This is a genomic window from Bacillus rhizoplanae, from assembly GCF_917563915.1.
In the GTDB taxonomy this organism is placed as follows: domain Bacteria; phylum Bacillota; class Bacilli; order Bacillales; family Bacillaceae_G; genus Bacillus_A; species Bacillus_A rhizoplanae.
In genome coordinates this window covers 1-50634 of record NZ_CAKJTI010000027.1, presented here as the reverse complement: position 1 = coordinate 50634, position 50634 = coordinate 1, and the positions used below count along the sequence as shown (strand labels likewise).

51 protein-coding genes, 2 tRNA genes and 1 rRNA gene are annotated in these 50634 nt (G+C 36.8%); 1 reads left to right on the top strand and 53 read right to left on the bottom strand.

Annotation, left to right across the window (positions count from 1 at the left end; genetic code table 11):
- Window positions 1-316: 316 nt before the first annotated feature.
- The 43 genes from lysS to metG form a co-directional block, all read right to left on the bottom strand.
- Window positions 317-1816: a lysine--tRNA ligase gene (gene lysS / locus LRP84_RS18350; RefSeq protein WP_230576390.1), complete on the bottom strand. Its 1500-nt coding sequence runs from the start codon at window positions 1814-1816 to the stop codon at window positions 317-319.
- A 165-nt stretch (window positions 1817-1981) separates the two neighbouring features.
- Window positions 1982-2980 carry a tRNA dihydrouridine synthase DusB gene (gene dusB, locus LRP84_RS18345; RefSeq protein WP_230576389.1) on the bottom strand — a complete coding sequence of 333 codons (999 nt, stop codon included), beginning with the start codon at window positions 2978-2980 and terminating at the stop codon, window positions 1982-1984.
- Window positions 2981-3003: 23 nt separating this feature from the next.
- Window positions 3004-3207: a helix-turn-helix domain-containing protein gene (locus LRP84_RS18340; protein ID WP_230576388.1), complete on the bottom strand. Its 204-nt coding sequence runs from the start codon at window positions 3205-3207 to the stop codon at window positions 3004-3006.
- A complete protein-coding gene (gene folK / locus LRP84_RS18335) occupies window positions 3159-3674 on the bottom strand; it encodes a 2-amino-4-hydroxy-6-hydroxymethyldihydropteridine diphosphokinase (protein ID WP_230576387.1) in 516 nt (171 codons plus the stop codon). Before folK ends, LRP84_RS18340 begins: the two co-directional genes overlap by 49 nt.
- Window positions 3671-4033, bottom strand: a complete 363-nt coding sequence (gene folB, locus LRP84_RS18330; protein WP_230576386.1) for a dihydroneopterin aldolase — start codon at window positions 4031-4033, stop codon at window positions 3671-3673. Before folB ends, folK begins: the two co-directional genes overlap by 4 nt.
- 5 nt (window positions 4034-4038) lie before the next feature.
- Window positions 4039-4863 (bottom strand): dihydropteroate synthase, encoded by an 825-nt coding sequence (gene folP, locus LRP84_RS18325; protein WP_230576385.1) that lies wholly within the window; start codon window positions 4861-4863, stop codon window positions 4039-4041.
- A 1-nt stretch (window position 4864) separates the two neighbouring features.
- Window positions 4865-5737 carry an aminodeoxychorismate lyase gene (gene pabC / locus LRP84_RS18320; protein ID WP_230576384.1) on the bottom strand — a complete coding sequence of 291 codons (873 nt, stop codon included), beginning with the start codon at window positions 5735-5737 and terminating at the stop codon, window positions 4865-4867.
- Entirely contained in the window at window positions 5731-6318 is a 588-nt protein-coding gene (gene pabA / locus LRP84_RS18315) for an aminodeoxychorismate/anthranilate synthase component II (protein WP_230576383.1), read from the bottom strand. Before pabA ends, pabC begins: the two co-directional genes overlap by 7 nt.
- A gap of 5 nt (window positions 6319-6323) precedes the next feature.
- Window positions 6324-7721, bottom strand: coding sequence for an anthranilate synthase component I (gene trpE, locus LRP84_RS18310; protein ID WP_230576382.1), 1398 nt, complete (start codon window positions 7719-7721; stop codon window positions 6324-6326).
- Window positions 7722-7949: 228 nt separating this feature from the next.
- The gene (cysK, locus tag LRP84_RS18305; RefSeq protein WP_230576381.1) at window positions 7950-8873 is read right to left on the bottom strand and encodes a cysteine synthase A; all 924 of its coding nucleotides are present in this window, start codon (window positions 8871-8873) and stop codon (window positions 7950-7952) included.
- Between the two features lie 116 nt (window positions 8874-8989).
- Complete coding sequence (gene hslO / locus LRP84_RS18300; RefSeq protein ID WP_230576380.1) at window positions 8990-9865, bottom strand: Hsp33 family molecular chaperone HslO; 876 nt, start codon at window positions 9863-9865, stop codon at window positions 8990-8992.
- 6 nt (window positions 9866-9871) lie between these two features.
- On the bottom strand, window positions 9872-10660 hold the full coding sequence (locus LRP84_RS18295; protein WP_098304956.1) for a type III pantothenate kinase: 789 nt from the start codon (window positions 10658-10660) through the stop codon (window positions 9872-9874).
- 330 nt (window positions 10661-10990) lie between these two features.
- The gene (gene ftsH / locus LRP84_RS18290) at window positions 10991-12910 is read right to left on the bottom strand and encodes an ATP-dependent zinc metalloprotease FtsH (protein ID WP_230576379.1); all 1920 of its coding nucleotides are present in this window, start codon (window positions 12908-12910) and stop codon (window positions 10991-10993) included.
- An 86-nt stretch (window positions 12911-12996) separates the two neighbouring features.
- Window positions 12997-13539 carry a hypoxanthine phosphoribosyltransferase gene (gene hpt, locus LRP84_RS18285; RefSeq protein WP_098304960.1) on the bottom strand — a complete coding sequence of 181 codons (543 nt, stop codon included), beginning with the start codon at window positions 13537-13539 and terminating at the stop codon, window positions 12997-12999.
- Entirely contained in the window at window positions 13536-14966 is a 1431-nt protein-coding gene (tilS, locus tag LRP84_RS18280; RefSeq protein WP_230576378.1) for a tRNA lysidine(34) synthetase TilS, read from the bottom strand. Before tilS ends, hpt begins: the two co-directional genes overlap by 4 nt.
- Before the next feature lie 339 nt (window positions 14967-15305).
- A complete protein-coding gene (gene spoIIE, locus LRP84_RS18275; RefSeq protein ID WP_230576377.1) occupies window positions 15306-17783 on the bottom strand; it encodes a stage II sporulation protein E in 2478 nt (825 codons plus the stop codon).
- A gap of 265 nt (window positions 17784-18048) precedes the next feature.
- Window positions 18049-18120 (bottom strand) — tRNA-Glu (locus LRP84_RS18270).
- 11 nt (window positions 18121-18131) lie between these two features.
- Window positions 18132-18205, bottom strand: a tRNA-Met gene (locus tag LRP84_RS18265).
- Window positions 18206-18371: 166 nt separating this feature from the next.
- On the bottom strand, window positions 18372-18854 hold the full coding sequence (locus LRP84_RS18260) for a S1 domain-containing RNA-binding protein (protein WP_230576376.1): 483 nt from the start codon (window positions 18852-18854) through the stop codon (window positions 18372-18374).
- Window positions 18855-18941: 87 nt separating this feature from the next.
- Window positions 18942-19301 carry a cell division protein DivIC gene (gene divIC, locus LRP84_RS18255; RefSeq protein ID WP_230576375.1) on the bottom strand — a complete coding sequence of 120 codons (360 nt, stop codon included), beginning with the start codon at window positions 19299-19301 and terminating at the stop codon, window positions 18942-18944.
- Entirely contained in the window at window positions 19298-19951 is a 654-nt protein-coding gene (gene yabQ / locus LRP84_RS18250; RefSeq protein ID WP_230576374.1) for a spore cortex biosynthesis protein YabQ, read from the bottom strand. Before yabQ ends, divIC begins: the two co-directional genes overlap by 4 nt.
- The gene (yabP, locus tag LRP84_RS18245; RefSeq protein WP_098304970.1) at window positions 19948-20256 is read right to left on the bottom strand and encodes a sporulation protein YabP; all 309 of its coding nucleotides are present in this window, start codon (window positions 20254-20256) and stop codon (window positions 19948-19950) included. Before yabP ends, yabQ begins: the two co-directional genes overlap by 4 nt.
- 54 nt (window positions 20257-20310) lie before the next feature.
- On the bottom strand, window positions 20311-20592 hold the full coding sequence (locus tag LRP84_RS18240) for an RNA-binding S4 domain-containing protein (RefSeq protein WP_098304972.1): 282 nt from the start codon (window positions 20590-20592) through the stop codon (window positions 20311-20313).
- 12 nt (window positions 20593-20604) lie between these two features.
- Complete coding sequence (yabN, locus tag LRP84_RS18235) at window positions 20605-22068, bottom strand: bifunctional methyltransferase/pyrophosphohydrolase YabN (protein WP_230576373.1); 1464 nt, start codon at window positions 22066-22068, stop codon at window positions 20605-20607.
- Between the two features lie 11 nt (window positions 22069-22079).
- The gene (locus tag LRP84_RS18230) at window positions 22080-23681 is read right to left on the bottom strand and encodes a putative polysaccharide biosynthesis protein (RefSeq protein ID WP_230576372.1); all 1602 of its coding nucleotides are present in this window, start codon (window positions 23679-23681) and stop codon (window positions 22080-22082) included.
- 226 nt (window positions 23682-23907) lie between these two features.
- Window positions 23908-24444, bottom strand: a complete 537-nt coding sequence (gene spoVT, locus LRP84_RS18225; protein ID WP_230576371.1) for a stage V sporulation protein T — start codon at window positions 24442-24444, stop codon at window positions 23908-23910.
- Window positions 24445-24579: 135 nt separating this feature from the next.
- Window positions 24580-28110 (bottom strand): transcription-repair coupling factor, encoded by a 3531-nt coding sequence (gene mfd / locus LRP84_RS18220; RefSeq protein ID WP_230576370.1) that lies wholly within the window; start codon window positions 28108-28110, stop codon window positions 24580-24582.
- A 387-nt stretch (window positions 28111-28497) separates the two neighbouring features.
- The gene (locus LRP84_RS18215) at window positions 28498-28722 is read right to left on the bottom strand and encodes an anti-sigma-F factor Fin family protein (protein WP_154713001.1); all 225 of its coding nucleotides are present in this window, start codon (window positions 28720-28722) and stop codon (window positions 28498-28500) included.
- Window positions 28723-28793: 71 nt separating this feature from the next.
- A complete protein-coding gene (gene pth / locus LRP84_RS18210; protein ID WP_302850620.1) occupies window positions 28794-29354 on the bottom strand; it encodes an aminoacyl-tRNA hydrolase in 561 nt (186 codons plus the stop codon).
- Between the two features lie 69 nt (window positions 29355-29423).
- A complete protein-coding gene (locus LRP84_RS18205) occupies window positions 29424-30377 on the bottom strand; it encodes a ribose-phosphate diphosphokinase (RefSeq protein WP_098304986.1) in 954 nt (317 codons plus the stop codon).
- An 18-nt stretch (window positions 30378-30395) separates the two neighbouring features.
- The gene (gene glmU / locus LRP84_RS18200; protein ID WP_230576368.1) at window positions 30396-31775 is read right to left on the bottom strand and encodes a bifunctional UDP-N-acetylglucosamine diphosphorylase/glucosamine-1-phosphate N-acetyltransferase GlmU; all 1380 of its coding nucleotides are present in this window, start codon (window positions 31773-31775) and stop codon (window positions 30396-30398) included.
- 323 nt (window positions 31776-32098) lie between these two features.
- Window positions 32099-32392 carry a septation regulator SpoVG gene (gene spoVG, locus LRP84_RS18195; RefSeq protein WP_000454042.1) on the bottom strand — a complete coding sequence of 98 codons (294 nt, stop codon included), beginning with the start codon at window positions 32390-32392 and terminating at the stop codon, window positions 32099-32101.
- Between the two features lie 153 nt (window positions 32393-32545).
- Window positions 32546-32920 carry a RidA family protein gene (locus LRP84_RS18190; RefSeq protein ID WP_098304990.1) on the bottom strand — a complete coding sequence of 125 codons (375 nt, stop codon included), beginning with the start codon at window positions 32918-32920 and terminating at the stop codon, window positions 32546-32548.
- A 641-nt stretch (window positions 32921-33561) separates the two neighbouring features.
- Window positions 33562-34410 carry a pur operon repressor gene (purR, locus tag LRP84_RS18185; RefSeq protein WP_230576367.1) on the bottom strand — a complete coding sequence of 283 codons (849 nt, stop codon included), beginning with the start codon at window positions 34408-34410 and terminating at the stop codon, window positions 33562-33564.
- A gap of 54 nt (window positions 34411-34464) precedes the next feature.
- Window positions 34465-35334: a 4-(cytidine 5'-diphospho)-2-C-methyl-D-erythritol kinase gene (gene ispE, locus LRP84_RS18180; RefSeq protein ID WP_230576366.1), complete on the bottom strand. Its 870-nt coding sequence runs from the start codon at window positions 35332-35334 to the stop codon at window positions 34465-34467.
- A gap of 185 nt (window positions 35335-35519) precedes the next feature.
- A complete protein-coding gene (sspF, locus tag LRP84_RS18175; protein ID WP_001985066.1) occupies window positions 35520-35699 on the bottom strand; it encodes an acid-soluble spore protein SspF in 180 nt (59 codons plus the stop codon).
- A gap of 95 nt (window positions 35700-35794) precedes the next feature.
- The gene (veg, locus tag LRP84_RS18170; protein ID WP_230576365.1) at window positions 35795-36070 is read right to left on the bottom strand and encodes a biofilm formation stimulator Veg; all 276 of its coding nucleotides are present in this window, start codon (window positions 36068-36070) and stop codon (window positions 35795-35797) included.
- A 139-nt stretch (window positions 36071-36209) separates the two neighbouring features.
- Window positions 36210-37073 (bottom strand): sporulation peptidase YabG, encoded by an 864-nt coding sequence (yabG, locus tag LRP84_RS18165; RefSeq protein WP_230576364.1) that lies wholly within the window; start codon window positions 37071-37073, stop codon window positions 36210-36212.
- A gap of 109 nt (window positions 37074-37182) precedes the next feature.
- A complete protein-coding gene (rsmA, locus tag LRP84_RS18160; RefSeq protein WP_230576363.1) occupies window positions 37183-38058 on the bottom strand; it encodes a 16S rRNA (adenine(1518)-N(6)/adenine(1519)-N(6))-dimethyltransferase RsmA in 876 nt (291 codons plus the stop codon).
- Window positions 38055-38612 (bottom strand): ribonuclease M5, encoded by a 558-nt coding sequence (rnmV, locus tag LRP84_RS18155; protein WP_098305002.1) that lies wholly within the window; start codon window positions 38610-38612, stop codon window positions 38055-38057. Before rnmV ends, rsmA begins: the two co-directional genes overlap by 4 nt.
- A 125-nt stretch (window positions 38613-38737) precedes the next feature.
- Complete coding sequence (locus LRP84_RS18150) at window positions 38738-39934, bottom strand: resuscitation-promoting factor (protein ID WP_230576362.1); 1197 nt, start codon at window positions 39932-39934, stop codon at window positions 38738-38740.
- Window positions 39935-40080: 146 nt separating this feature from the next.
- Window positions 40081-40848, bottom strand: coding sequence for a TatD family hydrolase (locus LRP84_RS18145; protein WP_230576361.1), 768 nt, complete (start codon window positions 40846-40848; stop codon window positions 40081-40083).
- A 178-nt stretch (window positions 40849-41026) separates the two neighbouring features.
- Entirely contained in the window at window positions 41027-43009 is a 1983-nt protein-coding gene (gene metG, locus LRP84_RS18140) for a methionine--tRNA ligase (protein ID WP_230576360.1), read from the bottom strand.
- Window positions 43010-43376: 367 nt separating this feature from the next.
- Between metG and abrB the strand changes: the two genes are divergently transcribed.
- Entirely contained in the window at window positions 43377-43661 is a 285-nt protein-coding gene (gene abrB, locus LRP84_RS18135; RefSeq protein ID WP_230576359.1) for a transition state genes transcriptional regulator AbrB, read from the top strand.
- 28 nt (window positions 43662-43689) lie between these two features.
- Here abrB and rsmI read toward each other — a convergent pair whose 3' ends face one another.
- The 10 genes from rsmI to rrf form a co-directional block, all read right to left on the bottom strand.
- Window positions 43690-44556, bottom strand: coding sequence for a 16S rRNA (cytidine(1402)-2'-O)-methyltransferase (gene rsmI, locus LRP84_RS18130; RefSeq protein ID WP_230576358.1), 867 nt, complete (start codon window positions 44554-44556; stop codon window positions 43690-43692).
- On the bottom strand, window positions 44525-44815 hold the full coding sequence (locus tag LRP84_RS18125) for a GIY-YIG nuclease family protein (protein ID WP_230576357.1): 291 nt from the start codon (window positions 44813-44815) through the stop codon (window positions 44525-44527). Before LRP84_RS18125 ends, rsmI begins: the two co-directional genes overlap by 32 nt.
- Window positions 44802-45542 carry a tRNA1(Val) (adenine(37)-N6)-methyltransferase gene (locus tag LRP84_RS18120; RefSeq protein ID WP_230576356.1) on the bottom strand — a complete coding sequence of 247 codons (741 nt, stop codon included), beginning with the start codon at window positions 45540-45542 and terminating at the stop codon, window positions 44802-44804. Before LRP84_RS18120 ends, LRP84_RS18125 begins: the two co-directional genes overlap by 14 nt.
- A 146-nt stretch (window positions 45543-45688) precedes the next feature.
- A complete protein-coding gene (yabA, locus tag LRP84_RS18115) occupies window positions 45689-46039 on the bottom strand; it encodes a DNA replication initiation control protein YabA (RefSeq protein ID WP_230576355.1) in 351 nt (116 codons plus the stop codon).
- A gap of 14 nt (window positions 46040-46053) precedes the next feature.
- Window positions 46054-46881 carry a PSP1 domain-containing protein gene (locus LRP84_RS18110; protein ID WP_230576354.1) on the bottom strand — a complete coding sequence of 276 codons (828 nt, stop codon included), beginning with the start codon at window positions 46879-46881 and terminating at the stop codon, window positions 46054-46056.
- 4 nt (window positions 46882-46885) lie between these two features.
- The gene (gene holB, locus LRP84_RS18105) at window positions 46886-47869 is read right to left on the bottom strand and encodes a DNA polymerase III subunit delta' (RefSeq protein ID WP_230576353.1); all 984 of its coding nucleotides are present in this window, start codon (window positions 47867-47869) and stop codon (window positions 46886-46888) included.
- Window positions 47870-47901: 32 nt separating this feature from the next.
- A complete protein-coding gene (gene tmk / locus LRP84_RS18100; protein WP_230576352.1) occupies window positions 47902-48528 on the bottom strand; it encodes a dTMP kinase in 627 nt (208 codons plus the stop codon).
- Between the two features lie 18 nt (window positions 48529-48546).
- Window positions 48547-49956: an aminotransferase class I/II-fold pyridoxal phosphate-dependent enzyme gene (locus LRP84_RS18095; RefSeq protein ID WP_230576351.1), complete on the bottom strand. Its 1410-nt coding sequence runs from the start codon at window positions 49954-49956 to the stop codon at window positions 48547-48549.
- A gap of 82 nt (window positions 49957-50038) precedes the next feature.
- Entirely contained in the window at window positions 50039-50224 is a 186-nt protein-coding gene (locus LRP84_RS18090) for a sigma factor G inhibitor Gin (RefSeq protein WP_230576350.1), read from the bottom strand.
- A gap of 311 nt (window positions 50225-50535) precedes the next feature.
- A 5S ribosomal RNA gene (rrf, locus tag LRP84_RS18085) occupies window positions 50536-50634 on the bottom strand; the annotation flags it as partial.

Sequence of the window (50634 nt, the reverse complement as noted above, 5' to 3'; positions counted from 1 at the left end):
CCTGAGCCAGGATCAAACTCTCCAATAAAGTGTTTGTCTAGCATCATAAATAAAAATTGACGTTTCACGTTGTTTGTTTCGTTCAGTTTTCAAAGAACTCACTTGCCGCTCAAAGCGACTTTAATAATATAACATTTCGTTTCTTTTCTGTCAACAACTTTTTTCTTTCAAAGTTGTTTTCCTCGTTGCCGTTCGTGACAACGAATATAAATATATCAGTTCACAAATTAAATTGCAATAGTTTTTTAACTAAAATTTTTCACCTTATAAAATAGTATAAAAATAAAAAGAAAAGCTTTGGAGAAAACTCCAAAGCTTAGTCTTGTTTATGTCTCATTGCCGGGAATAGTAATACGTCACGAATAGACGGTGCATTCGTTAATAACATAACAAGACGATCAATACCAATCCCTAACCCACCTGTAGGAGGCATACCATACTCAAGCGCTTCAATATAATCATCATCCATCATGTGCGCTTCATCATTACCTTGTTCACGCTCTTTTAACTGCGCTTCGAAACGTTCTTTTTGATCAATTGGATCATTTAATTCTGTAAATGCATTCGCATGTTCACGAGCGACAATAAATAACTCAAAACGATCTGTAAAGCGCGGATCTTCTTCATTCTTTTTCGCAAGAGGAGAAATTTCCACTGGATGACCATAAATAAATGTAGGTTGAATTAAATGTTCTTCTACTTTTTGCTCGAAGAACTCATTAATAATATGACCAACTTCCATTGTATCCTTAATTTCTACACCATGCTCTTTCGCTAATGCACGAGCTTCTTCTACGCTCATCGGGCTCCAGAAATCTGCTCCAGAATATTGTTTGATTGCATCTACCATGTGTAGTCTTGTCCACTCTGGCTCTAAATTAATTTCATATTCACCATATTGAACTGTCGTTGTCCCTAACACTTCTTTCGCAATATGAGCAACCATGTTTTCTGTTAGCTTCATGATATCCTTATAATCCGCATATGCTTCATATAATTCAATCATTGTAAATTCTGGATTATGACGAGTTGATACACCTTCGTTACGGAATACACGCCCAATTTCGTACACTTTCTCTAATCCACCCACAATTAGACGTTTTAAATGCAGCTCAATTGCAATACGCATATAGAATTCCATATCTAACGCATTATGATGTGTAATAAACGGACGCGCAGATGCTCCGCCTGCAATAGCATGCAACATCGGTGTTTCTACTTCAAGATAACCATTGTTATCTAAATATCTTCTCATCTCACGAATAATTTTACTGCGAGTTACAAACGTTTCGCGACTTTCCATACTCGTAATTAAATCTAAATAACGTTGACGATAGCGCTGTTCAACATCTTTTAGGCCATGATATTTGTCAGGAAGCGGACGAAGAGATTTTGTTAATAATGTAAAACCAGTCGCTTTAACTGAAAGTTCCCCAACTTTTGTCTTAAATACTTTACCTTCAATCCCTACTAAGTCACCTAAATCTGCCGTATTAAATAGTTCGTACTGCTCATCACCAACCACATCTTTACGAACGTAAATTTGAACTTGTCCATGTAAATCTTGAATATGTGCAAAACCAGCTTTTCCTTTACCGCGTTTTGTCATAATACGACCAGCTATAGAAACAGGAATTTCTTTCTCTTCTAATTCTTCTTTAGAAAGTTCTCCGTACAAGCTGAATAATTCTTTTGTTGAATGTGTACGTTCAAAACGTTTACCAAATGGGTCCATTCCTTGTTCTCGTAAGTTATGTAGCTTCTCGCGACGAACGAGCAATTGATCATTTAATTCTTCGTGGTTCATGTTATCCATGGTATTGATATCACTCCAGCTCTATTAAATTTTACAATATATATAGTATAGCATTTTCTATCCAACTAGAAAAACTGCCAGCAACGCGCTGGCAGTTCTTATTTCTTAGACGTAATTATAGGTAGTAAGAACGGGAATGTCAAACACCCCTTCTATTTCCTGCTATTATCCAACTTGAATAGATTTTTGCTTCGCTTCTACCTCTTCTACAAATGTTGTCAATAAAGAAGCAAGGTCTGCACGTGTATTACAACTATTAATTTCATTACGCACTCTTGCATTACCGCGAACACTCTTTAAATACCACGCAGCATGTTTGCGCATTTCTCGAACTGCAATGTCTTCATTCTTTAGATTAATAAGACGATCTAAATGCAACATACATACATCTATCTTTTCACGCACAGATGGCTCTGGCATTAATTCACCAGTTTCTAAATATTTTACTGTACGGTAAATCATCCATGGATTACCAAGCGCTGCACGACCAATCATTACACCATCTACGCCAACTTCATCTAACATGCGCTTTGCATCTTGCGGTGTTTCTACATCACCATTTCCGATAACCGGAATATTGACAGCTTGTTTTACTTGCTTAATGATATTCCAGTCTGCTTTCCCTTCATACATTTGAACACGAGTACGCCCGTGAACTGCAACCGCCTGACCTCCCGCACGTTCAACTGCCTGAGCATTTTCAATTGCAAAAATGTGGTCTTCATCCCAACCGATACGCATTTTTACTGTAACTGGCTTCTCGACCGCATCTACTACAGCGGCTACCATTTCGTATACCTTGTTCGGATCAAGCAACCACTTTGCACCTGCATCACATTTTGTGATTTTCGGTACTGGACATCCCATATTAATATCAATAATGTCTGCTGTTGTATTTTTATCTACATATTTTGCCGCTTCTACAAGCGTTTCTTTTTCCCCGCCAAAAATTTGCAGACTTAATGGCTTTTCTCTCTCATCAATATATAACATGTCTAGCGTTTTTTGATTGTTAAATAAAATCGCCTTATCACTTACCATTTCCGCACATACTAATCCTGCACCAAATTCTTTTACCGTTAAACGGAATGCAGAGTTACATACCCCTGCCATCGGCGCTAGCACAACCGGATTTTTCATTTCAATGTTTGCAATCCTTAACACCCGATTGCCTCCCTTCGTTATTCCTACTTCGGCATTAATTCTTCTATTGAAACTTTTAATGTCTTCGCAACTTCTGTAACAAAATCGTGAGACGGAACTCGATTCCCTCTCTCCACTTCACCTAAAACAGATACAGATACCCCTAATTCTTTCGCAAACCCTTCTTGTGTATAGCCTTTTAATTTGCGAAAAGCGCGAATGCGTCTTCCCCATTTCTCTGCTTCCATACCGTTACTCCCTCTCGCCTTTTCATTTCTTCTACTTGTGAACGTGAAATGTTTCGGTTAATTTCTTGATTAATTTCCATCAACGGAACGATAACAAAAGCTCTTTCAAACATCCGCGGATGCGGAACAATAAGATTCTCTGCTTCAATATTTTCGTGATTATAGAGCAAAATGTCAAGGTCAATGGTACGAGGTCCCCATTTAATTTTCCTTTTTCTCCCTAGCTCATTCTCCACTTTTTGTGTCACCATCAATAATTCTTGAGGAAATAAATTGGTAGAAATTTTTATAACTAAGTTTAAAAATTGCTCTTGTTCTGTATATCCAACTGGATCCGTTTCATAAACAGATGATACATCCTCAACTTCAATAGCCGGATGCTTACGCAACAACTCTATCGCTTGTGATAAATACGTATAGCGATCATCCATGTTCGAACCCAAAGCAATATAAACTACATTATTCATGTGCGCCCTCTCTCAATCTCAACCGCCACCGCACGGTAATGTCCCGGAATTGGCGGATCTGGTTTAATAACTTTTACAATACAATTCATAATGCAATCGTACCGCTCTAATATATCCCTTGCAATGTTTTCTGCAATACTTTCCAAAAGCTTATATGTTTTCTCTTCTACAACACTTCTACATAACTCGTATAATTCTCCATAATTTACAGAATGCTCTAAGTTATCAGTTGTTCCCGCTCGCTTTAAATCTAACTCTACAGTTAAATCTACCTTAAATCGCTGCCCTAACTTATTTTCTTCAGGAAATACACCATGATAACCGTAGAACTCCATATCATGAACAAAAATTTTATCCAAATCTTTTACCCCCTTAACATAGCATCCATCATCTTCGCCATGCGGGACATCTCTTTCACATCATGCACGCGTACGATTCCACAACCTTTTTGAATACCAAGACAAACCGTCGCACCAGTCCCTTCTAAGCGTTCTTCTACCGGCAAATCTAATGCGTGGCCAATAAACGATTTTCGAGAAGTTGCGAGAAGGAGCGGATACCCCAAAGCTTTCAGCTGTTCTAGATTTCGCATTACTTCTAAATTTTGCTCAAACGTTTTCGCAAATCCAATACCCGGATCTAAAATAATATTCTCATCGCGCACACCTGCATGTTTCGCAATTGTAATACTTTCATGCAGATCAGCAATCATATCCGCCATGAGATTTCGGTAGTTTGTATTATCACGATTATGCATTAGAATAATTGGCACGTCGTAATGTGCTGCTACTTTTGCAATCTCCGGTTCTGCTTTCGCACCCCAAATATCATTAATAATATGCGCTCCGGCTTCAATAGCTTGTTTTGCAACCTCCGCTTTGTACGTATCAATAGATATAGGTACATCTACCGCTTCCGATACAGCTCGAATCATTGGTAAAACACGTCGCAATTCTTCTTCCTCTGACACTTTAGCAAAACCAGGACGAGTAGACTCTCCACCAATATCAATAATATGCGCTCCGTCAATTACCATCTCTTTTGCATGGCGGACAGCTGCTTCCACTTCATTGTAATTACCGCCATCAGAGAAAGAGTCAGGTGTAACATTCAAAATCCCCATAATGAATGTCTTTTCATTTAAATTCAATGCATATTCACCACATTGTATCTCATAACTCAATTGCATATTAGCCATCTCCTCTTAACAATTCATTTCGACTCCAAAGCTTTTCACGGCATGTTTCATATACACGTATAAACTGATTTGTAACAAATCCTTCTTTACCTGGAAAATACATTTCTCCGATGCAACAAAGCGGCACAATTTCCTGGATAGAATTCGTAACAAACACCTCATCAGCCGCAAACAGCTCTTCTTTTAAGAATAACCCTTCTCTCACCTCAAGCCCCAACGTTTCAGCGACTACCAATATAAAAGCACGAGTAATCCCATTTAAAATTCCAGTCTGTAATGACGGTGTATGCAATATGCCATTTTTCACGAAAAAGATGTTCGAAACAATCCCTTCCGCAACACACCCTTCTTTGGTAAGAAAAATTCCTTCTTTCGTAGTTACATTCCCAATCTCACGTTTTCCTAAAATATTATTTAAATAATGATGTGACTTTAAACGAAACTCTCCCTCTGGCGTATTACGAGTTTGCCTTAAAACCACTCCTTCTTTTTCGATTACATCTTCAGGAGCTTGTAAAGGCTTTATAAAAATGATAATAGAAGGCTCTTCGTAAATCCCCGTCTGCAAACCGATTTCACCAACACCAGCAGACACATTCAAACGAACATACGCATTTTGCAAATGATTCCTTACCATTAACTCTTTTAAAATGCTTTTCACATCATCTTTTGTCATTTCCCATGCAATATGCAACGACGAAAGAGCGGTCATAAGCCGCTCATAATGATCATCTAATAAGAACGGATGTCCGTTGTAAATACGAAATGTCTCAAATACGCCAAGACCATATAAATACCCATGATCATACGGAGATATTTTAGCTTCACTCGCCTCAACAAATGAACCGTTCACATAAATTAACATGTAGAAGCACTCCGGCTATAATGACGAATGAAATTTTGTAGCAATTCCTTACCATGGGAAGTCATAATGGATTCCGGGTGAAACTGTACACCTTCAATTGGTAATGTTTTATGACGAAGTGCCATAATTTCTCCTTCCTCTGTCCAAGACGTTACTTCCAAGCACTCTGGTAATGTTTCTTTTTTAACAATTAGAGAATGGTAACGCGTTGCTGTAAACGGATTTGGAATATCAGTAAAAATCGTTTTCTCATCGTGATGCATCAAGGACGTTTTCCCATGCATTAAACGATCGGCACGAACAACATCTCCCCCAAATACTTGAGCAATCGATTGATGCCCTAAACAAACACCAAAAATCGGGATTTCTCCTGCGAAATGTCGAATCACATCCATACTCACCCCGGCTTCATTCGGGCTGCACGGCCCCGGAGAAATCATTAAGAAATCGGGCTGCATTTGTTCAATATCTTCAATTGTAATTTCATCGTTACGCTTGACGATAAGTTCTTGTCCTAGCTCTCCAAGAAATTGTACTAAATTAAACGTAAAGGAATCATAATTATCAATCATTAATATCATTTCGCTCACCTAACCGTTTCTTCGCTACTTTCTTTCGCACGCCATAAAGCTATTGCTTTCTTTAACGACTCTTTATACTCATTTTTCGGATTAGAATCAATAACGATTCCCGCACCTGCTTGTACATACGCTTGTCCATCTTTTGCAAGTAATGTGCGAATAACAATGTTTAATTCCATATCCCCCGAATAACCAATCCACCCAATCGAACCTGTATAAATACCACGGCGAACTGGTTCTAACTCTTCAATAATTTCCATCGTACGAATTTTCGGCGCCCCGGTAATCGTCCCACCTGGAAATACAGCCTTTACACCATCAAAAGCATCTTTTCCTTGCTGTAATTCTCCGCGTACATTTGAAACGATGTGCATAACATGGGAATATTTCTCAATCACCATGAATTCATCTACTTCTACCGTTCCATACTCACAAACACGCCCTAAATCATTTCGCTCTAAATCAACAAGCATAACGTGTTCTGCACGCTCTTTTTCATTTTCAATTAACTCTTTTGCAAGTTCTTGATCTTCTTGCTCATCTTTCCCACGAGAGCGCGTACCCGCAATTGGACGCGTACTCATTTCATTACCTTGCTTTTTAATCAACAATTCTGGTGAAGCACTTACAATTTGGAAATCTCCAAGTTCTAAATAACCCATGTATGGTGATGGATTAATTTCACGAAGCTTCGTATAAACTTCTAGCGGATGCGTTTGCAATGTTTTTTCTTGTCTTGTAGACAAGTTCACTTGAAATACATCTCCCGCCCCAATATACTCTTGAATTCTTTGAACAGCTTCCATAAACTCTTTTTCTGTAAATGAAACTGCTTCTTTATTTGTTTCAGGACGAATAAAAGTCATCGTTACTTCCGGCACTTCTTGTAACCAAAGCTCTTTTAATTCATTTAAGTGCTGCTCAGCTTGTTTCTCATCATTTGTATAATGTGTAATGATCCATAACATTTGTTCTTTCTGATCATAAACAAACACATCATCAAACAATAAGAAAAATATATCTGGTACATTCACATCATCTTTTGCAAGAGAAGGAATTTTCTCAATATAGCGGATGCAATCATAACTAAAATAACCAATCGCACCACCTTGAAATGGCGGATATGCATCATTATGTTCCGTTTTCCATTGTTCCATATATCTTTGCATAAGGTGCAATGGATTCCCCTTTTCTATTGTTTCCTCTCCACTTTCCCATGTATATAATGTGTCATCTTTCCCACGAACGATTGCTACAGGATCAAATCCAGCAATACTATAACGCCCTCCACGACCACTTTCTAAAATGATATGATGAGGTTTATTTTGCGAAAGAAATTTATATTGTTTAAAAAAGTCTAACTGATACGGAACTGAAATAGCTAAAGATTTTCGTCGCTGCATATAAACACCTCGTTTTATTTTATCCCGCATTAACGGGCAGTAAGACCCCCACCTCAAGATTCAGAGAGAAGCGAAGAAGATAGGCGGGGGATAACTGTCCGTAAAAGCCCATTTAGTTTAACTAATACTTATTTTACATGAAGTTTTCTAGTCATTCACTCTTTTCCTATTTTCAAACGAAAAAAGAAAAGCATCCCTTTTTCGAGGGATGCTTTTCATACATTAAGCTTATGATTCAAATTGATAAAGTGGCGTACTTAAGTAACGCTCACCATTACTTGGAATGATAACAAGTACTTTCTTTCCTTTTCCAAGTTTTTTCGCAACTTCTGTCGCTGCATAGATAGCTGCTCCAGAAGAGATACCCACTAAAATACCTTCTTCACGAGCTACTCTTCTTGCATATTCAAATGATTGTTCTGTTTTTACCTGAATCACTTCATCATACACATCTGTATCTAACGTTCCAGGAACAAATCCAGCACCAATTCCTTGAATTTTATGAGGACCCGGTTTTCCACCTGATAGTACCGGGGAATCAGCAGGTTCTACTGCATAAACTTTGATGTCTTTATACTTCTCTTTTAACACTTCACCAGCACCCGTAATCGTTCCGCCTGTACCAACTCCTGAAATGAATGCATCTAATTGATCACCCATCTGTTCCACAATTTCCGGACCTGTAGTTAAACGATGGATCTCTGGATTTGCATCGTTTTGAAACTGTTGAGGTATAAAGTAGCCATGTTCTTTTGATAACTCTGTTGCCTTGCGAATTGCACCGCCCATTCCTTCTGATCCTGGCGTTAACACTAATTCTGCTCCATAAGCACGCAATAAATTACGGCGTTCAACACTCATCGTTTCCGGCATAACCAGAATTGCCTTATATCCTTTGGCCGCCGCTACCATCGCTAAACCAATCCCAGTGTTTCCACTTGTAGGTTCAATAATTGTATCGCCTTCTTTTAATAGTCCTTTTTTCTCAGCATCTTCAATCATCGCTAATGCAATTCGATCTTTTACACTGCTTCCAGGATTCATGAACTCTAGTTTTAAATAAATATCTGCACTGCCTTCTTCTACGATGCGGTTCAATTTAACAATTGGCGTTTTTCCGATTAAATCTGAAACTGATTGTGCCACTCGCATCTCCGTCACTCCCAACACCAAGTATTTTTATTGGATTTATATACATATTGTCAAAGAAAAGGTTATTTGTCAATCTATTTAGATGATTTTAAATAGACAAATAACCCTTTTCTCCCTTACAAACTTTCTATTAAGTTTGTTATATCTTCTTTAGAGAACTTGTATCGTTCGTTACAAAAATGACAATGTACTTCTGTCTCTTCTTCTTCATCACGCACTTGCGTTAATTCTGTTTTTCCTAAACTCATTAATACGCCTTCAATACGCTCACGAGAACATGTACAGTTAAATTGTACATCCATTGTCTCTAAAATCTTCACATTATCTTTGCCTAATAGCTCGTATAGCAACTCTTCTGGGGTTAAACCTTGTTCAACAAGCTTAGAAACAGGCGGAATTTTTTGCAGACGCTCTTCAAGAGCTGTAATTGTCTCTTCTTGCGCACCAGGCATGATTTGTAAAATAAATCCACCTGCAGCTGAAATACTATCATCGCCATTAACAAGAACTCCAACACCAACAGAGGAAGGCGTTTGTTCAGAAACAGCAAAATAATACGTGAAATCTTCTCCTAATTCACCAGAAACAAGCGGAACTTGACCAATAAATGGTTCACGCATACCAATATCTTTAATAACCGTTAAAAAACCCTCTGTTCCTACAGCTTGGTATACACGCAGTTTCCCTTGCTCCGTCGCTTCAAAATCAACATGCGGATTCGTTACATAACCACGTACATCTCCATTCGCATGTGCGTCTACTAAAATCGGACCAACAGGACCATTACCCTCTACTTTAATCGTAAGTTTCTGATCACCTTTAAGCATTGCACCCATCATTGTACCTGCCGTTAAAGAACGACCAAGTGCCGCAGAAGCGGTTCTCCATGTATCGTGACGTCTTTGCGCTTCACTCACCGTATTTGTTGTGTGCACACTATAAGCACGAACTTCTCCATTAAACGCTAGCGCCTTTACTAAATAATCTTTCATTCGCATTTATTCACCTTTCTCGTGTTGTAAATTTGCATTACGCTCATATAACATATATAGACCTTTAAGTGTTAAAAACGGATCGACAATATCAATAACATTCGATTCCTCTGCAATCAATTTTGCTAATCCACCTGTCGCGATAACAGTCGGTTCTTGTTTAGCTTCCTCTTTCATTCGCTTTACAATACCTTCTACTTGTCCAACATAACCATATAAAATACCAGCTTGCATTGCACTTACTGTATTCTTCCCAATGATACTACTTGGTCTTGTAATTTCAATACGCGGTAGTTTCGCTGCTCTATTATATAAAGCTTCAGCTGAAATCATAATACCTGGTGTAATGACACCACCCATATATTGTTTATGTTCGTCAATATAACAATATGTTGTCGCCGTTCCAAAGTCGACTATAATAAGCGGACTTCCATACATTTGAATACCAGCTACCGCATTTACAATGCGGTCAGCCCCTACTTCGCGCGGATTTTCATATTTAATATTTAAACCTGTTTTAATACCAGGCCCCACTACAAGAGGCTTAATTTTAAAATACTTCTCACACATACGCTCTAAAGCAAACATAATAGGCGGTACAACAGAAGAAATAATAATTCCTTTTATATCATGAAAAGTAATTCCTTCGTGTTCAAGTAATTGTTTCACAAGCATCCCATATTCATCTTCCGTTTTATGACGATCTGTTTCCATACGCCAATGTTGAAGAAGCTTACCATTTTCAAACACACCAAGTACTGCATTTGTATTCCCTACATCCAATACGAAAATCATATTCTCACCACTTATCTTATTTAATGTATATTTGTGCAATATGTACAGAACTTATCCTTCTACTTTCAGGCAGTAAGATCCACACCTCAAAATTTAGAAAAGCGAAGAAGATAGATGGGGGAACTGCCCGTAAGAGCCCGATTAGTTCCACTAACCATCAGCCAGAGATGAAGAACCTTCCACTGATAGAAGTTTCACTTTATAACCTCATCATACCATATTTATACACATGCTCAGCTTCCCTATCCTCACCATTTTACAAAAATCCATTTCCCTTTTTCAATGTTTAAGTCCAGTTACATCGCAAAGAAAAAAAAGGAGTGACGATTGTCACTCCTTCGGTTCTTCTTTATCTTCTGGCACTTCATCTTCCTTTTTCATTGAGATGTTCACTTTTACATCACTTTCAGAAGATGTTTTACGCTCCGGTAATGTACCGTGTTCACATAAATGGTTGATTTGCTCTGCATCTAACGTTTCCACTTCAAGTAACGTTTTTGCGATAATATCAAGCTTATCACGGTTTTCAGTAAGAATTTGTTTTGCACGAGCATAACATTCTTTCATAATGCTTTGCATTTCCATATCAATTTCATGCGCAATTGCATCACTGTAGTTTTGTTCAGAATGGAAGTCTCTTCCTAAGAATACTTGACCACCCTGTGAGCTACCAAATTGCATTGGTCCAAGCTTATCACTCATACCGAACTCTGTTACCATGCGTCTAGCTATTCCTGTCGCACGTTGGAAGTCATTATGAGCGCCTGTACTTACTTCTCCAAATACAATTTCCTCAGCCACTCGTCCACCAAGTAGACCAGTAATTTTATCCATCAATTCTGGTTTTGTCATGAAGTAACGATCTTCTTTCGGAAGCATTACTGCATATCCACCAGCTTGACCACGTGGCACAATTGTTACTTTATGAACGATATCTGCTTCGTCAAGTACTACACCAATTACAGTATGTCCTGCTTCATGGAATGCAACAATATTGCGTTCTTTCTCAGAGATAACACGACTTTTCTTAGCTGGACCTGCAATAACGCGGTCAGTTGCTTCATCAATGTCACTCATATCGATCTTCTTCTTATCTTGTCGTGCTGCTACAAGAGCTGCTTCGTTTAATAAGTTTTCAAGATCAGCACCAGAGAAACCTGGTGTACGCGTTGCTATAGCACGTAAGTTAATATTTTCATCAAGCGGTTTGTTGCGGGCATGTACTTTAAGCACCGCTTCGCGACCGTTTACATCTGGACGATCTACCGTAATTTGACGGTCAAAGCGTCCTGGGCGTAATAACGCTGGGTCAAGAATATCAGGTCGGTTTGTTGCAGCAATGATAATAATACCTTCATTTGCTCCGAAACCATCCATTTCTACAAGCAGTTGGTTTAATGTTTGCTCACGCTCATCGTGACCACCACCAAGACCTGCTCCACGTTGACGACCTACCGCATCAATTTCATCAATGAAAATGATACAAGGTGCGTTTTTCTTTGCATTTTCAAATAAGTCACGCACACGAGAAGCACCGACACCGACGAACATCTCTACGAAATCAGAACCACTAATAGAGAAGAATGGAACACCAGCTTCACCTGCAACAGCACGCGCGAGCAATGTTTTACCTGTCCCTGGAGGCCCAACTAATAAAACACCCTTCGGAATACGAGCACCAACCTCCGCAAACTTACGAGGGTCTTTTAAGAACTCTACAACCTCAACAAGCTCTTGCTTCTCTTCATCCGCTCCAGCTACATCTCTAAAACGGACTTTTTTCTTATCATCATTGTATAACTTCGCCTTACTTTTACCAAAGTTCATAACACGGCTACCGCCACCTTGTGCTTGGTTAAGTAGGAAGAAGAATAGAATGAAGATAATTACAAAAGGAATGATGGAAGTGAAGAATGTTACCCAAGCACTTGTTTCTTCTGCTGGTTGATATTTCACTTCTGTACCTGGCGCTTTGTCATTGATTTTCTTTTGTAATTCTTCAGTGTTAGGTGCATAAGTTACAAATTGTTGTTCTTGACTATCTGTACTTAATTGTCCTTTTACTTCAAATACACCATTTTTTGGTTGAAGTTGCACATTACGAACTTCACCCTTTTCAAGTTTGGTAATGAATTTATCGTAGCTAATTGGTTTCGTTTTTTGTGTTGAACCATTAAAGTAACTTACAATACCAATTACCACTAAAAATATTAGTAAATAAAAGATGGTATTACGGAAGATCCGATTCATCCCTAACCTCCTCTCACAGCATACAAACTATAATAGTAAATAGTACCATAGAAAAACTTTCCTATCCAATTGTAATGCTTATATTATTAATTTGAATATACGCTCGGTTTTAATACACCAACATAAGGAAGGTTACGATATTGTTCCTTATAGTCTAATCCATATCCCACAACAAATTCATGTGGAACAGTAAATCCAACATAATCTGCTTGAAGATCAACTTTTCGACCAGACGGCTTATCCAATAATGTTACAATCTTCACAGATTTTGCTTTACGATATTTAAACAAATCTACTAAGTAGCTTAATGTAAGACCGCTGTCGATAATATCTTCTACGATTAAAATGTCGCGTCCTTCTACAGAAGTATCTAGATCCTTTAAAATTTTCACTTCACCAGTTGAAACAGTAGAATGACCGTAGCTAGATACAGCCATAAAATCCATTTCAAGATATGTATCTGTTCGCTTTAATAAATCTGCCATAAATGGCATTGCACCTTTTAATACACCGATTGCAAGAGGTACTGTATTTTTATAATCCTCTGCAAGAATTGCACCTAATTCCCTTACCTTGTCTTGTATTTGCTCTTCAGAAATTAATACTTTTTCAATATCTTGATTCATCATTTGACTATCCTCCTGGAAGACTCCTTGCTTTTGTAATGAATAATAATATATGTATCCTTATCTACTGTTTCTTGCGAAATAGCAAATGCAGATCTTTTCAACAATGGAACCCAAATAATATTTCCGCTGGCATCACAAACAATTGGCCAGTCTGCTCTTTTTTCCTTCGGTACTTTCGCCTCGATAAAAATGGACTTTATCTTTTTCGTGCCATTCATACCTTGTATCGACATTCGATCCCCGTTTTCTCTCGAACGAACAATAAGTGGATATGCTATTTCATTATGTTTTGCAATAAACGTCATATCATTCACCATAATAGGCACGCAATTGCTGATCTCCACTTCGAGCTCATCACCATTTACTAATGTTACCTTTCCCGGCACTTGTAACACACAAGGAGAAAAAGTAGCTTTTTCTTCTCTAAATCGGAAACTACATTCTTCATATGTACGAACAATCTCCAATCCGCTAGGAAAATGAAGCATACCAGAAGGGTGGGTTCGTTTGAAAAACTCAATCACCTTGTCAATATGTACAGAAGAAAGTGAAGATGGAATCTTATATTCATAAAGATAGTTTAATATTAGTTGAATCCCTCTCCTTTGTAAAGGTATAGGCATAGATTCAAATGCAGGAATTGATAAGACCATTCTTTTTGCGTCTTTTTTCTTAATTACTTTATTCATTTTTTCAAAAGCTAATTCCTGCAAATATGCTTCATCCTCTTGCATAGACGTACTAAAAGCTTGAAAACGTTCATGAACATTTGGATTCTCCTGCTTTAAATGAGGAAGAACGTGTTTTCGCAATCGATTCCGTGTATACGTTTCCTTTGTATTACTAGGGTCAATGCGAGGTTCAACATCTTTTCTGTTGCAATAATCAAGAATTTCTTCTTTCGTTACCGCCAGCAAAGGCCGAATCAAAAAACCTTTATTGAAAGCGCGCTTTGCAAGAATTCCAGCATAACCTTGCGGAGTACTTCCACGTACAAGACGCATTAAAATTGTCTCAACCTGATCATCACCATGATGACCAAGAGCTAAATACTGTGCATTATACTTTCTCATTATTCTTTCCAAAAATGCATATCGACATTCTCTTGCCGCAACTTGTGCACTCATTCGATTTTGTTTTTGATATCGCGTCACATCAATTTGTGTTGTTTCACAGGTAACACTAAGATTGTCACACAACTGTTTCACAAATTGTAAATCTTCCTGCGATTCCTCGCCGCGAAACATATGATCAACGTGAGCGACTACAATTTGCAACTGCTTCTCTTCACGCTTCTCCAACAAATAGAAGAAAAGCGCTAAAGAATCTGGCCCTCCTGATACACCTACGACAACGGTAGAATGTGCCTCTAACAAATCATGCCTTTCTACAAAAGCATCTACCTTTTTAACAAATTCATCTTTCAATGCTGCAATCACCTTTCATCGAGCTAAAACGATAGCATACCTTGATATAATGGTACAACTTTTACAGACTTTCTGCAAAACAAAGATGTATAAATTTCACAATTTATCTTACATATAAATTTTTTCTTCAGACTCGAAAATAAGTAAAATTAAACATGCGAATATATAACAAACAGGCCTCAGGTATATTCCTGAGCCCTGCTCCAACAGACAATAAGACTCCCACCTCAAGATTATGAGAAATCAAGGAAGATAGGCAGGAGATCACTACTGGCATTCGCCCGATTGGTTCAACTAACTATCAACGAGGATAAAGTCCTCATTAATAGAAGTTTCACTTTATTGTGCTTGTTTACTAACAATAGGAATTGTCGCCCATTTCGGCATATTCTTTTTTATCTTCGCTACCACAATTGTCATATCATCATTAATATATCCATTGTCAGTGCGAATTACATCTTCCATAATAATATCAGCAATCTCTTGTGGATCTTCCGTTTCCAATTCTTTAATCTTCCGCTTCATCCACACTTCATGATTCTCTACATGTTTTGCACCTTCAAAAATCCCATCACTCATCATTACTAAAATATCACCGGATTTCAATTGTTCACCAACAACATCTACTTCAAAATCTTCAATAATTCCCATCGGTAAATTACTTGCTTCTATTTGAAATACCTGATTGCCACGTTTTATAAAACTTGGAGTAGAACCAATCTTTAAAAACTTAGCATTTGCATCACGTAAATCAATCATCGCTAAATCTAATGTTGTAAACATTTCTTCTGTCGTTCGCAATGAAAGAATAGAATTAATCGATTTAATTGCAATTTCCTCATCAATACCTGATTGCAATATCTTTTGCAGTAACTTAACCGTTTCTTTACTTTCCATATGCGCACGCTTTCCATTTCCCATCCCATCGCTAATAGCAAGCGCATATTTCCCTACACTTAATTCCATCATGGCATAGGAATCACCAGATACAAATCCTCCTCCTTTAGCCGCCGTAGCAAGCCCTGTATCTACAGAAAATGTTTTCGCTGAACCAAATGATACTGTACTGTAACCATTCGGATATGCCGATTGTTCTTCATGTTTCACAACAACTGTTTCTCGTAAAATATCAGACAACATTGGAGCAACAAGCTTTTCGCACTCTCCATGCTGATTACATGCAGCAGGAATCAGCATTTCAATGTCAATGCTCCCTCGATCTAAACAATAAATATCAACGTGTTCAACCTCTACTCCGAAGTCACGAAATGCTTGTAAAATTTGTTCCTCTTGTACTTGATGATTCTCCCTTTCCTTTTGAATCTCTTTAGAAAAATCCGCCATTACTTTCGAAACACCCATAAGTTGTTCCACAACAATTCTACGATTATCTCGCATTTGTTTCCTTAACTTTTGTCCTTCATAAAAATGCCCTAATTCACCTTCTATTAAACCTGTTACTTTTGCTCCCCTCACACAATATTTTTCAAAATCACGAAGCAGTTTACGATTATGCTGCAATGTACCTTCCTCTGTTTCATCCATAAGTTGCCTCATATAATCGTATGTTTTATCAAAATTCACAACCCAACATTGATCCTTCTTAAAGCATGTTTGGCATGTCTTGGCAGTAATTGTACTTAAAAATAAATCCGTCTCCGTATCCTTATCCTCATCTCCTACATATCCGTATACAGAAAAACTATTAGATAACGCTTCAAACACATTTGCAAACTGATTAATTTTATTTGCCGTTACATCACGCATTCTTCGCAAATATTGCTGTTGGTCATTAGAATGCTCCTGTGTTCCCGGCATATACTTAGAAAGACGTTCAATGATGAATTTAGGCATCAATAAAAATAAAGCAATCGCTACACCTGATTCTAACAAAGTCGTCACAATACTTGCTTGTTTATCTACGTATAACGTAATTAAACTTGTGCCAATTAACAAACCTAAACTTACACCTATTCGCCTTCCTTCTTTCAATAACCCTCCTAACAACCCAGAAAACGCCAATAAACTCAATTGATATAAGCTCGCTGCATTCGCTAAACTTAAAATTAAACCCATTACAACACCTACTGTAGAGCCTGTTGCTGCTCCTGCTACAAAGGCAAATACTAATACTAAATATCTCGTAAAAATATGCTGAACTGATAAATCATAAATGAACCAATCCGTTGTACCTGTTAGTACAGATGCCAGCAATATAATTAAACAAACAATTTCTTCTGTTTCTAATGATTGTTGTTTTCCTTTTCGCTCTATTAAAAGTGGAACACTTTGCAAGAAAATCATCGTTAGTACGAAGCTTAATCCTGCTTCAATTGTACTAACCAACAAATCATACATACCAATTGCGCCTTGCGTGAAATAGACAACGATGAGATGAGCCGTTAATGCAGAAATAAATACTTGAAACGGTACAAGTCCAATCGTCTTACTTGTAAAACGACTAAAGAAGATATTATAGATGAAGAATGTAAATATAGATGCAAAGGCAAAGAATAGATTTTCTAATGAAACTGAAAATGCACCAGCCATTAAGGCGAGGAATGCAAGAGCCATTTTATCGCGTTTCATCACATATACAGCAGCGAAAAACGGCAAAGCAAAAGGTAAAATGTTCGTTAAAATATATGCTCGTCCTAAAAGAAAACCAACTAACGCAACCACGAATCCCCACCGAAAGAAAATTTGTTCCAGCTTCACTCTTAGTTTGCTTGTCCACTTTACAGCTGTCATTTGTCCACGACCTATAGCAAGCGTACTAGAATTCGAACTGACAGTATTCCTTCCTGCTCTTGGCATACTTTGAACACCACCCGCATATTTTATTACTTGTAATTATAAAAGGCATTTTACGGAATTTTTGTCAAAATAACAGTTTGTAGTACAATAATTGTTCGACTTTTTATACAAAATAGCACCATATATATACAGGCTTACACTTAAAGACCTCATCGAGTGATTGAATTTTCAGAAAATAATAGTTGTTTTTGTAGAAGAAACGCATAACATTCACAATTTCTCAATAAAAAAAGATCATGCATATTTGCATGATCTTTTTCATCTATGACCCGTACGGGATTCGAACCCGTGTTACCGCCGTGAAAGGGCGGTGTCTTAACCACTTGACCAACGGGCCGTTAAAAAATATAGCGGCGGAGGGGATCGAACCCCCGACCTCACGGGTATGAACCGTACGCTCTAGCCAGCTGAGCTACACCGCCATGTCGTATTTAACGGACAATTAGTATAATATCTTAAATAGCATTTAAAGTCAACGTATTTTAAATATTTTTTTATTCTTTTTTCTACACGCTGTTTTCACCATAAAAAAGCACCCTGAGTGAACACTCTGGGTGCTTCTCTTTATTTTAAAATAAACAGCAAGTTTTATCCGCGACGAGCGCCACGGCCGCCACGTTTTGACTCCGTATTACGCTTTAAAGAAGTTAAACGGTCTTCACTGTCTTTTAAAAAGCGAGCCATCTTTTGCTCAAATGTTTCTTTTTGGTTGCGGTTATCATTGCCACCGCGATTATCTCGGTTAAAAGAGCGATTGCGTTGTGGACGTCCAGCACGTTGATTATCGCGTTGATTATCGCGTTGATTATCGCGTTGCTCACCTTCTGTTCTTTCACGTTCTTTCGCTTTTTTAATAGATAAACCAATTTTACCGTCTTTTTCAACGTTAATAACTTTTACTTCTACTTGATCACCTACTTTTAAGTGATCATTAATATCTTTTACATAATTATCAGCAACTTCACTAATATGAACAAGACCTGTTAATCCTTCTGGCAGCTCTACAAAAGCCCCAAAATTCGTAATACCTGTTACTTTACCCTGTAACTTGCTGCCTACCTCGATTGACATAAAAAAAACGCTCCTCCTTAGTGGTTAAAAAGTCAAATTTTACTTCATTATATATAATCTTAAAATATAGTGTCAATACAACACCCACTACTTAGAAATAGGAAAAATTATCTCTTCAGGCTTTGAGAAGTAATAATCTCTTCTAGCAATCTCTAAAACGTAGTCCTCGTCATGTAACTTTTGGACTTCATCTTTCAGCTTCTTCTCTTTCGTCGTTAACGTATCCATTTCTTTTTTTAGCTCTTTTACTTTTGCTTCTTTAGCATTAATCGCACTATTTTGTTTATAAAACGTCACACTGACACTTACAATAATTACAAAAGCAAACACAAAAAATAAAGCTAATCGACGATACAAGCGCTTCTTACTTTCGTTCGATTGTATTATATGTTCTTTGGCGGAAATTGGATTCTGTCCCGATACATATCTTTGCCTTAGTTCCCTCATTTCCGAGGTCCCCCTAACTTCTTTTTTATATGTTCCCAAATTAGGAATATATGCTTCTTCATTTTCTTGACATATTTTAAAAGTCCTGCTTGTCTCTTTATAAAAATTTTAACACGGTTAGGGAGAAGTTTCCATATAACAAAAAAAACAAATCGAACAGGAATAAGAATACTTTTCCATATTAAACGTAATATTGCTATAATAAATCGCCACAACCCCATTCCAAATCCAACCAAAAGACGGAATAAAAATAAAGCAAGCGCTATAATTAAATGAATCAAAATTGTAATTGGCTTAACAATAAATAATTGGAAAACACGAACACAAAAATAAAATGTTTGAACAAAAATGTGAATCAGAAAATTTAACACTTTCATGTACAATGACTTTAACAAACTTTGATATGCAGCAAACCCACAAAGCAATGCTAAAAATACGTACATACGTAACTCTGCTTCATTTACAAGCAATAGCACATAGAATACAAAAAGAGCTTGGACAATCCAAAATAAAATATCATAAATAAATACAAGCCAACGCTTTCGCTCTCCGCGCTTCAAAAAACGATGATACGTATCTAAAGCTGCTCCAAGCGAAGCGCCCATTCCAATCATCGAAAGCATTGTATATAATTGAATAGTTAGGCTCATTTAAACAACTTGCTAAAGAATCCTTTAGCTTTCTCCCCTTGATGCTCATCAATGTAAGCCATCTCATATATTTTTCCTTTAATGGATACAAGTCCTTTTTCAACATCAAGGTTTTTCATTTGCAGATTTTGACCACGTATTGTTAAAAATCCCATAACTGTTTCTAATAAAAATTCTTCGCTATCAAAACTTTCTACTTGCTTGACTCCTGTAATATCGAGAATGCGTCTTCCTCTCATTACGACATCATGTTCTACAGTAACATTTTGTTGATTAGAAGACGACATTGAATAGCCTTTGTTCACGTCCATCCCCCCATAACTTTATACTAGTACCAATGTATGAGGAGACAAAATTATTTAGAACAAGCTATCTTCTGCTTTTACTTCAACTTTCTCTTCACGAACAACAGTGTATAAATTTGCAGCATCTTCTTTTTTGGTCGTTTCTTTTAGTTCATTAATTTTCACAGTAACAATTTTTTGGCCAAAACGAATTGTTAATTCGTCTTCTACCTTTACAGTTGAACTGGCTTTTGCAGCCTGGCCATTAATCATAATGCGGCCTTGATCCGCAACTTCTTTTGCTAACGTTCTTCTTTTGATAAGACGAGATACTTTTAGAAATTTATCTAAACGCATGACGACTCCCCCTTATTCGTTCTCTATTCGTTTTGCCTCTTCCCATAGTGCATCGAGCTCTTTTAAAGAAAGATCTTGCATTTCTTTCTCCATACTAGCAACCTTTGCTTCCATGTATAAAAAACGACTCATAAATTTTTCATTTGTTTTATGAAGCGCTTCTTCTGGATTGATTTTATAGTAGCGGGCAATATTTACAAATGCAAATACTAAGTCACCAAATTCCGCTAACATCTTCTCTTCATCCATAGCTGTCACTTCACGTTGAAATTCTTCCCATTCTTCTCCTACTTTTTCCATCATTGGCTCGACATCATCCCAATCAAAACCAACCTTTGCGGCTTCTTTTTGAATTTCATAAGCGCGCATTAGCTGAGGTAAACTTTTAGGAATGCCTGATAAAATAGACTCTTTTATACTTCCTTTTTCCTGTTTCTTAATTTCTTCCCAATTCACAACAACATCAGCAGCAGTCTCTACACTAACATCTCCGAATACATGAGGATGACGACGCACCATTTTTTCAGACAACGTACGAATTACATCATCAATCGAGAACCAACCTTCATCTTCGCCAATTTGTGCATGAAGCATAACTTGTAAGAGAACATCACCAAGCTCTTCAACAAGATGATCATCATCTTCCTCATCAATAGCCTCTAACACTTCATATGCTTCTTCAATTAAATATTTCTTTAACGATTGATGCGTTTGTTTTTTATCCCACGGACATCCATTTGGTCCACGCAACTCTGCAATAATATTTCGCAATACATCAAATTGTTGGTATAGCGATTGGCGATTTAACACAGGCGGCACGTACACACTCGTTAAATTGTTAAGTTCTGCCTCATGATCTAATAAATAAAGCGGCACTTTTTTCACTTGTTCAAATGATGTTCCAGCTGCGGTTACAATATATACTTCATAATCATCTGGAAGCATTTCCATTAACGTTAGTTTGACTTCAGATGCTATAAATGCATCGTACACTTGGCAGAAAATCAAGTGCTGACGAAGTTCTAATTGTCCTCGCTCGAACGACGTTGCATCAATCAACTGAAATCCTTCAATCGGGTCGATTTTCAAACTTGCAAACATTGGATCTAAAAAGCTTTGTCCACCTTCGATACGCACATCAATATTCTCTTTTTCTCCTTTTTGCAGCAAAAGTTGTACAGTACGCTCTGCCACAAGCGGATGCCCTGGAACTGCATATAAAATATCAGTGTCCTTAGCTTTTTCAATCAATGTGTTAGAAATTGTTTCATACACTTCATCAAATGTATCATACGCTTCATATACAGCATCAAAAGATGTGTATAATACACCTTCTTTCTCCAGTTCCATTATAACTGGATGCTCTTTTGTTCGAACATACATATGTGCCGCTTCTTTTACTTTGCGATATACGCCCATTGTAAGCTGATCTAATTCACCAGCCCCTAATCCTAAAATCGTAATTGTTCGTTTCATAATATCCACCTCTATCCACTCTTCTTCAACGAAGTTTGTACTTTTTCATGTTTCATAACTGATCCAAGTTCCTGCGCTGTAAATACACGAAACTTTAAAATAAGAAATACATATAGTAGGCCACCGACACCGATACCGAGCAGCGCTTGAATCATTGCGATACCTCTATGTTCATCGGTGGCTTGTAACCCCAGCCAATCAAACATATACATAAATCCAGCAAGCACTAACACCATACTTAAAGCTCCAATTGTCACACCTACAATGGACTTTCTTTGCATAAGCGACTCGTTAACAACTCGAATCAGCAATATGCTATTCAGTAATGCAATGCACATCAATGCAACCACAGTTGCAATCGCTGCACCGATTACACCAAAATGCGGCATGAGTATACAATTGAGTAATAATTTCACACATGCACCAATTACAACAAATAAAGCTGGCTTTACCGTTTGTCCCAATCCTTGCAAAATAGATGCTGTTGTAATTGCGAGCGAACTAAACAAGATAGAGATAGATAAAACCCCTAGCACATCGGAACCAGCGCTATTCTCAAATAGCATAATATTTGCCGGACGAATGATACTCGCAAGTCCTAACGATGCAGCAAGTCCAATCACAAATGTAATTTTCATTGCTAGCTGTACTTTTTCGCGAATAAATACATAATCTCCTCTCTCTTTTGCAGCTGTAATCATCGGAATTAAAGAAAGGGAAAACGACGTTGTCACGACTGTCCCGAGCTGCATAAGAGGAATACCGCGATCGTATATACCTTTTAACATTTTTGCTATTTCTACCGGCTCTCCGTTCTGAACAAGTAAACTATAAAATGAAATAGAATCCGCCATTTGCATAAAAATTAAAACTAAATTACTAATACAAATAGCAATTCCTTGCCAAAACAATGTACGAATAATGACCTTTTTATTGCGAATCACCTTAAAACTTCGCAAAAAAATAGCACGAAAATCATTTCGCAAATAAAAAAATAATACAATTACACCGATCAAGCCACCTGCTACAGAACCAAACATAGCGCCTGCTCCCACCGTATATAAATCGAATCCTTTTGTTATAAGGAATAATGATAGAAATACAATAATGGATACACGAATCGTTTGTTCTATTACTTGCGATACAGCTGTCGGCACCATATTTCCAAATCCTTGAAAATAACCACGTGCTACAGAAAGAAATGGCATTAATAAAAAAGAAAATGCAATCGTACGAATTAACTTGTCCAAATGAGCATCTCCCATTAAAGATGCAATTGTATGTGCCCCAAAAAACAATACAATAAACCCAATGCTTCCGATAACTAATAAAAACCAAAAAGAAATACATATAATGGACTCTGCTTCTTTTCGTTCTCCTCGTTCTAAACGCTCTGCAATCATTTTTGAAATAATGATCGGGAAACCATATGTCGCTAAAATTAAACAAAACCCGTAAAACGGGTAAATTTGCTGATAAATGTAAAAGCCAATATCACCAGCTATATTTTGATATGGAATACGGTAAAAAGCGCTTAATACTTTTGTAACAAAGCTCGCAATTGTTAATATAATCGCTCCGCGCCAAAAAGCGTGGTACTTCTTCGTCTCCATGACCATACAATCTCCCTTTTTTCTATACTCATCCTACGTATTATATCACAAAGAAAAAAGCGGCCTTCGACTTTGAATACTATCACATAAAAAAGGTAGCAAAATGCTACCTTTACACAAATATATAATTTCATTTCAACAGGCGGTATGTTAAGGTGTATCGCAAAGCACGACCGCCTGCATGAGCCCAATTTGCGGGCTAACCATGAGTAAGAAGAACGTCACTTTATTGCTCCATCTGTTTTGCTAAGAAGCTTGCTGCTGTATCAACAGCTTTGTGTTCTACCTCACTAATGATGGCTTCTTTTGAAAAAATGATAACAGCTCCAATCGGGTCACCATTTGCGATAATTGGACCAATTGTATAAGATTGTACCTTTTCCGTTACTCCATCGATAATGGAAATTTCGCTTTCATCTGTCATTACGACTGATTTGCGTTCTTCCATTGCTTTCTCAATTAGATCTCCAACACTTTTATTTAAGTATTCTTTTTTTGACACGCCAGCGACAGCAATAATTGAATCACGGTCGCAAACAAGCACGTTATGTCCTAAACTATCATATAAAGCATCTGCATATTCTTTAGCAAAATCACTTAATTCGCTAATCGGAGAATATTTCTTTAAAATTACTTCTCCATCGCGATCAACAAAAATTTCTAACGGGTCGCCTTCCCGAATACGGAGAGTTCTGCGAATTTCTTTCGGGATAACAACCCTTCCTAAATCATCAATTCGACGTACAATTCCAGTTGCTTTCATTCTAATGCTGCCTCACTTTCTACTGATGATAAAAGTCGTGATTTTACCTGTTCATGTAAAAATCACCAACTATTAAGCATAGTATTTTACACATTAGTTCTTCTATACACGCCGAATTGTATTTTTTACCCTAATTTAGGCATTTATCTCTTCTTTTTTCACATCTTTTAAGCCTTTTAGTAAATTTTCGGCAATTGTGAGCCACTTCGATGTTTCTATTTCACGAACGTTCATCACAATTTTCAAACGAGAACCTTCCATACCAAGACCAATCATACGTCCAAAACTGCCGCCAAGCATAAATAATTTTCCGCCATCAATATTTTGACTAGCCTTTTCAGAAAATAACATCGTAACTTCTTGTTTCGTTTGTTTAATTAATTCAATTTTCTCTTGCATTGCTAACACTTTAATATTTGCAATTTGCAGTAAGTATCCGACTTCTTGCGGATAATCACCGAAGCGATCAATCATCTCTTCTTGTAATTCCTCAATATCCTCAATAGTAGAAACGCCCCTAAATTGCTTATACATCATAATTTTTTGTTTGCTATCGGAAATATACGCATCTGGTAAGTATGCATCTACTTCAAGGTCAATTTCAATATCAAGCGCTTGCTCTTCCATGTTCGTACCTCTACGCTGCTCGATTGCATCTTTTAACATTTGTGAATATAAATCAAAACCAACAGAATCAATAAAGCCATGCTGCTCTGCACCTAATAGATTACCAGCCCCGCGAATGGATAAATCACGCATTGCAATTTTAAATCCAGACCCTAACTCTGTAAATTCCTTAATGGCTTGCAAACGTTTTTCTGCAACTTCAGATAGCACTTTATCGCGTTTATAAGTGAAATATGCATAGGCAACGCGATTTGAGCGTCCTACTCGACCACGCAATTGATACAACTGCGATAATCCCATACGATCTGCATCAAATACGATTAATGTATTTACATTCGGAATATCAACACCTGTTTCAATAATCGTTGTACTTACAAGTACATCATGTTGTCCCTCTAAGAAGGAAAGCATAACAGATTCTAATTCACCTTCATTCATCTTTCCATGTGCAAAGGTTACCCGCGCATCAGGAACAAGCATCGAAATTTCATCTGCTTTTCGCTCAATATCTTCAACACGATTATATAAAAAGTATATTTGGCCACCTCGTGCAAGCTCACGTTCAATTGCCTCACGCATTAACGCCGGATTATATTCCACAACGTACGTTTGCACTGGGAAACGATTTTCTGGCGGTGTTTCAATAACAGATAAATCGCGAACACCTAACATAGACATATGAAGTGTACGTGGAATTGGCGTTGCTGTTAATGTTAGTACATCGATATTGGCTTTTAGTTGCTTAATTTTTTCTTTATGTGTCACACCAAACCGTTGTTCTTCATCAATAATAAGTAGTCCTAAGTCTTTATATATGACATCTTTTGATAAAAGGCGATGTGTGCCGATAACAATATCAACGGTACCATCTTTTAATCCTTTAATCGTTTCATTTTGCTGTTTTCTCGTACGGAAGCGACTTAATAGCCCAATATTAATTGGATAATCTTGAAAACGCTCTCGAATTGTTTCATAATGTTGCTGCGCTAAAATTGTCGTTGGTACTAAAATCGCAACTTGTTTTTCATCCATAATTGCTTTAAAAGCAGCACGAATTGCCACTTCTGTTTTTCCGTATCCAACGTCACCACAAAGTAGGCGATCCATCGGACGACCGCGCTCCATATCCTTTTTAATCTCTGTAATTGAGCGTAGCTGATCTTCTGTTTCTTGATAAGGGAAAGACGATTCAAATTCCTGTTGTTCAGAAGTATCCGGAGTAAAGGAATATCCTTTTGATGCCTCACGCTCTGCATATAATTTAATTAAGTCATCTGCAATATCTTGAACAGATTTTTCTACCTTTGTCTTAACTTTCTTCCAATCATTTCCGCCTAGTTTGTAGATTTTCGGATCTTTCCCTTCAGATCCTACATACTTCTGCACTTGGTCAATTTGCTCAATTGGGACGTATAATTTATCGTTTCCTTGATATTTGATATGCAAATAATCTTTATGGACACCATTAATTTCTAGCGTTTCAATTCCTAAAAATTTACCAATACCGTGATTTACATGAACAACATAATCACCAACTTTTAATTCAGAGTAGCTTTTAATTCTCTCTGCATTTGAAAGTTTTTGCTTACGCTGTGATTTTTTTACCTTTTTATTAAATAATTCTTTTTCAGTAATAATCGCAAGCTTTTGCATCGGCATTTCAAAACCTGCATGTAGGTCACCCACAGCAATCTGAACACGTCCCGGAAGCAATACATCCGTTCCCTCAATAATATCTGCTTCAATATCATAATCATTTAAAATATGTTGCAATTTCTTCGTCCGCTCTTCATTTGCGCCTAGTACGACCGTTGTAAAACGACTTTTCGTCCATCTATCAATTTCTGTTTTTAATAAATTCATTTGACCATGAAAGTCTTGCATTGTTTTACATGTTAAATTCACAATATTTTGCGGATGCGTATGCGGAATATGACGTAAAAACAAATTTAAGTATAAGAAACTTCGTTTTTTATGGTGCAAAAATTGTGCAAAATTATGAGAAAAAGATAAATCTTGAACAATTGCACCTTCCCCAAGAAGCGATATATACCATTCTGCTTCTTCTGTTTCTAAATGATCTGCTGTTTCTTGAATTCGAGAAACCTCATCTAGAATAACAACACCATTTTCCGGTAAATATTCTATTAGACTAGCAGGTTCATTATAAAATAAAGATAAATATTTAAACATCTGCTCGATAGTCTGTCCATTTTTCAGTAATTCTAGCTCATATGTTACTGTTTCTAATATCGTCGTTTTTAATTTCTCATCGGATACTTTTTTTAATGTATTAGCTAAGCTTGATTCTAACTTCTGCACACCAAGTGCGAGTTCTTCTTTAGAAAATACAAATTCCGTAGCAGGGCCAAATGATACGCTCTCTATCTTCTCTTGCGAACGCTGCTCTTCTACAGTAAAGGAACGAATAGAATCTACTTCTGTATCAAAAAACTCAATACGAATTGGCAGTTCTTCCGTTAATGGATAGATATCTAATATCCCACCGCGAACACTAAATTCTCCAGGTGCCTCTACCATAGATTTACGTTCATATCCCATGGTCGTTAACACACGAAGCAATTCATCAAGATCAATTTCTTGCCCCATATTTAATTCAATTTGCTGTTTCTTCCACATCTCTTTTGTTGGTAGAAAACGACGCAAACCTGCAACAGGGGCCACAATAATCCCCTTTTCCCCAGCTGCTAAGCGGTTCAATACTTCAATGCGCTGCGCCTTCAGTTCTGGACTTGCAACACCAATTTCTGATGCAATCGATTCATTTACAGGATATAACCAAACATTCTGCTCTCCAATTAATGAAACTAAATCTTCATATACTTTTTGCGCTTGGTATAAATTATGTGTTATGACAAGCTGTGACTGCTGTGTTTTTTTATATAAACTAGCCATTAACAATGAACGGGAAGACGTTGCCATACCCGAGATCAGCTGTTCTTTTAATCCTTCTTGTAATCCATCTATAATCGATCCTATTTCTTTATTTTCGTAAAACTGCTCTAGTAAACCTATCATTTTTCAAAACTCCTCTCAACATAAAGAGCAAGCTACTATATTTTATGCAAATATTTCGCAAAAAGAAAACAGAAAAATGCTTTGGACAAGCCAAAGCGAAAACATTGCATCCCATCCTCTATAAGCAATAAGCCTTCCATCTCCATATTTAGAAAAAAGGAGGATAGAAGTTTACCTATAATCGTTCAACTAACTATCAGTGGGAAAACATACTCTGATAGAAATTTCATTTTTATCCCGCATTAACAGGCAGTAAGATCCCCCACCTCAAGATTCAGAAAGAAGCGAAGAAGACAGGTGGGTGTTAACTGCTGGCATGCGCCCGATTGGGCGGGCTTTCCATCAGCAGGGGGGATGAAGAACTCCCCCACTGATGGAAGTTTCACTTTATTGTAAGAACAATTCATATTCATAGTACTCAGGATAGGATGCGAGCGTTTTTTGACACGATTCACAAATTGTTTTTATATATATATTTCCGTTTTCATCAAAATGAATCATTTCTAATCGCTCTTGCTCTGTTAGTTGACCCAATACAAAGCCATATACCTTTTCCGCCGTAATACTACCTATCTTACATCCACAATGTCTGCAGTGATAATGTCCGTCCATAAATTCCTCCTAGCCGTACAATTATTACTATTATGGATATAAGTATAAGAAAATATTCCATTTCCAAAATGTTAATTATTAAAAGTATTCATAACTTGTAAAAATGGAGCTTTCAGCCATTCTTCGCATGCATCTGCACTTTTTTCAATTGCTCGCTCTACCTCTGGCATCTCATCTACTGTAAAACGACCTAACACATAATCGACTACCTTCATCCCATTTTTAGGACGATCAATCCCCATACGAATACGTTGAAATTCCTGTGTCCCTAAATGTGCAATCGTTGATTTTACACCATTATGACCACCAGCGCTACCTTTCATACGAAGACGTAATTTCCCAACCGGAATATCTAAATCATCGTACATCACTACAAAATCTTCAATATCAATTTTATAGTAATCCATAAGTGGACGAATACTTTCTCCAGATAAATTCATATATGTAAGGGGCTTTAATAAAATAACTTTTTCTCCATTCACAAAACCCGCACCAAATAATCCTTTAAATTTCTGTTCATTTAACGGTATATTCCAACGTTTAGACAATTCATTGATAGCCATGAACCCAATGTTATGCCTTGTTAATTCATATTCTCTCCCGGGGTTACCAAGTCCTACTATTAATTTCATTGTAACACCACTTTCTTTTTTCGATACGAAAAGACGTAACCAAAATTGGTTACGTCTCATTCTATCCAATTAATTAAATAGTACACTTACAGATTCTTCTTCGTAAACACGAATAATTGCTTCTCCAATTAATGGAGCAACAGAAAGTTCTTGTACTTTATCAATTTTCTTCTCTTCTGGTAATACGATAGAGTTTGTTACAACTAACTCTTTAATGTTTGAATTTTGAATACGTTCAATTGCTGGACCAGATAAAACTGGGTGTGTACAGCAAGCATATACTTCAGAAGCACCGTTCTCTACAAGAGCGTTTGCTGCTAATGTAATTGTACCAGCTGTATCAATGATGTCATCAATTAAAATTGCTGTTTTACCTTCGATATTACCTACGATATTCATTACTTCTGCTACGTTTGGACGCGGACGGCGTTTATCGATAATAGCGATTGGTGCTTTTAAACGATCTGCCATTTTTCTCGCGCGCGTTACACCGCCGTGGTCAGGAGATACGATTACGATATCCTTAAGACCCTTCTTCTCAAAGTAATCAGAAAGAATAGGTACACCCATTAAATGGTCGATTGGAATATCAAAGAATCCTTGAATTTGTGGAGCATGTAAATCTAGAGTAATTACACGAGTAGCACCCGCTGTTTCAAGTAAGTTTGCAACAAGCTTCGCTGTAATCGGCTCACGAGAACGCGCTTTACGATCTTGACGCGCATAGCCATAATAAGGAATAACAATGTTAATTGTTTTCGCAGATGCACGTTTTAACGCATCAATCATAATAAGCAATTCCATAATATGCTCGTTTACTGGGAAACTTGTAGATTGGATGATAAATACATCGCAACCACGAATACTTTCTTCAATGTTAATTTGAATTTCTCCATCACTAAAACGTGCAACAGAACATTTTCCTAATTCTACTCCAATGTGCTTTGCAATTTGCTCAGCGAGCGCCTTGTTAGAGTTTAAAGAAAACACTTTCAAATTAGAATTTAGATATTGATTCGACATCTAGATTAACCCTCCGCATTATGATTTTTTCTTGTTCAGCAATTGATCAACATAGTCTTCTTTGTTAACTTGACGTGCACGTGCAATTGATAATGCTTTTGATGGAACATGCTCTGTAATTGTAGAGCCTGCCGCAACATAAGCACCATCCTCAACTGTTACAGGAGCAACAAGGTTTGAATTACAACCAATAAATACGCCATCTCCGATAACCGTTTTAAATTTATTCTTGCCATCGTAGTTCACTGTAATTGAACCACACCCAAGATTCACGTCTTCTCCAACTTGTGCATCCCCGATATAACTTAAGTGTGAAGCTTTACTTCTATTACCAAAAACAGTCTTTTTAATTTCCACGAAGTTTCCAACACGTACTTCATTACCAATAACAGATTGCGGGCGGATATGAGCGAACGGCCCAATTGCAACATCAATACCAATCTTACTATCATGAACTGTAGATTGGCGAATTGTTGTATTATCCCCCACTTCACTATCACGGATTACTGTATGCGGTCCAACTTCACAATTTGACCCAATAACAGTATAACCTTCAATAATTGTCCCCGGATAAATAACCGTATCATTACCGATTTTTGCATCGACAGAAATATACGTGTTGTTCGGATCAATAATTGTAACACCATTCACCATGTGTTTACGGTTAATACGTTTTTTCATAATGTCTTCCGCTTGCGATAGAGCGACTCTGTCGTTAACTCCTAACGTTTCATCAAAATGCTCCGTTTGATAGGCAGATACAATATGACCTTCATTTTTCAAAATCTCAATTACATCTGGAAGGTAATATTCCCCTTGCACATTTTCATTAGAAACTTTAGAAAGAGAAGCAAATAGCGCTTTATTATCAAAACAATACGTACCTGTATTAATTTCTTTAATAGTTCGCTCTTCTTCGTTTGCATCTTTATGTTCGACAATTTTTTCAACGTGACCATTTTCATTACGAACAATTCGTCCATAACCAGCAGGTTCCTCAATGCAGGCTGTTAGTACCGTTGCCTTTGCACCTGCTTCTTGATGCTGTTTTAACAGAGCTTCCATTGTTTCCGCTGTAATAAGAGGCGTATCACCACAAATTACTAATGTTGTTCCTTCTTCATTACCCAGTGCATCAGCTGCTTGCATAACGGCATGTGCTGTTCCTAGCTGCTCTGTTTGCAATGCAAACTCACTTGCACTTCCTAATTGATCTTGTACCTTTTCAGCGCCGTGTCCAACAACCGTAACAAGCTTCTGCACTTCTAGCTGAGAGACTTGATCAACTACATGCTGTACCATCGGTTTCCCACATACAGGATGAAGCACTTTGTATAGACTTGACCTCATACGCGTACCTTTTCCTGCAGCAAGAATCACTGCAAATCTTTTTGACATATAGACCCTCCATCGCAACCTATTTATCCATTAAAGATATTATCTTAAATAATTATATATTTCAAGAAACACTGCATAACTATTAAATTTTACCATAACTTTTATGTAATGTTTTAGTATTTAGTATCTTTTTTTATGAAATAAGCTATACTATTTCTTTTTAAGGGGAGATTGAGGAAGATAGTATATAAAGTGAAGATTCCATCAGTGGGAGTCTTACTGCCCGCGAATAGCGGGCTAAACAAAAACAAACTCCTGTAAACACTTACAGGAGTTTGCCAAAATTATAGAGCTCTTATTATAGAGCTCTCCTTATTCGAATTTTACGAAGCTCCAGCTTCTTCAAACTCAACTTCTTCTAACTCGCCTAAACGGTGATACTCAGTTAAAACCGCATCTTGAATTTTAGAACGAGTATTAGAATTAATCGGATGAGCAATATCACGGAACTCTCCATCAGGAGTACGTTTACTTGGCATTGCTACAAATAATCCATTATTGCCATCAATTACACGAATATCATGAACAACAAACTCATGATCTAGTGTAATAGAAGCAATCGCTCTCATGCGGCCTTCTGTGTTTACGCGGCGTAATCTTACGTCAGTCACTTCCATCTTGTGTTCACCACCCTTTTTCTAAATAAGCGATATATTTCTATAAATTCCACAAATTTTCTATTTTTCCTCCAATTTTTTAAAAATTTTTAAGATAAAAATTTTTATTTCAATTGAATATAAAAATAAACAGACGTTATCGCTTACAAATTCTTACTTCACAAGGGCAATGACTTCAATTTCAACCGATACATCTTTCGGTAATTTTGCTACTTGTACACAAGAACGAGCCGGTTTATGTACAGAAAAATATGTACTATATACTTCATTTACCGCATCAAAATCATTCATATCTTTTAAAAATACAGTTGTTTTTACAACTGTTTCAAACGACGCTCCAGCTTCTGTTAATACTGCCTGTAAATTTCGAAACACTTGCTCTGTTTGTTCCTTTACATCTCCAGTCAAAAGCTCACCAGCTACCGTTAAAGGAATTTGTCCAGAACTGTAAAACATATTATTTACAATCATACCTTGTGAATATGGGCCGATTGCCTGTGGTGCTTCATTTGTTTGAACTACTTTCATCGTTTTTCACCCTTTAATATTTTTTATCCCACTTTCGCAAACTAATCCCAACAGGGAAAATGCAGTTTTAGCAGGCGGTAAGCCCCCCAGAATTAGGAGCCTACCGTCTACTAAAACCTATCTATTACACTCGATCAAGAATCCCCAAAATAAAAAAAATTAGGTGAGAGCCTATTATCAATAAGAATGAACTATCCTCATTGATAAAGTGAAACTTCCTTTTGTGAAACGTTTTTCCTCACAAAAGGTTAGTTGAACCAATCGGGCTTTTACGGGCAGTTATTTCCCACCTATCTTCTTTGCTTTTCTCCAAATCTTGAGGTGGGAGTCTTACTGCCCGTTAATGCGGGATAATAGTTTCACTTTATAAAAAAAGATAAAGCAGTTGCTTTATCTTTTCCCTACTCTAGCGAATAGCATCTTCTTTAAATCAATTTATTGAGAAGATTGTTTATCCGCTATTCGCAACCCGATTGGTAAGAGCTTTTCATCAGTGAGGGCTAAAAACCCCACTGATGGTTAGTTGAACCAATCGGGCTTTTACGGGCAGTTATTCCCCACCTATCTTCTTCAATTTTCTCTGAATTTTGAGATGGGGGTCTTACTGCCCGCGAATAGCGGGATAAAAGTTTCACTTTACCTCACTCAGTTTCTACAATCACGTCAGCAAACGGACTTAAAGAGTAATTTCCTTTTTCCACTTGGATCGTCTTTTCTTTCACATCTACTTCAGACAAGCGAATTAACGAAACAAAGTCATCAACAAGTCTTTCCTCAATATCACTTGATTCCACTAAAACACCAATACCCACTACATTTGCATTAAATTCCTCAAGCATACTCATCATACCTTGCACAGTTCCGCCAGCTTTCATAAAATCATCGATGATTAATACATTTGCACCTTCTGGAAGGCTGCGCTTTGCTAATGTCATCGTTTGAATACGCTTAGAAGAACCTGATACATAATTAATACTTACTGTTGGGCCTTCTGTTACTTTATTATCTTTTCTAGCAATCACAACCGGGACATCTAAATAATTGGCTACTGCATATGCCAAAGGAATCCCTTTCGTTGCAACTGTCATAACAGCATCAATTGGCTGTCTCGCAAATACAGAAGCAAAGAGTCGCCCTGCACCATTAATGTAGCGCGGGTTACTTAAAAGGTCCGTCATATATAAATAACCGCCTGGAAGAATACGATCAGGATTCTCAAATAATTTGCAAAGCTCATTAATAATTTGCGTCGCTTCCTCCTGGCTTATATATGGAATATATTTCACTCCTCCTGCTGCACCTGGTACCGTTTGTAATGTGCCGACTCCTTGTTGTTCAAACGTTTGTTTAATAATGACTAAATCTTCACTAATAGAAGATTTAGCAGATTGATACCGTTCAGCAAAAAAAGTGAGAGAAACTAACTGACGAGGGTTTTGAAGCAAATAATAAGTCATATCGACCAACCTTGTACTTCGTCTGATTTTCACGCTCTCACCTCAAATTACGAATATTTTAAACAAATCATAACTTATTATACGTCTTTATTCAAGACTTTCTCGCTCCCCTAATAAACGTACTGCATATACTTGATCACAAAATCCTTTTAATCCGTTATAAATACGGTGCATGCGTGAATCATGACGAACTAGACCAAAAACTGTTGGCCCACTACCACTCATTAAAACTGCATCTGCACCAAAACGTTTCATCTGTGCTTTAATATGCGCAACTTCAGGATGCATTGAAAATGTTACATCTTCTAACACATTACCAACTGTACGACAAATTCCTTCGTAGTCACCATTTTGAATCACTTCCACCATACGATCTACATTTGGGTGCGTTACACGATCTAATCGTAAATTTCCATATACATCCGCTGTTGATACACCAATATGTGGCTTTGCTAAAATAACCCAGAAAGAAGGTGGTGTCTTAATATGTTCAATTTTCTCTCCACGGCCTGTCGCAATCGCAGTTCCACCATATACACAAAATGATACATCTGATCCAATTTCGGCACCTAATTCTGCAAGTTCATCAATTGTAAGTCCAAGATTCCATAATTTATTCAAACCTCGTAATGCTGCAGCCGCATCGCTGCTTCCACCTGCTAGTCCCGCTGCAACTGGAATTGTTTTTTCAATTGCAATGGATACTCCTCTTGTTACTTGAAAGCGTTCCTTTAACAGCTTTGCCGCTTGATAAGCTAAATTTCTTTGGTCGTCTGGGACATAACGATTATGAGATACGATTTCAATCCGGTCTTCAGATAAATCTGTTAGTTCTAATCGATCTGCTAAATCAATTGTTGTCATAATCATTTTAACTTCATGATAACCGTCCGGCCTTTTTCCTAGTACATCTAACGACAAATTAATTTTTGCTGGTGCTTTAACTAGTAGCTTCAATCTATTCACCTACTCTATGTACTCAATCTTTTATCGTTTATTTTACCATAAATTTATAGTAGAACGATGACACTTCCCTAATTATAACGAAAAGCATCAAGAATGAAACTACTTATACCACTTTTTCGCGTGCAAAAAGCCGAGGAGCATCTCCTCGGCCACCGTAGCATAGAAGTATCTTACCGTTACTGGTTTTGTTTCATCAATTGCTGCTCTGCAATTTCAATTGCACGCTTGACCATGTTACCAGCATCTTTCGCACGAATTCCGCCCCATCCTTCTTTTTGCACAACATCATAAAATCCAAGCTCTTTCGCAAGCTCTTCTTTAAATTGATTTGACATGACTCCTCTTCGTCTACTCAATGCAAGCCCCCCTTTATAGCTACGGTACATTTAGTATGTGACACTACCACTTTCTTCAATTCCGGAAAATATATGTAATCAAACAAAGACCATTTTTAAACAGATTGTTCCCCTAACATGACTTCATTATCTTGTGCATCATAAAACGTAAGCTCAACCGTTTCTGTTAATACGTCTGCATAACTGTAAGAAACACGCTGAAATGTATCTTCTTGTTGGTCAAGTTGAACTACAAAAACAGAACGGTATGTTTCTGCTAACACACCAGATCGTTCTGTCGTTTTTCTTCGTCCACTATTCGCTTTTAGCATAAGCCTCTGACCAAGATGATGGTCCAGTGCACTTTTGATTTCGTCTAAACGTTTCGACATATCGTGCTACACCTCGCTGTAATTGGGATGGAAAGTATAAAAATATAAATCATATATGTATAGTCTGTACGTTCTTATACTTTTTTATCCAAATTTCCAAAAGTAAGCATATGAAAAGCAAGGCAAATGCTTACCTTGCTCACTCGTCATAATATTGAAAAGGCAATCCTGTTCGCAAAATCCCTTTCGTTTCAATTCCGCCAAGCCCCTTCTCACCAGTTACTGTATTGCGTATGACATCCCATACATTGACCCGTTCCATAAAAGAAGTAAAGCTCACTTTTGCTACAACATATACCGGATCTAACGCATGAATATTAATACGAGACGGCGAACTTGCAAAATTGGCCCCGGCTCGAATAAGAGCTTCAAAGTGCGATTGACACGCCCCAGCAAAAATAACAGGATGATCTAATGAGGGGTACTTCTTTCGTACTGTACGTACAGCCTGTACAAAGTGCTTAGAATGACGATAAGCTGCTAAATCTCCCATTTCCCCTTTTGACTTTGTATAGGCATCATGCCCAGTAATCACTAAGATATCAGGACGAACCTGTTCAATTAAATCTAGAACCTTCTCGTGCATCTCTGTTTCCTTACAATGAATACCCTGTACTGGCACACCGATTTTCGTATATAAATCTAAACATTTTCTTAAATATAAAGGATCCCCATCAAGGTGAAGCACTTTGCCTGGCATTTGAAAGTAATTTACTTCATTTGTATAACCACCTGTTGATTGATATTCATGACGTTGCCTCATTAATACGTAATCTTGCTGAAATAAACGATATGTCTTTTCCATTGTTTCTCGTTCCTGCTTTACCCTTTTCGTATAATCCCGTTGATCAACAAGAACTAAATCTTCTATTGGTGCATCTGCTACGAGCCGAAATTCTTCCCCAAATAAAATTGCTATCGTATCTTTTATTTCTGTTACTCGAAAAAGAAGGTCGCGCTGATAAGACTTTCTCTCCACTAAATCTCCAACGTGTACAGCCATTCTTCTACCTCCAAACCCGTAGGGACATATAACTCACTACGTTCTTTTGTAGCCTATGAACTTATAGAAAAAAGGGTGACAAAAAAGGCAGCTCAGAACGAGCTACCTTTTACATTTTATATGAAAATAAAGCGTTACTTAGCTTTGCAAACTCTTCAATTGATAATGTTTCTCCTCTTCGTTTCGGATCAATTTCAACTTCTGCTAATATACGCTCAAGTAATATTTTATCCTTTGGAAAACCATTTAAGTTATTAGATAAGTTATTCATTAATGTTTTACGTCGCTGTGCAAAGCTAGCTCTCACCACCTCAAAGAAGAATGCTTCATCCTTTACCTCTACAAGTGGCTTTGGACGTCTTAATAAACGAATAACTGCTGAATCTACATTTGGCTGTGGTACAAATACTGTACGCGGAACCGTCATCACTGTTTCAGGTTCTGTATAATATTGAATGGCAATTGATAATGAACCATAATCCTTTGTTCCTGGACGAGCTGCTAAACGATCAGCTACTTCTTTTTGCATCATGACCACAAAACCACGCACTGGTAATTGTTCTTCTAATAACTTAAATAAAATTGGTGTTGTCACATAGTATGGCAAGTTTGCTACTACCATTACATCTTGGCCTTCTTCAAAACGCTCTTGAAATACTGCATTTACATCAGCTTTTAAAATGTCCTTATTGATTACCGTTACGTTATTATAAGGCGCTAATGTCTCTTCCAAAATAGGTAAAAGACGTTGATCAATTTCAAACGCTACAACTTTCTTAGCACGTTTTGCCAATTGCTCTGTTAACGCTCCAATACCAGGCCCAATCTCAATTGCCCCACTCTCAGATCCAATTTCCGCGTGATCCACAATACGATTTAGCACATTTGTATCAATTAAAAAGTTTTGCCCTAAACTCTTTTTAAATGAAAATCCATACTTTTCAACAATATCTTTCGTACGATTTGGTGTTGCGATATCTTTCATTTCTTTTCCTCCTGTAATACTTGCTCATACGCTTTTGCAAAATCCTGCTTTGAAATTTGGAACATTTGCAAACGTTTATGTAACTGTTTTGCATTTGTATAACCGATCTTTAATAGCTTACCCATTCGTTCTCTGCGACTTTTTGCTTTTTCTCCGCCAACGAGTCCTGCTTCTACTAAGTCAATCCAATCAATTTCGCTCGTGTATGCTTCCATCTCCCCGTGTAAATTTTCTAAAGCGCGTCGAATAGATTCATTAGAAGCATGCTCAATTCCCACACCCTTCTTCCGCTTCGCTAATGCTTCTTCTTTCGGTAAAAAGGCGTGTTTACACCCTGGTACTTTCTCAGAAATAATTTTACGAATACGCTCTCCTGGGTAATCGGGATCTGTAAAAATAATCACACCTCGTGTTTGCTGCGCCAATTTCACCTGTTCAATAACATGATCTCCAATTGCTGAACCGTTCGTTTCAATTGTATCTGCATCTACTGCACGCTTAACGGCAACCGTATCATCCTTACCTTCTACAACAATTATTTCTTTAATCTTCATAACTTCCTCCACACTCATTTCACATCTCTAATTAGTAAAACAAAAAAACGCCTACTTTTCCATTATTATTTTCCTATTAATACAATTTAAAAAGCAGAGGAGAAAAAATCCCTCTGCTTACAATATTATTGTAACACTTTAATTTTCACCTGTTTTCTTCCCCAAGAATATGCTTGTGATTCCGTTGGCATAAGAACATCGATACGATTTCCTTTAATCGCTCCGCCCGTATCACCAGCAACTGCATATCCGTATCCTTCTACCCATACCCTTGTTCCGAGCGGAATAACCCTCGGATCCACTGCAATTAATTTCATATCGGGATTTGCCATATAATTATAGCCTCCTGCACTTACACCCTCGCAGCCCCCACAGTACGGAGAATATGCTGTTGCTTGTACATAAAATTCTTTGACAGCTACACCTTCTTCACCATCTGAAGTATGCTCTTCTTCTTTTTTTGTACCAACAGCTACAATACGATTTTTCACTTCTTGCACCACTTCTTCTTTCTGCAAGTTTCTTGAGACTTCATTTCCATCCTCTTTTACAACTTCAAATATTTTCTTCTTTTTTCCCTCTATTCCTTCTTGAATTACTTTTTCAGCTCCCGTTAAGAGTGAAGAATCTTCTTGTCTTACTTCCGTAAAGGGAATTGGTTCTTCCACTGCATCGCTGACTTTTTCTACTCGAGTTACCTTGACCTTCATATTTTGCTGCATCACTTCCTGCAAAGCGGGTTCCACTTTATCTATTTCACTTAGTGACACTTGTCGTTCTTTCAAAAAGTCAGCGACAGTAGTCGAAGTTGACCATACTTGCTGCTCTTGATCGCTAACAGTTAACGTAACCGGGAACGCTTTTTGAATCATGACTTTTTTCGTACCCTCTAAATCTGTATGCAAACTAGGATATATTTTATCATGTTCATTAATTTCAATATGTTCTTCTACTAACAAATCTTTTACTGTCTTTGCTGTTGATTGTGCTTGTTTCTCTTTCCCATCGACCATAATCATAAATGGTCTTGCTTTTTCTACAATTACCTTCATTTCACCCTTAATTTTTGTAGAAAGTGCTGGATATATATGATCTTTTTCTGTTACTTGAATCCCTTCGTCTTGTAACAACTCGCTTACAGTATTTGCATGCGTATAAATTTCTTGTTTCTTTCCATCCACTTCAATAACTATTTTATCCGTTGTCCCTGCATAAGCTACGGTCCCAACAGATCCTGAAATGATTAATGCACTCGTAAATTTCACTGCTAATTTTTTGCTCGCTTCTAACCTGGATAATAAGTTCCTTGCATTTACAATCACAATAAAGTGCCCCCTTTGTCCCTGTCTAGATCAGAATTACTGAATCTCATTCTCCTACTATTTCAAGTAGTATTACTCATCCGAAGATAAACATAGGTGAAGGAAGAAAGAAAAAGTAAGAGGAGGAATTCCTCCTCTACTTCTCATTATTGAATGCCGAATAGTCTTTTTGCATTTTCTGTTGTTTTTACCGCTACTTCTTCATAAGATAATCCTTTTAATTTTGCAATTTCCTCCGCAACAAGCTTTACGTAGCTCGGTTCATTTCGTTTTCCACGAAACGGATGAGGAGTTAAATACGGACAATCTGTTTCGATTAAAAGTTGTTCCATTGAAATTTCCATCGCAACTTCTTTTGGTTTCTTTGCATTTTTAAAAGTTACTGGCCCGCCTAATGAAATAAGGAAATTCATATCAATACACTGTTTTGCAACTTCAACACTACCGCTAAAACAATGCATAATTCCTCCTACTTCAGATGCGTTTTCTTCTTTTAAAATATCTACGATGTCTTGCGTTGCGTCGCGATTATGTATGATGATTGGTAATTTTACCTTTCTCGCTAGTCTAATCTGTTTACGAAATACTTCCTTTTGCACATCTTCCGGAGATTTGTCCCAGTGATAATCTAAACCCATTTCACCAAGTGCAACAACTTTTGGATGATTTGCTAACTCTTCTAACCATTTTAGGTGCTCTTCTGTCATATCAATTGCATCAACAGGATGCCAACCAACAGCTGCATAAATAAAGTCATACGTTTCTGCTAATTCGATTGCCTTTTTGATTGTCACTTCATCAAAACCAACTACAACTGTATAAGAAACACCAGCTTCTTTCATTCTTGTAATTACTTCCTGTAAATCCTCTTCAAATTGCTCTGCATTTAAATGTGAATGTGTATCAAACAACATAACAATAACTCCTTTTATTTGAAATAAATTCTATCATAGGTAAAAATTACTTTCCTAACAACGTAATAACAACCATATTACAATTTTGATACAAAAAAGGAAATTTTAGAAAGATTTTCGACAAGAAAAAAGATGCTTCACGAATGTTACACGTGAAACATCTCTCATTTTGTCGTTATTACTTAATTTTTGTACCATTTGGTAAGTTTTGATCGACTGTTGCTAACGATAATTTTCCGTTTTCTTCGCCTGCCAAAATCATACCTTGTGATAATTCACCACGTAGTTTTACCGGTTTTAAGTTTGTAACACAAATGACCTTTTTCCCTTTTAATTCTTCTGGAGAATAAAATTTAGCAATTCCAGATACAACTTGTCGTTTTTCTGTGCCTAAATCAAGTTGTATCTTTAACAGCTTGTCCGCTTTTTTCACAGGTTCTGCATCTAACACTTCTGCTACACGTAGATCTACTTTAAAGAAATCGTCAATTGTAATTTCTTCTGCCTCTGGCTCCGCTTCTTTCTTTTCTTCTACTTTTGGAGCAGAACCTTTCATTTGTTCTTTAATATATTCCACTTCTACTTCTACTTCTAAACGTGGGAATACAGGCTGCCCTTTCGCAACTTTTGTGCCAGTTGGAATGCAACCAACTGTAGAAAGGCTGTTCCAAGTTTTATATTCTTCATCTGTAATCCCAATTTGTTCAAAGATTTTTCCTGGTGTTTCCGTTAAGAATGGCATTAACATAATTGCTGTTTGACGAAGTGCTTCTGCAAGATGCGCCATAACAGAAGCGAGTTTCTCACGATCACTTTCATTTTTTGCTAATACCCAAGGTTGTGTTTCATCTATATATTTATTTGTACGGCTAACAAATTGCCAAATTGTGCTTAGCGCTACCGAAAACTCCATGTTTTCCATTGAAGCTTCTACTTTTTGCAATGTATCTTTTGCAAATGTTACTAAAGCTTCATCAAATTCTGTTACATTTGCTTTGTAGGCTGGAATTTCTCCTCCAAAATATTTATCAATCATTGCTACTGTACGATTTAATAAATTTCCTAAATCATTCGCAAGATCGAAGTTAATACGCTCAACAAATCCCTCTGGTGTAAATACGCCATCTGATCCAAATGGTACTTCACGAAGTAGGTAGTAACGAAGTGCATCTAGACCGTAACGATTAATTAATGTGACAGGATCTACTACATTTCCTTTTGATTTACTCATTTTTCCGTCTTTCATTAAAATCCAACCATGTGCAAATACTTTTTTCGGAAGTGGTAAATCAAGAGCCATTAAAATAATTGGCCAATAAATTGTATGGAAACGAACAATTTCTTTTCCTACTAAATGAACATCTGCTGGCCAATATTTTTTATACTTTTCTTCATTCGCTGTTCCGTAACCTAATGCCGTAATATAGTTAGATAAGGCATCTACCCACACGTAAATAACATGCTTCGGATTACCCGGCACACGAACACCCCAGTCAAAGGAAGTACGAGAAACAGCTAAATCTTCTAATCCTGGTTTAATAAAATTATTAATCATTTCATTTTTGCGTGATTCTGGTTGAATGAAGTGTGGATTATCTTCATAGAACTTTAATAGTCGATCTACATATTTCCCCATTCTAAAGAAATATGATTCTTCACGAACAAGTTCTACTGGATGACCACTATCTGGGCTCTTTCCACCAATTACTTTTCCATTTTCCATCAATGGGTCAACAAGTTGATGCTCTGTATAGAATGTTTCATCTTGTACAGAATACCAACCTTCATATTCATCAAGATAAATATCACCTTGATCAACAAGTTGCTTAAAGATTTTTTCTACAACTTCTTTATGACGATCTTCTGTTGTACGGATAAAATCATCATAAGAAATATCCATTTTATTCCACAATTCTTTAATTCCTGCTACAATGTTATCAACATACGCTTGTGGTGTAACATTTAATTCTTCTGCTTTCTTTTGAATCTTTTGTCCATGTTCATCAGTGCCTGTTAAATAGTAGACATCATATCCTTGCATACGTTTATAGCGTGCCATCGCATCTCCCGCTACCGTCGTATAAGCATGTCCAATGTGAAGTTTTCCACTTGGATAATAAATCGGAGTTGTAATGTAAAAGGTCTTATTTTCCTCTGTCATTGTTTTGAACCTCCCAAATGACCTCATATGTATTTATAAACAGTATATCAAAAACTTACGTATAAAGACGAGTGAATGCTCTATATCTTTATCATCTATTACTCATATTAAGAAAAAATATACATTTTAACACTTCGGAATTATCAATAAAATCAAGATAATAAAATAAATCTCTCTATACATCTATTATTTTTTAGTATATATAATAAGTAGATGCGAAAATCTACAAAACTTTTATAAATTTTACAATTAAAGAATTGACGGAAATGTCAATGATTGGTATCATATGTGCATAGGGTATTTTGTCGAAAAATGACGAATTCAAATAGATGTACAAACTTGCAAAATATGAGGAGGAGAAACAAATATGAAATCTACTGGTATCGTTCGTAAAGTTGATGAATTAGGCCGCGTTGTAATTCCAATTGAATTACGCCGCACACTAGGTATTGCAGAAAAGGATGCTCTTGAAATCTACGTTGATGATGAGAAAATTATCTTGAAAAAATATAAGCCAAACATGACTTGCCAAGTAACTGGTGAAGTTTCTGATAGTAACCTTTCATTAGCTGAAGGTAAAATCATTTTAAGCCCAGAAGGCGCAGAGCAAATCTTAAAAGAATTACAACATTTCATCGCAGCAGCAAAATAAAGCTTCTCTAATAGAGAAGCTTTATTTTTTAAACATGGTATGCTTGATATACATCTCGCTTCGACATATTTCGATCTTTTGCAACTATTTTAATTGCTTCTTTAGACGAAAGACCTTTCTCCTCTATGTAGTATTCAACATGTCCCTCAACAGTTAACGTTTCCCACCACACTTCTTCATCTGCCGCTTCTTCCGTAGAGCCTTCTACTAGAACACAAAACTCTCCGCGTACTTCATTTTCCTTTGCCCAATGAATGACTTCCTCTAAGGAACCACGAATAAATTCTTCAAATTTCTTCGTAAGCTCACGACACAATACAACATTTCTATTCCCTAACACATCTTTCATAGAAATTAATGTTTCTCCTAATCGATGTGGCGCTTCATAAAACATCATTGTATTTGGAATATAACGTAACTTCTCTAATTCTGCTTTACGCTCTTTTTTATGTCTCTGTAAAAATCCATAGAAATAAAAGTGCTTTGTCTCTAATCCAGAGGCAATTAATGCTGTAAGCGCAGCATTTGGACCAGGAAGAGGCACAACTGAATACTGCCGCTCTACTGCTTGTACAACGATGTCATAACCAGGATCCGAAATACATGGCATACCTGCATCACTGACAAGTGCTACCGTTTTTCCTTGTTCTAACATATCTAAAATTTTTCGACCGCTCACTTCTTTATTATGTTCATGATAACTCATTACCGGTGTTTCAATTTCAAAATAATTACATAGTTTTCTCGTTTGCCTTGTATCTTCTGCTGCAATAAAGTCCGCTTCTTTTAATATACGAATTGCACGAAATGTCATATCTTCTAAATTTCCAATTGGAGTTGGAACTAAATATAATGTTCCTCTTTCATTCATTTGAAAGCTTTTTTGCTGCCACATAATAGTCTCCTTTTTGTATATACTCATCTTTTTGTTTCCGTTTTAACTGCTTAAAACGATATTCTGCCTGCATTGCAGTCCTTTTGTCTTCATAAGTTTCAAAGTATTTTAACCTAACAGGACGCCTTGCTCTTGTATAGCGTGCTCCTTTTCCGCTATTATGAGCTTTAATTCGCTTCTCTAAATGGTTTGTATATCCCGCATAGTAGCTCCCATCAGCACATTCAACAACATAAAAATAATGCTTATTCTGCTCCATATAAAATCGTGTTCATTTCTTTCGTATATTCGTTATTATCTTCATATACAAAAAGAGGTGGCAAAATTTTCAAATCAGCATTCCCATCTTTAATACCTTCAATTAATAACGTATTGGCTTCTTTACCTACTTTTGGATATACAAATTGGAGGCGTTTTGGTTCAATCTTATATTTTCTCATAAGCGTTACAATATCAAGTAAACGACCAGGACGATGTACAAAAGCCACTTTTCCCCCTTGCTTAACAAGTTGGCTGCTAACACATACAACGTCTTCTAACGTACACATAATTTCGTGACGAGCAATCGCTAAATGCTCGTTAAAATTTTGTTCAGAAGGTTTTGGTGTTTGAAAGTATGGTGGATTGCATGTAACAACATCAAACTGATGCCGCCCTATTTGCTCCGGCATATGCTTTAAATCACCATGAATAAGCTGTATTCTCTCTTCTAAATCATTATATTGAACACTTCTAACACCCATGTTGTAAATACGCTCTTGTATTTCAACCCCTGTAATCTTCCCTTTCGTACGGGAACTTAATAAAAGAGGAATCACTGCATTTCCTGTGCACAAATCTAATATATTCCCTTTCTGAATTGGCATCCACACAAAGTTTGCTAATAATACTGCATCTAATGAAAAATTAAATACTGACGGACTTTGAATAATTTTCATATCTTTTGATAGTAAATAATCTAAACGTTCATCTCCATACAACTGCATATATTTCTTTCCTTCCTTATCATTCAAGCTTATTTTAACAGACGTTAAGACAATCTATGCTATGTTCATAATAGTCTAATCTGTTTTACTTATATTTTGGTTATACGTACAAAAAATTACCTTTCCAATTTATTGGAAAGGTAATTTTATTTTTTATTTAAAAATGATAAACAGAATAAACAATCCCCTTCTTTACGTACACTTCCATAATGCAAATTGCAAATATGAAAACCCTCTTGATACAGACGTGCCAAATTGTCATATCCTTCACCGATATCTATCTTAGGCTTTATCTCTTTTCGTTTATTCGACTTTTGTTTCTGCTTATTCTGAATTTCTTCAAAACGCTTTCGCAAATTTTCATTTTCCATTTTAATATGTTGGTTTTCTTCAAGTAGCTCTGCGAGATGCTGCTTTAACTCTCCCAACTGTTTATAGAGATATCCAATTTGCTCTTCCATACTGGAAACCGCTGCAAAAATATCTTTTTTCTCCACAAGCACCCACCTCATTAATCTGTGGTTTGACTCGAAACGACCCCTTTATTTATTAATTCATCTAACGTATATTCTACTATCCGTTCCTTGTCTACTAATTCCACTTGAATTAATCTTTCTAAAATATTTAATCCGATTACACGACCAAGACCATGCGGTGTTTGTATTTTTTCATCTAAATCTGGAAGCTGCTCTTTTGCTGCTTCATATTCATCATTTTCATACTTTAAACAACACATCAGTCGACCACATAATCCAGAGATTTTCGCAGGATTTAATGATAAATTTTGATCTTTTGCCATTTTAATGGATACAGGTTCAAAATCCCCTAAAAAAGTAGAACAGCAAAGCATTCGGCCGCATGGACCAATACCGCCAAGCATTTTTGCTTCATCACGAACACCAATCTGCCTTAACTCGATTCTTGTCCGAAAAATAGCCGCTAAGTCTTTTACAAGCTCACGAAAATCAATACGACCGTCCGCCGTAAAATAAAAAATAACCTTATTGCGATCAAATGTATATTCCACGTCAACAAGTTTCATATCAAGATCATGCTCGATTACTTTTTGCTGACAAACTTGATATGCTTCTTTTGCTGCACGTTTATTTTCCTCAACAATTGTACGATCATTTTCATCTGCAATACGAATGACTTTCTTTAATGGGAGTACAACATCATTTTCATCGACTTGTTTCTTCGTGATGACAACTTTCCCATATTCGATTCCCCGTACTGTTTCCACGATCGCAAATTCATTTTCTGAGATATCAAATTGATTTGGATCAAAGTAATACACTTTTCCGGCCTTCTTAAAACGAACACCTACTACATCATACAAACGGTCATCCCTCCTGCAACCGCAACACTAACTGTTCGAACACAAGCTGCGCATTTACATTAGCGTTGATTCTATTTTTTGCTTCTAATATATTGAAAAGAGCCGATACAATGCGCTTTTGAGAATAGGAAAAAGATTGGAATAAACCTTTTTGGTCTTGAAAAACTAGACGATCTTCTTCTCCCAATTGAACATATAATAAATCCTTATAAATAAGGAGCAACATATCTAATCCTAACTGTAATTGTTCTTTCTCTCCAAAATGCTTCACCCACTTCTCCTGTACAAAAAAAAGAGACGTGGTATCTTTCTCTAGGGCTTCACATAATTTTATCACTAAAGTTCGTGCTTGTGCAAACCATTCATCACCGCAAAGCGATAACGCCTCATCAAAACTATTTGTAAGTTCAGCCGCAAGATTCCCTAAAGAAACACTTACTTCCTCCCTTTGTAACCGATTTACCAGAGCATCTTTTGGAAGAGAGCGAAATGTAACAATTTGACATCGTGATAAAATGGTACTTAAAATTTGATGACTTTGCTCCGTTAATAAAATAGCTGTTGTATCACTGCTCGGTTCTTCTAAAAATTTAAGCAATGTATTCGCAGCGTTTGTCGTCATCTTATCTGCATGCTCAATAATATATATTTTTTTAGTTGCTTCAAGACCGGTTTTAGAAAACTCTTCTTGTAATTCGTGAATTTGCTGTTTCTTAATTGATAGTCCATCTGGTGTAACCGTATATACGTTTGGGTGATTACCCGAATTAATACGTCGGCAATTCGTACATGTATGACAAGGTTCTACTCCATTTCGCTGCAAACAAAGAAAACTTTTCGCCATTTGCATAGCTGTTTCAAGCTTTCCTGTTCCTTTTGGCCCTTCTAACAAATAAGCGTGGGATATACGCTCTTTTGCAATACTATTCATTAACATTTTTACAACAATGGGTTGTATAAGAGACAGTTGTTCCCACGTCTTCATCATGTTTCATACCTCACTTTTTATGCTTTCTTCTATTATAACAACTTTTGTTCAATAAGCTGAGTAACTTCTTTTATAACAGCGTCCATTGGTTGATCTGCATTTACAACGACGATACGATCTGCAAATCGATCTACTAATTGTAAATATCCTTCACGAACCCGTTTATGAAATTCCATGCTTTCTAAATCTAAGCGATTCACTTCCCTATTACCATCTTTTCTAATGCGTGCTAGTCCAACCTCTGGCTCAATATCTAAATAAATGGTAATATCAGGCATGCAATCTTCTGTCGCAAAACGATTAATTTCAAATACCTTATCAACGCCAAGGCCCCTTGCATATCCTTGGTAAGCAAGAGAGCTATCAATAAAACGATCGCATATTACAATACAATTATCTTCTAAAGCTGGCATGACTTTTTCTACTAGATGTTGTCTCCGTGCTGCAGCATATAGCAACGCTTCTGTACGTGCTTCCATCATTGTATGCTCTTTTTTATGTAAAATTGTACGAATTTCTTCTGAAATCTTAATACCACCTGGTTCTCGTGTTGCCACTACTTTTTGTTCCTTCTTCTCAAAGTATGGCAATAATTTTGTAATTAGTGTAGATTTTCCTGATCCTTCTGGTCCTTCAATTGTTACAAACAATCCCTTCATCTATAAAAACCTCTTTCTCTATATATCATATACAGTAATATTTTTTGTATTTCCTTGAAAACGTGCACCAGTCTCTTCTAAATAAGAAATTTGATTTATATGCTCTAACGTAATTTCCTCTCCATACATGAGCAACGGGATTCCTGGTGGATACGGTATAATCATATCGGCCGCAATCATGCCTAATGCCTCTTCTAATGGTACAATTTTTTTCTTATACTTCTCCAACTCCTTATATGTAAATGATAAAGAAGATAAACTTTCTTTATAAGGATAACGAATACGCGGCTTACTATCTTCTACATCGTATGAGCATAGTGCACCTTGTAGCTTATCGATTACTTTTATATAATCTTCATTTACTTGGAGCGGTAAAATAAGTAAAACATTATATGGATCTGCCATTTCAACATACATACCGATCTCTTCAAATACACGTTGTAATTCATATCCTGAGAGCTTACAGCGTGTTTGCACTGTTACTTTTAATGAATCTTGTATTGGATAGTCTAAAACAGCAAATTGTGGAATACGATTTAACGCTTTACGCATTTGCTGAGTAAATGTAGAAATCTCCTTACAACCTTCTTCTTTTATCTTCGCTAAGGCAAAACGGGCTATATCTAATGAAGTCATTATCGGATAAGACGGACTACTAGATTGCAATATATTTAAATACGAAGAAACTTTTTCTTCATCAACGAGAGCGCTATTTACATGTAAGTATGAGCCCATTGTCATTGCTGGTAATGTTTTATGTGCCGAGTGAACAACGATATCGGCTCCATATGCAAGTGCCGATTTTGGAAAAGGTTCTCCAACACAAAAATGTGCTCCATGTGCCTCATCTACTAAAACAGGAATACGATGTGCATGTGCTAATGCAACGCTCTTTTCTAAATCTACGCCCATACCATAATAATTTGGATGCGTTAAAATAAGAGCTTTCGCTTGCGGATATTTTTGAATTGCAGCTTCAATCACTTCATAAGGAACACCCACCGGTACACCATATTCTTCATCAATCCATGGCGCTAGAAAGACAGGACGTGCCCCAGCTAATTTAAGACCATTCATAATAGATTTATGAGCATTTCTTTGTACAAGAACAGTATCATATTCATTACAGCATGCTAACAGCATAGCTAAATTTCCAACGGTTGAACCATTAATTAAAAAATAACTTTTTTGTACTTCATATAACTCTGCTAATAATTGCTGTGCTTCTTCTATACATTCAAATGGACTATGAAGATCATCAAGCCCAGTAAGCTCTGTTACATCAATAGAAAGTATATCATGAAAATACTCCTGTGCTTCATGTGGAAAATTCGCTCCATTTTTATGACCTGGAACATGAAAGGATACTGGCTTCTTACTTACAAAAGTCTTTAATGCTTCATATAAGGGCATTTTTCTTTGATCCATACTCACTCTTCCTTATTATTCATTCTCTCTACATTATACCGAGATTTGTACAAAAAAAATAATAGGCAAATATGCCTATTTTCTAACGCGATACTTGTATCTTTCTCAATTGCTGTAAATAAAACATATACTTCGGATCATTTGTACTTGTTTCTATCATTTCTCGCTCACATGATTCACATATGAAACTCGTATACAAATGAATTCCACTATCCTTCTTATCTTCACACACAATACAAGTCTCTTCTTTTGTTGTAACGTACCCCATATATTCGCCTATTTATCGTAGTCTATCTAACCATCATTATATAAAACTAGACAAGCGATAATTAGACCCTTCCTCCCCTCTATACGAAATGAAACAATACATTTATAAGCGTTAACACTTTTTAAAAATATATACGTCCTTTAACACTTTTAGTGTATGAATCATTTCTAGGCAAAGTGTCTGTCTGAGAAATAGTTGAATCAACCTGCCCTTATAAGCGACACCTCATCTATTTCTTAAGAGCAAATCTTACTACCCGAGAATAGCGGAGTAAAAATAAAAAGACGAGTCCAATGACTCGTCTTTCGTTTGCCTGGCAACGTCCTACTCTCACAGGGACAAGGTCCCAACTACCATCGGCGCTAGAGAGCTTAACTTCCGTGTTCGGTATGGGAACGGGTGTGACCTCT

Excerpts from the sequence above, each read along its gene's own strand:
- lysS (WP_230576390.1), bottom strand. The coding sequence starts at position 1,816 with ATGGATAACATGAACCACGAAGAATTAAATGATCAATTGCTCGTTCGT.
- LRP84_RS18340 (WP_230576388.1), bottom strand. The coding sequence starts at position 3,207 with ATGGAAGCAGAGAAATGGGGAAGACGCATTCGCGCTTTTCGCAAATTA.
- folK (WP_230576387.1), bottom strand. The coding sequence starts at position 3,674 with ATGAATAATGTAGTTTATATTGCTTTGGGTTCGAACATGGATGATCGC.
- folP (WP_230576385.1), bottom strand. The coding sequence starts at position 4,863 with ATGCAATTGAGTTATGAGATACAATGTGGTGAATATGCATTGAATTTA.
- pabC (WP_230576384.1), bottom strand. The coding sequence starts at position 5,737 with ATGTTAATTTATGTGAACGGTTCATTTGTTGAGGCGAGTGAAGCTAAA.
- pabA (WP_230576383.1), bottom strand. The coding sequence starts at position 6,318 with ATGATATTAATGATTGATAATTATGATTCCTTTACGTTTAATTTAGTA.
- trpE (WP_230576382.1), bottom strand. The coding sequence starts at position 7,721 with ATGCAGCGACGAAAATCTTTAGCTATTTCAGTTCCGTATCAGTTAGAC.
- cysK (WP_230576381.1), bottom strand. The coding sequence starts at position 8,873 with ATGCGAGTGGCACAATCAGTTTCAGATTTAATCGGAAAAACGCCAATT.
- hslO (WP_230576380.1), bottom strand. The coding sequence starts at position 9,865 with ATGAAAGATTATTTAGTAAAGGCGCTAGCGTTTAATGGAGAAGTTCGT.
- LRP84_RS18295 (WP_098304956.1), bottom strand. The coding sequence starts at position 10,660 with ATGATTTTCGTATTGGATGTAGGGAATACAAATGCAGTACTTGGTGTG.
- ftsH (WP_230576379.1), bottom strand. The coding sequence starts at position 12,910 with ATGAATCGGATCTTCCGTAATACCATCTTTTATTTACTAATATTTTTA.
- hpt (WP_098304960.1), bottom strand. The coding sequence starts at position 13,539 with ATGATGAATCAAGATATTGAAAAAGTATTAATTTCTGAAGAGCAAATA.
- spoIIE (WP_230576377.1), bottom strand. The coding sequence starts at position 17,783 with ATGCCAAGAGCAGGAAGGAATACTGTCAGTTCGAATTCTAGTACGCTT.
- LRP84_RS18260 (WP_230576376.1), bottom strand. The coding sequence starts at position 18,854 with ATGTCAATCGAGGTAGGCAGCAAGTTACAGGGTAAAGTAACAGGTATT.
- divIC (WP_230576375.1), bottom strand. The coding sequence starts at position 19,301 with ATGAGGGAACTAAGGCAAAGATATGTATCGGGACAGAATCCAATTTCC.
- yabQ (WP_230576374.1), bottom strand. The coding sequence starts at position 19,951 with ATGAGCCTAACTATTCAATTATATACAATGCTTTCGATGATTGGAATG.
- LRP84_RS18240 (WP_098304972.1), bottom strand. The coding sequence starts at position 20,592 with ATGCGTTTAGATAAATTTCTAAAAGTATCTCGTCTTATCAAAAGAAGA.
- yabN (WP_230576373.1), bottom strand. The coding sequence starts at position 22,068 with ATGAAACGAACAATTACGATTTTAGGATTAGGGGCTGGTGAATTAGAT.
- LRP84_RS18230 (WP_230576372.1), bottom strand. The coding sequence starts at position 23,681 with ATGGAGACGAAGAAGTACCACGCTTTTTGGCGCGGAGCGATTATATTA.
- spoVT (WP_230576371.1), bottom strand. The coding sequence starts at position 24,444 with ATGAAAGCAACTGGAATTGTACGTCGAATTGATGATTTAGGAAGGGTT.
- mfd (WP_230576370.1), bottom strand. The coding sequence starts at position 28,110 with ATGATAGGTTTACTAGAGCAGTTTTACGAAAATAAAGAAATAGGATCG.
- LRP84_RS18215 (WP_154713001.1), bottom strand. The coding sequence starts at position 28,722 with ATGGACGGACATTATCACTGCAGACATTGTGGATGTAAGATAGGTAGT.
- pth (WP_302850620.1), bottom strand. The coding sequence starts at position 29,354 with ATGAAATTAATAGTAGGACTTGGTAACCCCGGGAGAGAATATGAATTA.
- LRP84_RS18205 (WP_098304986.1), bottom strand. The coding sequence starts at position 30,377 with ATGTCGAATCAATATCTAAATTCTAATTTGAAAGTGTTTTCTTTAAAC.
- glmU (WP_230576368.1), bottom strand. The coding sequence starts at position 31,775 with ATGTCAAAAAGATTTGCAGTGATTCTTGCTGCAGGAAAAGGTACGCGT.
- spoVG (WP_000454042.1), bottom strand. The coding sequence starts at position 32,392 with ATGGAAGTGACTGACGTAAGATTACGCCGCGTAAACACAGAAGGCCGC.
- LRP84_RS18190 (WP_098304990.1), bottom strand. The coding sequence starts at position 32,920 with ATGAAAGTAGTTCAAACAAATGAAGCACCACAGGCAATCGGCCCATAT.
- veg (WP_230576365.1), bottom strand. The coding sequence starts at position 36,070 with ATGTCGAAACGTTTAGACGAAATCAAAAGTGCACTGGACCATCATCTT.
- yabG (WP_230576364.1), bottom strand. The coding sequence starts at position 37,073 with ATGGCTGTACACGTTGGAGATTTAGTGGAGAGAAAGTCTTATCAGCGC.
- rsmA (WP_230576363.1), bottom strand. The coding sequence starts at position 38,058 with ATGAAAGATATCGCAACACCAAATCGTACGAAAGATATTGTTGAAAAG.
- rnmV (WP_098305002.1), bottom strand. The coding sequence starts at position 38,612 with ATGAAGATTAAAGAAATAATTGTTGTAGAAGGTAAGGATGATACGGTT.
- LRP84_RS18145 (WP_230576361.1), bottom strand. The coding sequence starts at position 40,848 with ATGTTGTTTGATACACATTCACATTTAAATGCAGAGCAATTTGAAGAG.
- metG (WP_230576360.1), bottom strand. The coding sequence starts at position 43,009 with ATGACAGAGGAAAATAAGACCTTTTACATTACAACTCCGATTTATTAT.
- abrB (WP_230576359.1), top strand. The coding sequence starts at position 43,377 with ATGAAATCTACTGGTATCGTTCGTAAAGTTGATGAATTAGGCCGCGTT.
- rsmI (WP_230576358.1), bottom strand. The coding sequence starts at position 44,556 with ATGTGGCAGCAAAAAAGCTTTCAAATGAATGAAAGAGGAACATTATAT.
- LRP84_RS18125 (WP_230576357.1), bottom strand. The coding sequence starts at position 44,815 with ATGGAGCAGAATAAGCATTATTTTTATGTTGTTGAATGTGCTGATGGG.
- LRP84_RS18120 (WP_230576356.1), bottom strand. The coding sequence starts at position 45,542 with ATGCAGTTGTATGGAGATGAACGTTTAGATTATTTACTATCAAAAGAT.
- holB (WP_230576353.1), bottom strand. The coding sequence starts at position 47,869 with ATGATGAAGACGTGGGAACAACTGTCTCTTATACAACCCATTGTTGTA.
- tmk (WP_230576352.1), bottom strand. The coding sequence starts at position 48,528 with ATGAAGGGATTGTTTGTAACAATTGAAGGACCAGAAGGATCAGGAAAA.
- LRP84_RS18095 (WP_230576351.1), bottom strand. The coding sequence starts at position 49,956 with ATGGATCAAAGAAAAATGCCCTTATATGAAGCATTAAAGACTTTTGTA.
- LRP84_RS18090 (WP_230576350.1), bottom strand. The coding sequence starts at position 50,224 with ATGGGGTACGTTACAACAAAAGAAGAGACTTGTATTGTGTGTGAAGAT.